This is a genomic window from Bacillus sp. ISL-45, assembly GCF_018613195.1.
Taxonomy (GTDB): Bacteria; Bacillota; Bacilli; order Bacillales; family Cytobacillaceae; genus Mesobacillus.
This window is the reverse complement of sequence record NZ_JAGGQQ010000007.1, coordinates 1-57,671: the sequence shown is the minus strand read 5'-3', so window position 1 is coordinate 57,671 and position 57,671 is coordinate 1. Positions and strand designations below refer to the sequence as shown.

At 43.9% G+C, this 57,671-nt stretch carries 51 protein-coding genes, 11 tRNA genes, 1 pseudogene and 1 riboswitch; of the genes and pseudogenes, 49 read left to right on the top strand and 14 right to left on the bottom strand.

The window, feature by feature from the left end; all coding sequences use genetic code 11:
* Nucleotides 1–100: 100 nt before the first annotated feature.
* Both J7E35_RS10325 and ltrA read left to right on the top strand, forming a co-directional pair.
* A complete protein-coding gene (locus J7E35_RS10325; RefSeq protein ID WP_214779479.1) occupies nt 101–406 on the top strand; it encodes a hypothetical protein in 306 nt (101 codons plus the stop codon).
* Between the two features lie 783 nt (nt 407–1,189).
* Nucleotides 1,190–2,985 (top strand): annotated as a pseudogene (gene ltrA / locus J7E35_RS10320) (group II intron reverse transcriptase/maturase).
* 524 nt (nt 2,986–3,509) lie between these two features.
* Here the strand turns inward: ltrA and J7E35_RS10315 are convergent.
* The 6 genes from J7E35_RS10315 to J7E35_RS10290 all read right to left on the bottom strand — a co-directional run bounded on the left by J7E35_RS10315 (nt 3,510) and on the right by J7E35_RS10290 (nt 9,644).
* Nucleotides 3,510–3,746 (bottom strand): DUF2188 domain-containing protein, encoded by a 237-nt coding sequence (locus J7E35_RS10315; protein WP_214779477.1) that lies wholly within the window; start codon nt 3,744–3,746, stop codon nt 3,510–3,512.
* A 181-nt stretch (nt 3,747–3,927) separates the two neighbouring features.
* The gene (locus J7E35_RS10310; RefSeq protein ID WP_214779475.1) at nt 3,928–4,542 is read right to left on the bottom strand and encodes a hypothetical protein; all 615 of its coding nucleotides are present in this window, start codon (nt 4,540–4,542) and stop codon (nt 3,928–3,930) included.
* A gap of 410 nt (nt 4,543–4,952) precedes the next feature.
* Nucleotides 4,953–5,795 (bottom strand): nuclease-related domain-containing protein, encoded by an 843-nt coding sequence (locus J7E35_RS10305; protein WP_214779473.1) that lies wholly within the window; start codon nt 5,793–5,795, stop codon nt 4,953–4,955.
* 390 nt (nt 5,796–6,185) lie between these two features.
* Nucleotides 6,186–7,976, bottom strand: a complete 1,791-nt coding sequence (locus J7E35_RS10300; protein ID WP_214779471.1) for a CocE/NonD family hydrolase — start codon at nt 7,974–7,976, stop codon at nt 6,186–6,188.
* Between the two features lie 135 nt (nt 7,977–8,111).
* Nucleotides 8,112–9,176, bottom strand: a complete 1,065-nt coding sequence (locus J7E35_RS10295) for a M14 family zinc carboxypeptidase (RefSeq protein ID WP_214779469.1) — start codon at nt 9,174–9,176, stop codon at nt 8,112–8,114.
* Between the two features lie 294 nt (nt 9,177–9,470).
* A complete protein-coding gene (locus J7E35_RS10290) occupies nt 9,471–9,644 on the bottom strand; it encodes a hypothetical protein (RefSeq protein WP_192472923.1) in 174 nt (57 codons plus the stop codon).
* 271 nt (nt 9,645–9,915) lie between these two features.
* Here J7E35_RS10290 and J7E35_RS10285 point away from each other — a divergent pair, with 271 nt between their 5' ends.
* From J7E35_RS10285 to J7E35_RS10270, 4 genes are all read left to right on the top strand, one after another.
* Entirely contained in the window at nt 9,916–10,116 is a 201-nt protein-coding gene (locus J7E35_RS10285; protein WP_023626356.1) for a cold-shock protein, read from the top strand.
* Nucleotides 10,117–10,516: 400 nt separating this feature from the next.
* On the top strand, nt 10,517–11,752 hold the full coding sequence (locus tag J7E35_RS10280) for an ATP-binding protein (RefSeq protein WP_214779467.1): 1,236 nt from the start codon (nt 10,517–10,519) through the stop codon (nt 11,750–11,752).
* Between the two features lie 307 nt (nt 11,753–12,059).
* Entirely contained in the window at nt 12,060–13,280 is a 1,221-nt protein-coding gene (gene mtnK / locus J7E35_RS10275; protein WP_214779465.1) for an S-methyl-5-thioribose kinase, read from the top strand.
* A gap of 46 nt (nt 13,281–13,326) precedes the next feature.
* Entirely contained in the window at nt 13,327–13,968 is a 642-nt protein-coding gene (locus J7E35_RS10270; RefSeq protein WP_214779463.1) for an L-fuculose-phosphate aldolase, read from the top strand.
* 504 nt (nt 13,969–14,472) lie between these two features.
* Here J7E35_RS10270 and J7E35_RS10265 read toward each other — a convergent pair.
* Entirely contained in the window at nt 14,473–16,164 is a 1,692-nt protein-coding gene (locus tag J7E35_RS10265) for a mechanosensitive ion channel (RefSeq protein ID WP_214779461.1), read from the bottom strand.
* A 372-nt stretch (nt 16,165–16,536) separates the two neighbouring features.
* Between J7E35_RS10265 and J7E35_RS10260 the strand changes: the two genes are divergently transcribed.
* A complete protein-coding gene (locus J7E35_RS10260) occupies nt 16,537–17,088 on the top strand; it encodes a sigma-70 family RNA polymerase sigma factor (protein WP_214779459.1) in 552 nt (183 codons plus the stop codon).
* Nucleotides 17,089–17,152: 64 nt separating this feature from the next.
* Nucleotides 17,153–18,097 carry a hypothetical protein gene (locus J7E35_RS10255; protein ID WP_251040878.1) on the top strand — a complete coding sequence of 315 codons (945 nt, stop codon included), beginning with the start codon at nt 17,153–17,155 and terminating at the stop codon, nt 18,095–18,097.
* A 159-nt stretch (nt 18,098–18,256) separates the two neighbouring features.
* Here J7E35_RS10255 and J7E35_RS10250 read toward each other — a convergent pair whose 3' ends face one another.
* Nucleotides 18,257–18,835: a YqaA family protein gene (locus tag J7E35_RS10250; protein WP_214779455.1), complete on the bottom strand. Its 579-nt coding sequence runs from the start codon at nt 18,833–18,835 to the stop codon at nt 18,257–18,259.
* 229 nt (nt 18,836–19,064) lie between these two features.
* Between J7E35_RS10250 and J7E35_RS10245 the strand changes: the two genes are divergently transcribed.
* The gene (locus J7E35_RS10245) at nt 19,065–19,928 is read left to right on the top strand and encodes a sulfite exporter TauE/SafE family protein (RefSeq protein ID WP_214779453.1); all 864 of its coding nucleotides are present in this window, start codon (nt 19,065–19,067) and stop codon (nt 19,926–19,928) included.
* 21 nt (nt 19,929–19,949) lie between these two features.
* Here J7E35_RS10245 and J7E35_RS10240 read toward each other — a convergent pair whose 3' ends face one another.
* The gene (locus J7E35_RS10240; RefSeq protein ID WP_214779451.1) at nt 19,950–20,807 is read right to left on the bottom strand and encodes a GNAT family N-acetyltransferase; all 858 of its coding nucleotides are present in this window, start codon (nt 20,805–20,807) and stop codon (nt 19,950–19,952) included.
* Complete coding sequence (locus tag J7E35_RS10235; RefSeq protein WP_214779449.1) at nt 20,804–21,991, bottom strand: FtsW/RodA/SpoVE family cell cycle protein; 1,188 nt, start codon at nt 21,989–21,991, stop codon at nt 20,804–20,806. Before J7E35_RS10235 ends, J7E35_RS10240 begins: the two co-directional genes overlap by 4 nt.
* A 479-nt stretch (nt 21,992–22,470) precedes the next feature.
* Between J7E35_RS10235 and J7E35_RS10230 the strand changes: the two genes are divergently transcribed.
* The 5 genes from J7E35_RS10230 to J7E35_RS10210 all read left to right on the top strand — a co-directional run bounded on the left by J7E35_RS10230 (nt 22,471) and on the right by J7E35_RS10210 (nt 27,708).
* Nucleotides 22,471–23,247 carry a hypothetical protein gene (locus J7E35_RS10230; protein WP_214779447.1) on the top strand — a complete coding sequence of 259 codons (777 nt, stop codon included), beginning with the start codon at nt 22,471–22,473 and terminating at the stop codon, nt 23,245–23,247.
* Nucleotides 23,248–23,505: 258 nt separating this feature from the next.
* A riboswitch (cobalamin riboswitch) is annotated at nt 23,506–23,685 on the top strand.
* A gap of 165 nt (nt 23,686–23,850) precedes the next feature.
* Nucleotides 23,851–24,807 (top strand): ABC transporter substrate-binding protein, encoded by a 957-nt coding sequence (locus J7E35_RS10225; protein WP_214779445.1) that lies wholly within the window; start codon nt 23,851–23,853, stop codon nt 24,805–24,807.
* Nucleotides 24,773–25,834, top strand: coding sequence for a FecCD family ABC transporter permease (locus J7E35_RS10220; protein ID WP_214779443.1), 1,062 nt, complete (start codon nt 24,773–24,775; stop codon nt 25,832–25,834). Before J7E35_RS10225 ends, J7E35_RS10220 begins: the two co-directional genes overlap by 35 nt.
* Nucleotides 25,831–27,276: a heme ABC transporter ATP-binding protein gene (locus J7E35_RS10215; RefSeq protein WP_214779441.1), complete on the top strand. Its 1,446-nt coding sequence runs from the start codon at nt 25,831–25,833 to the stop codon at nt 27,274–27,276. Before J7E35_RS10220 ends, J7E35_RS10215 begins: the two co-directional genes overlap by 4 nt.
* Nucleotides 27,277–27,324: 48 nt before the next feature.
* The gene (locus J7E35_RS10210) at nt 27,325–27,708 is read left to right on the top strand and encodes a VOC family protein (protein ID WP_214779439.1); all 384 of its coding nucleotides are present in this window, start codon (nt 27,325–27,327) and stop codon (nt 27,706–27,708) included.
* A gap of 460 nt (nt 27,709–28,168) precedes the next feature.
* Here J7E35_RS10210 and J7E35_RS10205 read toward each other — a convergent pair whose 3' ends face one another.
* Nucleotides 28,169–29,446 (bottom strand): MFS transporter, encoded by a 1,278-nt coding sequence (locus tag J7E35_RS10205; RefSeq protein ID WP_214779437.1) that lies wholly within the window; start codon nt 29,444–29,446, stop codon nt 28,169–28,171.
* Between the two features lie 267 nt (nt 29,447–29,713).
* Between J7E35_RS10205 and J7E35_RS10200 the strand changes: the two genes are divergently transcribed.
* Together J7E35_RS10200 and J7E35_RS10195 are read left to right on the top strand one after the other, a co-directional pair.
* Nucleotides 29,714–31,186, top strand: a complete 1,473-nt coding sequence (locus tag J7E35_RS10200; protein ID WP_214779435.1) for a SulP family inorganic anion transporter — start codon at nt 29,714–29,716, stop codon at nt 31,184–31,186.
* A gap of 90 nt (nt 31,187–31,276) precedes the next feature.
* Nucleotides 31,277–31,696 carry a universal stress protein gene (locus J7E35_RS10195; protein WP_214779433.1) on the top strand — a complete coding sequence of 140 codons (420 nt, stop codon included), beginning with the start codon at nt 31,277–31,279 and terminating at the stop codon, nt 31,694–31,696.
* Between the two features lie 325 nt (nt 31,697–32,021).
* On the opposite strand, the gene J7E35_RS10190 is transcribed toward J7E35_RS10195, so the two are convergent.
* Nucleotides 32,022–33,197, bottom strand: a complete 1,176-nt coding sequence (locus J7E35_RS10190; RefSeq protein ID WP_214779431.1) for a dicarboxylate/amino acid:cation symporter — start codon at nt 33,195–33,197, stop codon at nt 32,022–32,024.
* Between the two features lie 533 nt (nt 33,198–33,730).
* Here J7E35_RS10190 and J7E35_RS10185 point away from each other — a divergent pair.
* The 7 genes from J7E35_RS10185 (at nt 33,731) to J7E35_RS10155 (ending at nt 42,365) form a co-directional block, all read left to right on the top strand.
* Complete coding sequence (locus J7E35_RS10185; protein ID WP_214779429.1) at nt 33,731–34,813, top strand: D-alanine--D-alanine ligase; 1,083 nt, start codon at nt 33,731–33,733, stop codon at nt 34,811–34,813.
* Nucleotides 34,814–34,884: 71 nt separating this feature from the next.
* Nucleotides 34,885–36,261, top strand: a complete 1,377-nt coding sequence (locus tag J7E35_RS10180) for a UDP-N-acetylmuramoyl-tripeptide--D-alanyl-D-alanine ligase (RefSeq protein WP_214779427.1) — start codon at nt 34,885–34,887, stop codon at nt 36,259–36,261.
* Between the two features lie 444 nt (nt 36,262–36,705).
* Nucleotides 36,706–37,416, top strand: coding sequence for an alpha/beta hydrolase (locus J7E35_RS10175; RefSeq protein WP_214779424.1), 711 nt, complete (start codon nt 36,706–36,708; stop codon nt 37,414–37,416).
* A 330-nt stretch (nt 37,417–37,746) separates the two neighbouring features.
* Nucleotides 37,747–39,225: a degradosome RNA helicase CshA gene (gene cshA / locus J7E35_RS10170; protein WP_285290348.1), complete on the top strand. Its 1,479-nt coding sequence runs from the start codon at nt 37,747–37,749 to the stop codon at nt 39,223–39,225.
* A gap of 138 nt (nt 39,226–39,363) precedes the next feature.
* On the top strand, nt 39,364–40,329 hold the full coding sequence (uvsE, locus tag J7E35_RS10165; RefSeq protein ID WP_214779422.1) for a UV DNA damage repair endonuclease UvsE: 966 nt from the start codon (nt 39,364–39,366) through the stop codon (nt 40,327–40,329).
* Between the two features lie 112 nt (nt 40,330–40,441).
* A complete protein-coding gene (locus tag J7E35_RS10160; protein WP_214779420.1) occupies nt 40,442–40,924 on the top strand; it encodes a PH domain-containing protein in 483 nt (160 codons plus the stop codon).
* Nucleotides 40,917–42,365, top strand: a complete 1,449-nt coding sequence (locus J7E35_RS10155; RefSeq protein ID WP_214779418.1) for a PH domain-containing protein — start codon at nt 40,917–40,919, stop codon at nt 42,363–42,365. The genes J7E35_RS10160 and J7E35_RS10155 overlap by 8 nt, the downstream gene beginning before the upstream one ends.
* A gap of 124 nt (nt 42,366–42,489) precedes the next feature.
* Here J7E35_RS10155 and J7E35_RS10150 read toward each other — a convergent pair whose 3' ends face one another.
* On the bottom strand, nt 42,490–43,074 hold the full coding sequence (locus tag J7E35_RS10150) for a rhomboid family intramembrane serine protease (protein ID WP_214779415.1): 585 nt from the start codon (nt 43,072–43,074) through the stop codon (nt 42,490–42,492).
* 145 nt (nt 43,075–43,219) lie between these two features.
* Here J7E35_RS10150 and acpS point away from each other — a divergent pair, with 145 nt between their 5' ends.
* The 14 genes from acpS to J7E35_RS10080 all read left to right on the top strand — a co-directional run bounded on the left by acpS (nt 43,220) and on the right by J7E35_RS10080 (nt 55,430).
* A complete protein-coding gene (gene acpS, locus J7E35_RS10145; RefSeq protein ID WP_214779413.1) occupies nt 43,220–43,573 on the top strand; it encodes a holo-ACP synthase in 354 nt (117 codons plus the stop codon).
* A 191-nt stretch (nt 43,574–43,764) separates the two neighbouring features.
* On the top strand, nt 43,765–44,778 hold the full coding sequence (locus tag J7E35_RS10140; RefSeq protein WP_214779411.1) for a LolA family protein: 1,014 nt from the start codon (nt 43,765–43,767) through the stop codon (nt 44,776–44,778).
* A 350-nt stretch (nt 44,779–45,128) separates the two neighbouring features.
* On the top strand, nt 45,129–46,286 hold the full coding sequence (alr, locus tag J7E35_RS10135; protein WP_214779409.1) for an alanine racemase: 1,158 nt from the start codon (nt 45,129–45,131) through the stop codon (nt 46,284–46,286).
* 193 nt (nt 46,287–46,479) lie between these two features.
* Nucleotides 46,480–46,761, top strand: coding sequence for a CopG family ribbon-helix-helix protein (locus J7E35_RS10130; RefSeq protein WP_031308192.1), 282 nt, complete (start codon nt 46,480–46,482; stop codon nt 46,759–46,761).
* Between the two features lie 4 nt (nt 46,762–46,765).
* Nucleotides 46,766–47,116, top strand: a complete 351-nt coding sequence (gene ndoA, locus J7E35_RS10125; RefSeq protein WP_041967053.1) for a type II toxin-antitoxin system endoribonuclease NdoA — start codon at nt 46,766–46,768, stop codon at nt 47,114–47,116.
* A 1,161-nt stretch (nt 47,117–48,277) separates the two neighbouring features.
* Nucleotides 48,278–49,111: an RsbT co-antagonist protein RsbRA gene (locus J7E35_RS10120; RefSeq protein WP_214779407.1), complete on the top strand. Its 834-nt coding sequence runs from the start codon at nt 48,278–48,280 to the stop codon at nt 49,109–49,111.
* Nucleotides 49,108–49,464 (top strand): STAS domain-containing protein, encoded by a 357-nt coding sequence (locus J7E35_RS10115; protein WP_041967776.1) that lies wholly within the window; start codon nt 49,108–49,110, stop codon nt 49,462–49,464. Before J7E35_RS10120 ends, J7E35_RS10115 begins: the two co-directional genes overlap by 4 nt.
* A gap of 4 nt (nt 49,465–49,468) precedes the next feature.
* Nucleotides 49,469–49,870, top strand: coding sequence for an anti-sigma regulatory factor (locus tag J7E35_RS10110; RefSeq protein ID WP_214740486.1), 402 nt, complete (start codon nt 49,469–49,471; stop codon nt 49,868–49,870).
* Between the two features lie 11 nt (nt 49,871–49,881).
* Nucleotides 49,882–50,892 (top strand): PP2C family protein-serine/threonine phosphatase, encoded by a 1,011-nt coding sequence (locus tag J7E35_RS10105; protein WP_214779405.1) that lies wholly within the window; start codon nt 49,882–49,884, stop codon nt 50,890–50,892.
* Between the two features lie 58 nt (nt 50,893–50,950).
* Nucleotides 50,951–51,283, top strand: coding sequence for an anti-sigma factor antagonist (locus tag J7E35_RS10100; RefSeq protein WP_214779403.1), 333 nt, complete (start codon nt 50,951–50,953; stop codon nt 51,281–51,283).
* A complete protein-coding gene (rsbW, locus tag J7E35_RS10095) occupies nt 51,280–51,753 on the top strand; it encodes an anti-sigma B factor RsbW (RefSeq protein WP_079504369.1) in 474 nt (157 codons plus the stop codon). Before J7E35_RS10100 ends, rsbW begins: the two co-directional genes overlap by 4 nt.
* Nucleotides 51,731–52,525, top strand: a complete 795-nt coding sequence (sigB, locus tag J7E35_RS10090) for an RNA polymerase sigma factor SigB (protein ID WP_214779401.1) — start codon at nt 51,731–51,733, stop codon at nt 52,523–52,525. Before rsbW ends, sigB begins: the two co-directional genes overlap by 23 nt.
* A complete protein-coding gene (locus tag J7E35_RS10085; RefSeq protein ID WP_214779399.1) occupies nt 52,522–53,121 on the top strand; it encodes a PP2C family serine/threonine-protein phosphatase in 600 nt (199 codons plus the stop codon). The genes sigB and J7E35_RS10085 overlap by 4 nt, the downstream gene beginning before the upstream one ends.
* Before the next feature lie 140 nt (nt 53,122–53,261).
* A complete protein-coding gene (locus J7E35_RS10080; protein WP_214779504.1) occupies nt 53,262–55,430 on the top strand; it encodes a Tex family protein in 2,169 nt (722 codons plus the stop codon).
* Nucleotides 55,431–55,459: 29 nt separating this feature from the next.
* On the opposite strand, the gene cmpA is transcribed toward J7E35_RS10080, so the two are convergent.
* Nucleotides 55,460–55,579 carry a cortex morphogenetic protein CmpA gene (cmpA, locus tag J7E35_RS10075; protein WP_192472919.1) on the bottom strand — a complete coding sequence of 40 codons (120 nt, stop codon included), beginning with the start codon at nt 55,577–55,579 and terminating at the stop codon, nt 55,460–55,462.
* 95 nt (nt 55,580–55,674) lie between these two features.
* Here cmpA and J7E35_RS10070 point away from each other — a divergent pair, with 95 nt between their 5' ends.
* The 12 genes from J7E35_RS10070 (at nt 55,675) to J7E35_RS10015 (ending at nt 57,645) form a co-directional block, all read left to right on the top strand.
* A complete protein-coding gene (locus J7E35_RS10070; RefSeq protein WP_214779397.1) occupies nt 55,675–56,148 on the top strand; it encodes a SprT family protein in 474 nt (157 codons plus the stop codon).
* A gap of 264 nt (nt 56,149–56,412) precedes the next feature.
* A tRNA-Asn gene (locus tag J7E35_RS10065) sits at nt 56,413–56,487 on the top strand.
* A 16-nt stretch (nt 56,488–56,503) separates the two neighbouring features.
* Nucleotides 56,504–56,594 (top strand) — tRNA-Ser (locus tag J7E35_RS10060).
* Between the two features lie 14 nt (nt 56,595–56,608).
* Nucleotides 56,609–56,683: transfer RNA gene (locus tag J7E35_RS10055), tRNA-Glu, on the top strand.
* Nucleotides 56,684–56,760: 77 nt separating this feature from the next.
* Nucleotides 56,761–56,836 (top strand) — tRNA-Asp (locus tag J7E35_RS10050).
* 6 nt (nt 56,837–56,842) lie between these two features.
* A tRNA-Gln gene (locus J7E35_RS10045) sits at nt 56,843–56,917 on the top strand.
* A gap of 5 nt (nt 56,918–56,922) precedes the next feature.
* Nucleotides 56,923–56,998: transfer RNA gene (locus J7E35_RS10040), tRNA-Lys, on the top strand.
* Nucleotides 56,999–57,088: 90 nt separating this feature from the next.
* Nucleotides 57,089–57,173 (top strand) — tRNA-Leu (locus J7E35_RS10035).
* Between the two features lie 58 nt (nt 57,174–57,231).
* Nucleotides 57,232–57,317 (top strand) — tRNA-Leu (locus J7E35_RS10030).
* Nucleotides 57,318–57,380: 63 nt separating this feature from the next.
* Nucleotides 57,381–57,457 (top strand) — tRNA-Arg (locus J7E35_RS10025).
* Nucleotides 57,458–57,474: 17 nt separating this feature from the next.
* Nucleotides 57,475–57,551, top strand: a tRNA-Pro gene (locus tag J7E35_RS10020).
* A 20-nt stretch (nt 57,552–57,571) separates the two neighbouring features.
* A tRNA-Gly gene (locus tag J7E35_RS10015) sits at nt 57,572–57,645 on the top strand.
* The last annotated feature ends 26 nt before the right edge of the window (nt 57,646–57,671 follow it).

Below are 57,671 nucleotides of genomic sequence, written 5' to 3'. Positions count from 1 at the left end.
ATTGGAAAAATATAGTGACACCCCTGCATATTTGGTGTAAAATTACACTATTAAGTCCAAAAATCCAATTGGAAAATGAGTTTATAAGGAGGTCTATTAAATGAATTATATTTTTTTAGCAATAGCTGTACTGGTATTATTATTTTCATTAAAAAAGATGATAATCATTGAAAATAGGATAAACAAATCGGTCATTCAAGAAATAAAAAAAAATATTAACTTACTGTTATATGGCATTCCAACAATAATTGCTATGGTTTATATTCCTTATCAAATGTGGGTATTAACGGGCAAATCTAACGATTGGGATGGTGTATATGTTATTGTTGGAACTGCTCTCATTACTATTATTATTAGCTATGTTTACTACTACAAAAAAAATAAAAAAAGGTTGAATTTACATTAACGCCACTATAGGTGAATTCCTTATCCAAGCAACATTCCAATGAAAATTGAATAATGAGTTTGGAGTTTGTGAACAAATGTACTGCGCGAAACGTTTCCTTATAAGTGCCAAAGCACGAAATAGGAGAATTGCTATTAAGCAATTACAACTGATTAATTGAAACTCGGAATGAAAGCCGTCATGTTGAGCTGAAACGAGTTATCTGATCCTCCTACATGCACATAATGATAGTAGTCAGAATGTGTATGAAGCTAGGTAAAGTCGACTGAAATGAACCTAAGTTGCTTATCTAGAATATGGTTTGTGATAGGTCGGGATGCTACAAAATATCTATGGTGAGAATGTCCAACTGGACTGACGAACTTGCGAATGTACGGGTCTAGATTTTAATACGCTCGAAAGGCGTCTGCTGCGAACGCAGTGTCAAACACCGGAAAGTACGAGTAGTGTATAGGAACTTCGGGATGTCTAACAATGAGGATATAGGTTGGCAGGTTTAAAGTGAGCACCTACGGATATATGTAAAGCTAGGTTAATCGGAACGTTGTAAGTAAGAAACATCTACTATTAAACGACTACTATCGGGATGGTGTCTATAAGATAATGTATTTATCGAAGTGACTTTACTCTTGCGAAAGTAGGGACACAGTACCGTTGAAGCGTGTAACGAGCGTGGAGGGATAGTCCCAAGTCTTCTCTTTGAAAACTAACATAACTAAATGAAACTCACAGGGTCGAGTAAGATGATGGGATTTTCCGCAAGGAAGGAGAAACAATCCATCGGTGAGTACAGCTTTACGACATGCAGAATATTACGGTATGCAAGACATATTTGATGACCTTTATGAGCGAAGTAAAAACAATGCTACAAAGGGTTTAAGGCTATATGAACATATCATATCGAAAGATAATATCTTATTAGCCTTTCGGAACATTAAAGCGAATACAGGTTCAAAAACAGCTGGAACTGATGGCATCACGATTGACCAATACAAGATTGAAAGCGTTGATGAATTTATCGAGGGAATTCGAAAAGTATTACAGAATTATAAACCTCAAACGGTACGAAGGGTGGAAATACCCAAACCCAATGGAAAGAAACGCCCATTAGGTATTCCGACTATGAGAGATAGACTAATTCAACAGATGTTCAAACAAGTATTAGAGCCAATATGTGAAGCTCAATTTTATCACCATTCATACGGTTTTAGACCAAATAGGTCAGCTCATCATGTAATGGCCAGATGTCAGTTTTTAGTCAATAATGTGAAGTTGCATCATGTAGTAGACATTGATATACAAGGTTTCTTTGACAACGTGAGCCATTCAAAGTTAATTAAACAAATGTACAGTATAGGCATACAGGACAAAAGAATTTTAACGATTGTCTCGAGAATGTTAAAAGCACCAATCAAAGGCATTGGTGTTCCAACTAAAGGAACTCCGCAAGGAGGAATCCTGTCTCCTCTTTTATCAAACATTGTTTTAAATGACTTGGATTGGTGGATAGCTAACCAATGGGAACGCTTAAAGACCAAGCGCACTTACGCAACTAATTATAAGACAAGAGTGTTAAAGAAAACGAATCTCAAACAAATGTATATCGTTAGATATGCAGATGATTTTAAGATTTTCACAAATTCTCATCAATCAGCTATCAAAATATTTCACGCTACCAAGGAATACCTAAAAAATCAGCTAAACCTTGATATATCAACCGAGAAATCAGCGATTACTAATCTTAGAAAGAGGAAATCTGATTTTCTGGGTTTTTCTCTTAAAGCAGTAAGCGTAATAAATACGTAGCCAATACACACGTTATGGATAATAAGATGAAAAATATACTAGAAAAACTCAGATATTTAATTCGCGAAATCCAGAATAAGCCAACACCGCATACTGTTATGGATTATAACGCTTATATTCTCGGAATAAAAAATTACTTCAAGGTTGCGACTCATATCAATAAAGATTTCGGGGAAATAGCCTATCGTCTATTGAAAACCATGTATAATCGTCTAAAACCAATTGGCAAATATGGAAAACCTATAAAGCCATCAGAAACATACAAGAGACTTCATAAAAATAATTTCAGAACATATAAAATTGCTGGTGCATATTTATTTCCATTAGGAGATATTCAAACAAGGAATGCCCTGAACTTCAGTCAAGATATATGTAATTATACAAATGAAGGAAGGCTTAAACTTCACCAAAATCTTAGAGCCGACGTTGCCATAGAAATTAACAAAATGTTAAAAATGCCTTACGGCAAGGACAATCTAGAACTCGTAGATAACAGAATCTCAAGGTACTCAATGCAATTAGGAATATGTTCTGTTACAGGGGAATTTTTAACATCTAATCAGGTACACTGTCATCATAAGTTACCCCGACATTTGGGAGGTACAGATGAGTTTAATAATCTTGTAATTGTACATAAAGATGTCCATAGATTAATCCATGCTACAAGTGAAAAGACGATTGAACGATATAGGAACATTCTTCAATTGGATGGAAAACAATTAAAGAAGCTAAACCAATTTCGTAAAGTTTGTAATTTAGTTGCTTTAGTCTAAAAGACTAAGATGGAACGCCTAATGCGGTGAAAGCCGCACGTTGGGTGTGGAGCAGGGGGAAAGATGGAGATAACATCAAAGTCTTACCTATTGCTATTAAACATAAGGGTGCTTATGTGGAATAAGATGATAAATTCTAGTCATTGATCCTGCGCTTAATTGTAGTCAGGATTTAGTTTGTACAAATCGTATATTTTCGTTCTGTTTTTCTTATAATATAAATTAACGTTTCATTTGAAAATGTAGATGCTCTTGCACCATAAAATGGATCCTAATATTCACAGTTGTGGGACTGTGAGATCTCTGAAGCGGAGTTAAAGCATTCTGAAAAGAATTCTTATATAGTAGGAAAGAAATGTTACGGGCGTAGACCTTCCTTCCTTAATATATTAAATTTCGAATAATCAAAGGATTTTGGGAGATATGTAGAACTAGGGTCCGTTAGAAAAATTCAACGGATGTACTATAGTTTTAGACAAACAAAAAAGAACGACACCATACGGTGGCGTTATCAATAAAAAACATTATCTTTTATCCTTAGGTGGATTAGGATCATTTCCGTAACTATCTGTCTGGCTAATTTTTCCGTCTAAGTTATGGATACGATGTTCAGTGGTATCTCTTCTAGCCTCCCGTCTACCAGTTTCTACAGCCCGGTCTTTTGTTCTGTGATGACTAATTACTTTCCCACCTTGTTTATTGTCCCATCCGCCACTTTTACTTGGAACTGTGTGAACCGGTGGTTCTTTTTTCTTGGTCATGTTATCACCTCCATGATATTACGAAATTCTCCAATAAGGGAGGTTTCTCCTTCTAATGGCAAAATGTTACTCTACTAAGGGGGTACTTGTCTTATGGCAGTATCGTAGTACAATGTTACGGTAGTCCTCATCAGGATAAGGTTCAGGAAAATAAGCAAGCTCACTTAATCCATTACTCTGTTCATACAAATTCGGAGAAGCTTGCAATAAAGCCACCCTCTTTTAAAGAATCTACTCCAGCTATATTCTTCTCTAGACCTTGAGAAAATGCAGAAATTAAATCCGATTTCTTATTCAACTCGCTTACATTAACTTTCTTTTTTGGAGACTGCTTACTTTGCAGATTTTTACTTTCATTTCCTTTTTGTCCCACTTCTAATAATTTAGCGACTTTCAACAAATGAACTTGTTTCTTTTGAGAATCCTCAATATCATTATTTCTTGAAATCTCCTTAGCCAATGCTATATTCTGGTTAGGCTCAAGCCCCATATCCAGTCCGGTTTGAATCAATTCATAATAAATCTTTTCTATTGTTTTTTTACCATTCGCTATTTTGTGTTCATGTGCTACCTCTCCAAACAGTTGGACTTGTTCGTCAGAGCTTAAAATATAATCATTAAGAGATAGCCACTCGGCTTTTAAATCTTTATACTTTTTCATTTTTTCTCTGTTACCTGTTTTTATTGCATGTATATAAGGCCTGATTAACTTTAAATTTTCTTCCGCTGCTTTAGTTATTAACTGTTCAGAGATTTCATCCTCCCTTGAGGCAATGGCCTTCCATTGTGTATGCATAAAAAGTTTAATTAAAAATCAAACAAATCTTCATTTTCCACTAATTCATCAGTGAAAGGGACCGGAAAAGATGTGTCAGTGCCCAAAGGAGTGACTCCCCAGCCTGAAAGGGACCGGAAAAGATGTGTCAGTGCCCAAAGGAGTGACTCCCCAGCCTGAAAGGGACCGGAAATGGTGCGTCAGTGCCCAAAGGAGTGACTCCCCAGCCTGAAAGGGACCGGAAATGGTGCGTCAGAGCCCGAAGGAGTGACTCCCCAGCCTGAAAGGGACCGGAAAAGGTATTTCAGTGCCCGAAGGAGTGACTCCCCAGCATGAAAGGGACCGGAAAAGGTATTTCAGAGCCCGAAGGAGTGACTCCCCAGCATGAAAGGGAACGGGTAGGAGAGCAAAGTAATTCAAATCAAGATTTTTTACTTAAAATAGCTCAGTTTGTTATTTCTAATAAGCATGAGATTTTTTGTTAACACTCTTCTTATGGTCTTTTTAGATAAGATATGATTACACCAATCATAGATTGCGGTTGTAGTTATCTTTTTATCCGGAAATAGGATCTTAAATACATCGGTGTTCCGCATTATTGCGGATTCTACACTTTCTTTTCTACCGCAATGTTCACAAGTAAAGCTTCTTCCTATAGGCTCCTCAATAAAAGCATGACACTCCCAACAAACAATCCCCTTCTTTAACTGTTCATACTCATACTTTGGCACTCGATTATAGGGATCATCCACCTTATGCAACTCAAGCAGCTTGTCGGCAACTTTCTTATGAAGGTTGTTCAGTGTGGATTGTCTTTTATTCAATTTTTTCATAAAACGGTTCAGTTGGCTGGGTAAGATGATGGGTGCATTCTTGGGGGCCTGGTACAGGGTGAACTCGGGGTTGATGAATAAGACATATGATTCAATTTCAAGATGAAAGCCGAGACTGGAAAGCAGCTGGCGAAACAGAGAGGTACTACGTTTTAACTGGAGCAGAGGGTCTTTAATTTCTTCGCCATTGATAATTTTGAGGCGTCCGTCCTCGTAGTAGTAGTCACCTTCGTAATTTTTAACCTCGAATAAAAGAAGTTTATTCTGCGTAATGACACTGGAATCAACTTGGAAGGTGGTGCCGCTCATCTCGAGGAGCAAATCATTCAAAGTCAGGTTCTCGATTTCGAGCCCATTCATCCAGGCATCATACTGGACTTCGCCTTCGTAGCCTTTCCTCAGGCTATAGTGTCTTTGCTTGTCTTTTTCTGTGAAAATCATTCGTGGTTCCAGGAGATTCATAATTTTCAATTCATCTGATTCATAACGGTTTTTTAGAATCATAGTCCACATCCTTTCACCTTATATTCTTATGTAAAAAAGGTCGAAAATCCAGTGAACATTTTAAGGCAATAAAAACCTGCCGATCCCTCGGTCGGCAGGGTAATCTAAATATGAAATCCCCACCATCGACAGGATAATCTAAAAAATTGAAATCCCCACCATCGACAGGATAATCTGAAAAATTGAAATTTCCACCATCGACAGGTTAATCTAAAAAATTGAAATCCCTACCATTGGCAGCCTAATCGTAAAAAATGATATTTCTCCCATAGTCAGTCCTATTTTAAAAAAACATCCTGCCGCCATCAAAAGGCTGACTCGAAAAAATCACTCGCCCACAACCGGCAGCACAATCGATGATGGGTATTTTGAGTTCGACAATATCGTCGCGATTCCGCCGAGCTGATTGAGCAGCTGCGGTGCCGGCGACATGGAGTGCGGGAAGTCGCTTGGCCCGATGGCGACGCGAAGTCTGTGGCCTTCTTTGATGACGAAGTTGCTAGGAAAGATCTCGACGTCCAGCTCCATCACTTCATAAGGTTTGACTTCTTGTACCGCAGCCCTCGTGAATGGATGCCATGGCTGGATGTTCTCACCATCGAGGAAACGGCTCTTGCTTTCGTCGACTGCCCGGTGCGAAGCTGCAAGCCAGCCTGCAGTAATTTCACGAGAAGAACCATCAGGCGCAACATCTGTTACTCGTACTGACAGAACTAGTTCACGTGCCGTTGTTTTGGCAAAAATCTTAGCGGCGATCGGCCCGGATACGCGAAGGTCAGCATTGACCGGTGCAGTTGTATAGGTGAGCTCGCTCATTTCAGTCAGCCTGTTATCCTTGGTGCATGGGAGGGCATCCGGAATTCCGGCCATCCACTGGTTCGTGCTGCCTGAGCAGATACCATTCAGCGGCTGCTGGAGCATTGTGCTCGATGGCTCCGCATAGGAAGGGGTATCCTTGGTCAACAATTTACCGCTCCGGAGGTAAAACTTTTCAGCTGCCGCCTCCTGATGCGGCCAGCCTGGCTGGACCTCGAAACGATCTTCACCCAGCACATATTGAGTGACATCTGGAATTTTATTGATGTTCGTGTTGATTCCCATCAAATATTGGTCGAACCATCGTAACGCCAGCTGGTCGAGGGCAGGGACATTGTCGGCAGGCAAGGCGCTCCCATAGTTTCCGTGTGTCCAGTTTCCCATCAGCAGCTTTGTCTGGACGCCATTCGCTTTTAATTTTTCATAAAGAAGCGGGGTGCCGCGCTGGAAAAGGTCATGAAGTCCGCCGGTGAAAAATGCGGGAACTTCAATCTGATCGGCAACCGCCAGAGGAGAGCGCAGCTGTGCGGCTGGTCCATCGTATGCGAAGTCGCCGCCTGTAATCGCGGAGCTCAGGGTGCTGACTGGAAAGCCGAGCAATTGTCCTGTATGGTTTAACAAAACCGTCGTTCCCATGATTGGTTCTGACAGAGTATAGGAAGGCGGGAGCAGGCCGCTGCCGGTCACAAGGCCGAGCCAGAGCGGAATGAATCCTGTGTTCACCAATCCCCCGGACATAAGGATGTCGCGGTACATGTCACCCATCGGCACAATCGGAAAAATGGCTTCCAGTCCTTCAGGCTGCTGGGCAGCGGTTAGTAGCTGGTTGATCGCGCGGTAGGAGGAGCCGTACAAACCAACCTTGCCATTGCTCCACGGCTGGCTTGCTGCCCATTCGACAAGCTCCTTGCCACCGCGCTGTTCTGCTTCACCGAATGAATCCCAAGCTCCCTGTGAGGCGCCGGTTCCTCGGACATCGACTACAATATGGGCATAGCCGCGCTTAATAAAATATTCATTAAGGTTTTCTGTGCTGCTTACATTCTTGTTATACGGAGTTTGTGTCAGGATGACCGGGAATGGACCCTGACCATCAGGCAAATGCACATCCGCCACTAAAATAATGCCATCCCTCATTGTGATAAAAACATCTTTTTTCGTAGTATAGCTTGAGTACTGCTCCGGTCGGTCGTAAATCGCCTCTTCCCATTCGTTACTTGAAGCAGAAGCCTGGGAAGAACCAAGTCCAGGGAACAGGCTGAAGATGAGGATAAAAGTTAGTGCACGATGGAATAATCTCATGGGCAAGCCTCCTGTAAGGGTTTTACTTTAATCTTACGTAATACCTGTTGGCACTTATATACGATAAATGTCGTGTTCTTAAAATCAACGAAAATAAAACAGTGTGATCCGCCGGGGAATCACACTGTAAAAATTCTATTCGTCGGCTTCTTCACTCTGTCTGTTTGTCTGGTAAGGAAGGGTATCCCAGAAGCTAGTATCCATTGTTTCGATAGAGTCATCTGCAATGGCTCTGACGGCCGCATCCAAAGTAGTAATGGTCTGCTTGATCAGATAGCCGTTGCTCTTCTGGCCTAGCGCATATGGCTCGTAATAATGATCGGACATACCGCGCATTTCGAATAATAGAGTCGAGATGTCATAGCGGACAGCCGCTCCGTTACGGCCAATGTTCTCACCGGTACCGCCGCGATATTTGCCAATATGACCCCAGCCGGTATCCTCAAGCGCATTGTATACGACTGCACCAAGCTTCTTTGAGCCTTCAAGCACCTCTGGCTTCACATTTTCATTTGTAGGATAAAGAATCGATCCAGAAACAAGTTCACCATCTGTTTCACTGAGAGTGCCCTGGTGATGAAGATCGATCATGTAATCGATATCATATTTGGCAAAAACATTCTCGTGAAGCGCGCGTGCCTCTGGTTCCATCTCGCTCGTTTGCTTGGCATGCTCACGGTTAAGGTCAACCTCGTTCGCATTGTAACGTGTCAGGTGACGGTCGCCATCAGCATGGTAATCTTCAAGCGAGAAGTCGACATCGCCCATTGCTCCGTCAGCGTTCAGCATCGGAATTACAAGGATGTTCACATTATCAAGTACATCACTAGTTTTACCAGTACCTAAATGCTTGATGAACTCAAGCGCACCCTCTGTTGTCAGCTGCTCATTTCCATGCTGCTGCGTCAGGAACAATATCGTTGGATTTTCCGGGTTTGAAATATACTTTGCCATGTGAATATCGCGGCCCTTGACTGTCTGGCCAATGACTTCGAGCTCCATTGCCTCTTGTTTGGCATCCTGAGTTTTTAGATAATCTACTAAACTTTCATATGTATGCAAAATCGATGTTTGTACGGATCCATTTCCGGCACTCGGTCCATTCCCGACTGCACCTGCAGGCAGGGCTACCGCTGTCACCGCGCCAAATGCCATCATGCTTGATAAAGATACGGATAATACCTTCTTTTTCAATGTCATTGTCATTCCTCCTATTATTCTGGATTCCCCTCTATTTTACGGAATATTGTAAAAACAATTAATAGAGTAAGATGCCCATTTTATAGACAAATTTCGAGATCCTAAATAAGTAGTTTGGATAGAGTTTAATCTTTGGAAAGTTGGGTTATATAGGAAAAAAGTAATTAATGAGCAAGGAGGATTGGAAGGGGAAATAAAAAAGCGTGCTAAACGGCGCACGCTTTGGTGGGATCTTTCTAATTTAAAGCTGGAGCGGAAAAGCAAAACAAAGAAAAAAGCCAGGAATCCCAGCTTCTAGATTTTCGTCAGTTCTTCCTCAAAATAAAAGGTGCTCGGATATTCTTTTACAGTGTATGAATATCTTTTCATGTTTTTCACATATTGGGATTTCATGATTGTCACTGTTTCACCGGATTCTTTAATATTGACCATTTGACCTGTTTTGTAAAGGTTGCTTGCGCTCTTCAATTACCCACGCCCTTTCATGTTCTCTTCATTATACCACATTTTCTGGCTCACTATTGTTATTCCATTATGGTCTTTAGTACGTTTATTTATAAAACCCTATTTTTGGAAAATTCCTTAATGCTTGCACTATCCTTTTAATTCTGTTATTCTTAGGAAGAATTATTTTTGTTCGGTATGTAAGGAAAGAACATGCACTGCTTGATTCGCCTAGATATCACTGAGACAAGAATAGTAACAAATTGTGTGGATATCACACTAGGAGGCAACAAAAATGGAAAACGGTAAAGTAAAATGGTTTAATGCAGAAAAAGGTTTCGGATTCATCGAGCGCGAAGGTGGAGAAGACGTATTCGTACACTTCTCAGCTATCCAAGGCGAAGGCTTCAAGACTCTTGAAGAAGGCCAAGAAGTTTCTTTCGACGTTGAGCAAGGTGCTCGTGGACCACAAGCAGCTAACGTTACAAAACTATAATAACGGATTAGCCCATACAAACAAGCTCTGAGTCATCAGAGCTTGTTTTTTTATGTCCAGGAATAAAAAAATCAGTAAAAAAACCCCGCTCATAATGAGTGGGGTTTAATGCGGTAAAGCAATGGTTGTTTTTATTATAGCATACCTTTTACAGCCGCTGTTAAAATTTTTTTCTGTTCATAAACTTTGTTGCCTGCACGATCAAAAGTAGGGTACATAATCCAAATCAAATAGAGTGTCCTTAGAAATAAACTGAAAATGCCGATAACACCCTTTATTGTTTGATAAAATGATATAGTTTTGTAGAAAAATCTGAATTTTCCATTGAAGTATCCATACAGGAAGTAGATAATAACCATATAGGTATATATTCATAAAATGGAAATTTCCGGGGGATGCAATGGTAGAGTTTGTAAAAGATTTGATTCTGCATTTTTCAATTATATTATCACTCGGTTTCATGTATAACTTTCTATGGATGCAAAAACGTTCGGTATATAAGAAGCAAGTCTTTAAAATGGCGATTTTAGCAGCACTGTTGATGACCATGGCATTGCCTGTAAGATTTCATGGCGGGTTGGAATTCGACTTGAAGCTGATCCCTGTTTTCATTGCCTTTTTTTATCTAAGCAGGACGGATAGCTTTTTGCTTGTGGCTGTCCTGTTGTTATTGCAGGGGTTTGTTGGGATTGACAAGCTTCCCGTCACGTCCGTGAATTATATCGTCATATTGATTTTATTTTTTTTGATTGAAAGAGTATATAAAAGTACAACTGTTAACAAAAAAATCGCGCTTGGCCTCTTTGTTTATGGCCTAATCACAACGACAAGACTCACGGCAATGGTTAACGCCGGCCAAGCGGGGGATTACCTGTATTTGCTTGTATTTTCAATCGTATCTTTCGTTGCGCTATCGGTATCCATTTATATCATTGAAATGACCAATTTACAGCGGAAATTGATGCATGAGCTTCACAAGGCTGAGAAATTCTCAGCCATCAGCCAGCTGGCTGCATCGGTTGCCCATGAGATTCGCAATCCAATGACGACAATCAGAGGATTTATGCAAGTCCTTCAAGGGGAGAGGAATTTGAATGACAACCAGAATCTCTTTATCTCAATTTCACTTCAAGAGCTTGATCGTACCCAGACAATCATTGACAATTTTTTATCTTTGGCCAAACCAAATACAGGCACCATGGCAAAAATAAATCTAAGTGAACTCTTAAAAGAAACGATTGATTTCATGAGATCCTATTCCCATCTTGCCAATACAGAATTGGTAGCGGCGATTGATAAGGACCTTTGTATCAAAGGCGATGCCCATGAAATCAGGCAGGTTTTTATCAATATCCTGAAAAATGGCATTGAAGCAATGCCCGCAGGTGGAAGCATCTACATCATCGCCAAGGTGGACAGGGAAAATGTAAGAATCCAATTCCGTGATGAGGGCGTCGGCATGAATAAAGAACAGCTCGGCAGACTCGGCCACCCTTACTACTCGACAAAAGAAAAAGGTACAGGTCTCGGAATGATGATTTCCTTTGATATCATCCAGAGGATGAGAGGAAAAATCAATGTCGAAAGTGAAGAAGGAAAAGGCACCACATTTACGATCCTGCTGCCATGCGAGTAACTGAGAATATATCCGTAAAGAAGGGCTCTATCGGCCAAACGGAAGGCAAAAGCGAGAGAAAGTGTCCGATAGGAGGGCTCTATCTGACAAGTGGAGTCCAGTATAAAGAAATTGTATCTGAAAAAGAAGGCGAGTAGCCTTCTTCTTTTAGAATGGGCCTTTTAGCAAACTTTGTTGCCGGAGTTGGGCAGTCGCCTCCGCATTTCTCTGTTGGAAGTATTTTTTAGTGCGTCGAAATACACTGTTAAGCTATAATAATTTTTAAAAGATTTTCATAATTGTTTTCGCGGGAAAGGGGAAGGACTACATGTCTGATTTTAATACTTATTTTTTGATGAACGCTGATGAGGTCATTTCATATGTGAAGGAAAAGACCAATTTTTTTGATAAAGATGCTGAATTGAGCTGTAAGGAAATTGGGGATGGCAATCTGAATTATGTTTTTCGTGTCATTGATGGGAAATCGGGTAAATCTTTGATTGTGAAGCAGGCTGGTGATACAGCGAGGATTTCCGATGAGTTCAAGCTGTCTACAAACCGGATCAGGATTGAGTCCAATGTGCTTCAGCTTGAGGGTGAGCTGGCACCAGGATTGGTTCCTGATGTATACCTATTTGATGATGTAATGAACTGCTGTGTGATGGAGGATCTTTCTGATCATACAATCCTGCGTACAGCGCTTAATGAAGGCGGTATTTTCCCGAAGCTTGCGGATGACCTGACGACTTTCATGGTCAATACGCTTCTGCTGACATCGGATGTGGTCATGGAGCATAAGGCGAAGAAGGCGCTTGTCCAGGACTATATCAACCCTGAATTGTGTGAAATTTCCGAGGACCTTGTATACTCTGAACCTTTTACGGACCATAACAGCCGAAATGATCTGTTCCCGGCCAATAAGGAATGGATTGAAGAGAATATATATGGCGATGATAAATTGCGATTTGAAGCTGCAAAGCTGAAATTTGCTTTCATGACCAATGCCCAGGCCCTTGTGCATGGTGATTTGCATTCAGGTTCTGTTTTTGTAAAAGAAGATTCTACAAAAGTGATCGATCCTGAATTCGCGTTTTACGGACCAATGGGCTATGACGCTGGAAACGTAGTGGCCAACCTGATGTTCGCCTGGTCGCGTGCATATGTAACAAACGCTGATAAGAAGTATGTTTCCTGGCTTGAGGAAACGATTAAAGATACGGTGAACCTTTTTGCGGAAAAATTCCTGGCTAGCTGGAAGGACAATGTCACAGACGTCATGGCAAAGGAGCAGGGCTTCGACCGCTGGTATCTGGATTCTGTCCTTCAGGATACAGCGTCCGTAACCGGAATGGAGATGACACGACGTATTGCAGGGTTGGCAAAGGTGAAGGATTTGACGACGATTGCTGATGAAAAGCAGCGTGTTACAGCGGAGAGAATTTGCCTGTCAGCGGCAAAGCAGTTCATCCTGAATTCTGCAGACTACAAAACAGGAGAGCAGTTTTTACAAGTACTAAAGGATTCAGCTTCAAGGCATAATATGCGATAATAAGACGTTCCCTATCTAGATTTTTAGAGAAAGAGAGGCGCATCATATGTTGCTTCTGGAAGAACGGATGAAAGTCGTAGAATACGGCAAGAAAATCATTTCAAGCGGCCTGACGAAAGGGACGGGTGGAAATATCAGCATTTTCAATCGGGAAAAGCAGCTAGTTGCCATCAGTCCGAGCGGGATTGATTATTACGGAACGAGGCCTGAAGATGTGGTGATCATAAATTTGGATGGTGAAGTCATCGATGGCAGCAAAAAGCCGTCGAGCGAGCTGGACATGCATTTGATTTTTTACCAGCGCCGAGATGACTTGAATGCACTTGTCCACACCCACTCGCCATACGCAAAAACGATTGCGACCCTTGGGTGGGACATCCCGCCGATCACATATTTAGTGGCGTTTGCCGGTCCGAATGTAAGATGCGCTCCCTATGCAACATTCGGGACGAAGGAGCTTGCTGAAAAAGCATTTGAAGGTATGGTGGATAGGAGAGCCGTGCTATTGGCGAACCATGGCATGATTGCCGGTGCCCATAATATCGAAACTGCTTTTACGGTTGCTGAGGAAATCGAATTCAGCGCCCAGATTTATTACCAGGCAAAAGCGATTGGTGAGCCAACAGAGCTTTCTGATGAAGAAATGGAACGCCTGTCAAAAAAATTCGAGAGCTACGGGCAGAGATGACCCTCTTTTAAGAGGGTTTTTCTATGCTATCAGGCTCTGCAATAAAAAATAGAGGGGCACAAAAGTACTAGATTATGCTATGATTATTTAAAAGAAAAAATTGGTCTTAATGGATAGTTTTACTAGAGGGGGACAGGCTGGCTATGAGAGCAAGGACTAGGAAAAGTGAACCTTTTTCATTTGATAAACTGAAGGAATTTTTCACTACTGTGCTGCTGCATCTTAGTTTTTATGCCTTCATCGTGTTTCTCGTGATTTTTTTTATGGATAATTTCAGCTAGTACATAAAAACACAGCTGCCGTGACTGGCAGCTGTGTTTTGTTCTTCTTTAGGATTAAAAACTATCCTTGGTTATGGATGACTATATATGTTTTATTAATCCAGCTCCAGCGCCTAGCCCCTCGAGACGCTTCGGGCCGTCCAATGAAGTCAAAGAACGACTTCACCGGTCGGCCCTCCAGCGCTTGTCGGGGCTGACCAAGGCGCTTCCGCTTTTTGTTTTATTATGGATTCAACGGGTTGTCGCCATTATGAGGATCCATAGGGTTATTGTTTCTGTTCTGGTTCGGGTTGTTCAAGTTTGGCGGTGTTCCAGGGTTCGGATTCTGGTTCAGATTGTTCAAGTTCGGCGGTGCAGCAGGATTCGGGTTGACTGGGTTGTTCTTTTTCATTTTTTGCTGCTGGACCGCTGCCTGGTCAATGCTGGTTTTTTCGATTTTTTCATCGAACTTGGTCAGGTATTTGGAAGCGAAATTTTTGCCGCCAAGACCGAAGGCCAGTCCGAAAGCGAGCGCCAATCCTCCAAGTGTCAGGATGAAGGCTGCGTTCACGATCGCAGGTGCGACTCCAAGCTGGTCGAGTGCCATGAAAACAGCGATGGTGATGATCGCGTATTTTGCGACTGTTGCCAATACATTCGAAGAATCACCCTGCAGGATGCTGCTGAGTACTTTCTTCGCAAGACCGCCAAGCCATAGGCCGACACCAAGAATGACAATTGCGGCAATGACATGCGGAAGATACGCAATTACACCACGGGCAAGGTCGACGAAGAAATCAAGCTTTACGACATTCAATGCTTCGGCTACGAACAGAAGGACTACGATGACCTGGACGATATAGCCGACAATATCAGATAAGCTTAATGTATTTGGACGATTTGCTGCGCTGCTCAAGCCCATGCCTCTAAAATAAGAGTCGAAACCGATTCTTCTTAACAAATCAGCTGTGAATTTTTTCAGCCATTTTCCCAGCCATAGGCCGATCATGACTAGAATGATAGCTACGACGATATTTGGAATCATCGTCAGGATATCATTCAGCATTGCGATGGCCGGTCCGGAAATTCCTTCAACATCAAGGCGCTCAAGCGCAGCGATGACAGTCGGAATCAAAATCAATACGAAAGCAACCGTGCCGATCACGCGTGAAAGGCTCGTACCTTCAAACAAGCGGGAAAGCCCAAAACGCTGGACTAATTTTTCGGTGCCAATGCTTTGCAAGAAGTTGGTCAGGATATCGCGGACAATTTTTGCAACAAAGTAGCCGACTAATAGAATCAGTGCTGCCGCAAATAGTTTAGGAATGAATGAGAGGATTCCCTCAATCATGTTTTCGAATGGCTCCGAAACGCCTTGCAGGTCAAGTGCAGACAATACAGCCGGCAATGCCATCAGCAATACCAGATAGAATACGATATTCGCAACTGTGTCTACCGCGTTTGTAGTCTGCTGGTTGTCGTTGGTAAGCTTGTACTTGCTCAGTTTTTCATGGACACCGAGCGACTTGCCGCCTTTCTGGATCAGGAATTTCAGACCTGAAGCGATCAGCCAGGCAAATAAGAGAATCAATCCTGCTTTCAGGATGTTCGGAATTGCTGCCGCAATGGTTGAGAACATTCCGACGAGCGGCTCCGTCAACACATATAAGTCTAAGATATTCAGGAACATGATGAAGACAAATACTAGAATCAAAATATAGACGATCTTACTGATGATTTTCTCAGCTGAATACTTCTTATTATTTACATTTGAAAAAAGCTTGTTATCAAGGCTGGTTTTCTGCAGCCCCTTGTACACTGCTTTTTCGATTAATTTTGCGACAAGCCATCCGACAAGCAGGACTGCCAGCGCAATCAGCACATTTGGCAGCTTGCCAAGAATGCTGTCCCAGCCATTGTAAAAATTATTGTTCAAACTCCTCACTCCTTATTTAATTGGACTTTAAAGTTGGGCTGCGAAATGCGTATTGATAAGAAGAATTGCTGCAGCCCTTAAACCGGTAAATAGTCATTAGTTAGCTAGCAAGCTTATTTTAATCTACCCAATTGATGTTGTTATAAACAAAGAGGAGCATATTGGCTGGTTAAAGGATAGGTCTGCACAATATCGCAGATAAATTGAGGTTGGAGGAGGAAGATACCAAAAGGATTAGTTGGGTTATAAGTTTTCATTTTTGAGAAAGTGATAAAATTTAAGAAAAGAGCTTAATAAAAAGGCATGAAAAAAGTGAAACCTAAGCCTAACTCATTCGTCTTAGCATTAAACTGAAGTTGGGGTGAGAAATGTGTGAAAAAGATCAGGGAAGAAGGCCTATTAGATCAGGATACCTGGCTGGAGTTTATTATGAATGAGTACGGTGAACGGCTGACAAAGTTAGTTTATAACTATGTGAAGGACTGGAAGCTGGCGGAAGATATTGTCCAGGATGTATTCATTGTATGCTACAAAAATTATGACAAAATTGATGAATTGATCTCCTTTAAATCATGGATTTATCGATTGGCTATTAATAAATCAAAGGATGTATTGAAGAGTTCGGCGTTTCGAAAAGTAGTGAGGAATTCAAGCTTGTATTCTCTTTTTTCATCGAAGGAATTGTCGCCAGAAAAAGATTTATTGAAGCGCAGTGAAGAAGAGTTTCTTTCTTTGTGTGTATTATCTTTACCTGTTAAATATCGGGAAGTGGTTACGCTTTATTATTATGAAGAATGTTCGATTGAAGAAATCACAGGAATATTAGAAGTGAACCCCAATACGATCAAAACCAGATTGAGTAGAGGCAGAATGAAGCTGAAAAAAATGATGGAGAGGTGGGGATATAATGGAGGGCAAGCTTAAGCAGCTGCGTAACGCGATGGACTCGACGACTCATAAAGGTGTTCACTTTACGGAGTTCCAAAAAATGAATATCAGGAGAGCCGTCCTTAAAGATAAAATTGAGAAGCAAAAAGGCCCCAATAAACTAGTTGTATTCGCCATTTCCACTTTTGCCATTTGTTTATTAGCCTTCTTCGTTTCTACCGAGCTTTTGGTCAACCAGGATCATGAAATGATAAATGGTGCTCCAACTGCTCCTGGGCAGTGGGAAATACGACATGACTATAAGGAGAATCAAGCTACTAAATTCAGCATATTTCCTGATCCAAAATTGAAAGCAGCAGCACCTTATGGTTATATCTTTAGTTTCGCAGAACCTTTCAACACATATAAAGGAAAGGATCTTTCTATTTCTGCCATTCATAAAGAAACCGGTGAAAGAATACAAGTTGTACCGGCTCAGGAAATAATAGAACCATCGCCGGGATACCCAAGTTTGCAGCGTTTCTCGATTACATTCAAAGTGCCTTACGATGGCTTGTGGAAGTATGAGGTTTATCTGGATGGCAAAGCCTATGGCGATGTAGTTGTCAGTGTGGCTGAAAAAGCAGAAGACGCCCCTATTACTCTACCCGAAGATATACCAGATTTTGTTCAAATAAGTGAATTTGAAAATATTGATTGGTCGCGAAAAGCAGTGGAGTTCGGTGACAGAGGCATTATCGGGAATGAAAATAAGTCAGGGGTTATAGGTGCTGACATGCCAAGTCTAAATGGTCAAAAGTGGATGTGGCATCTATGGGGTGTAACGGATGTGGACTTGACAATAGTGGGATATCATAGAGAATCCAAAACAGTCCATAAAATTACGAATGGAATGGGATGGACAATTCGTGCTTATGGTCCAAATAACGGGGCGGATGCGCATACACCCTCAGCAGTTAAAATTCCTCTAAAGGGAGAATGGGCAATTTTGCTTTATGTTGATGGGAAATTATTCGATCAATTAATTTACGATATAAATGAATGATCATCCTTTATAATCTTTCTTCGTCGCAAAGAGATACAGATTGGATCATACCTTTGATATCAGGAGTTCTAATTGTGCTAGATTGTTTCAGCCTCTAATATCAACTAGTTCAAAAAAATGCTTGAAGCCAATGTAGGCTCAAGCATTTTCTATTTGTGTTTATGCTTTTTTCGATCTCTTTAAATAAGCGTAAATTAAATACCCAGCAATGACAACGACTCCGAGGGCGATTGTCAGCATCGCGAAATTTTCTTCGATGAATGGCATGGCTTTGTCGCCCAGTGCGACGATGATAGCTGCTTCAAGGAAGAAACGAAGGCCGCGGCCGATGATTGACCAGATAATGAGCGTCGGAATCCTAACGTTGGAGATTCCGGAAAAAATCGTGAAGACCTTATATGGAATAGGAGTGAAACCGGCAATCAGAATAGCCATTGCACCGTATTTTTCGAAATAGCGTTCGACCAGGACAATTTTCTCTTCTTTTATAAAATAACGCAAGATTGGACGGCCGACTCTTTTGCCGATGTACCAGCCAAGCAGGGCACCGAGTACAGAACCTGCTGTTGTGATGAAGGCATACCAGAGTGCCTTGTCAGGATTGGCAATACCCATAGGGATCATCAAAACATCGGGAGGAATCGGGAAAAAGGATGATTCCAGGAAGGACACGAAGAATAATCCCCATGAACCAAATTCAAGCAGCCATTCTTCTATCGCGTGAATCCATTCAGACATGAAGCAGTATCTCCTTTGAGTTGTTATAGTAAAGTCGTGAAAATAAACCTAGTTAGAAGTATACCATTTTTACTTCTGCCAGAGCCAATTATTTCAGAGAGGGCTGAATAACTTCAAACTCATCGTTTTCTATATCGTCAACCATATAAAAAGATAGGTCGCTCACTCTTTATTTATAGGGTGAAAGTGGTACTCTATAAAGGAACTCGATTGGAAGAGGAAGTTGTCTATGGAATACATACTTTATTTGCTGCTGGGCGGCCTGATCAGTGTCCTCTCTGGTTTTTTCGGGGTGGGAGGCGGCTTTATCCTGACGCCCATTTTATTATTGTTAGGCTTTTCGCCGCTTGAGGCAATCACAACCAGTTTGTTTTTTACAGTGGGTACATCCATTTCGGGAATTACAGCCCATATCCGCCTGAAGAATATCCTCTGGAAAGAGGGGTTGATGATGGGGTTGAGCGGAATTGCCGCGACGCAGCTGGCAAGGCCGCTGGTGTATGCCCTTGAAGCGAGGGGATGGGATGAAATCGTCATTCCGTTCCTCTATATTGTGCTGCTTGCTTATTTTGCGGTAAAAATGATCCGCCAGGGAAGAAAGAAAGACGAGGGAATCCCTGCACCTGCAAATTTTTCACTGCCAAAGCTGTTGGCCGTTGGATTCCTCGGCGGCTTCGTCTCGGCAACGCTTGGTGTGGGAGGCGGTTTTATCATCGTTCCGCTGATCATTACATCGCTGGGCTTCAATCCAAAAAAGGCGGTCGGAACGAGTTTATTTGCGGTATTGCTTATCGTATCAGTTGGGTTCGTTTCCTATGCGGTCAATACGGAGATCGATTACTTCATTGGCCTGATGCTGATTGCTGGCACGCTAGCCGGCTCCCCATTCGGCGCAAGAATGACTGGTTATTTTGAAAACAGGGAAATGAACGCGATGCTCGGAATCCTTTATCTTGTCACGCTGGCGGGAGCGGTCCTGAAGCTATTTGACCTGAATAAAACAGGGCTGTGGATCATGGGCATATTCATCGTGTATTTTTTTGCACGCTCAATTCTTAAAATAAAGACAACCAGGAAAATGGAAAAAGGCTGAGCTGCTCAGCCTTTTTTCTAATTATGCCTCAGAGGTGAATGGATGCTTAATGAACTTAGGAAGCTCCATCCCTGGTCTCTTTTTAACAAATAATGCTCCGTCTCTTTTAAAAGGAACGCGCTGATATTGGAGATCACTGTCATCGGGTGTGAAGTGGAATTGAACAGCATCTGTGTCTCCAAAGATCGGGATAATGTCTTTAATGTCTACAGGCGCTGTGCTGATGAGATCATACAATTGGATCGTCCCGTTTTCCTTCGTGAAAATAACAATAGAGTCTTTTTCTGCATGATAGTAAAGGTGGTCAGGAAAAACATTCAGAACATGAAACATCGTAATGCCGGCCGAATTTGCCGTCGAAAAAGCCTGGGAAACCGGCAATCTTCCATAAACCGCTTTTTCGATAAATTCAAGGTCGCGTGCCAACTCGAGTTTTCTCAAAACAAATGGGCTCTGCCCAGCAGAAACCTTTGTCGAATATAGATACTCTTCAACTTCTTCAAATCCGAATCTCGGATAAAAATCGAGCACACTGTCATTGGCGAACAGGTAGATAAAATCATATATTCCCTCGTACGCATCCAAAACATGATTCATCAGGCTTGCTGACAACCCCTTGTTCCGATATTCAGGATGGGTCATGACAGTGCCAATCTGCAGGGCTTTATAGCTTTTTCCTTCAATGATAAAATCGAGGTCGTTAACCGATACATTGGCCGCGATCCGGTCCCCGTCGGCATAGGAAAACGGGATGTATCGATTACCCCAATAGCCCTTTTCATGCCAACTGGTAAAATCAATGCCGAAAATGTCAGCGGCCAGCTGGATAAAACTATTCCTCAAAACTTCATTCTCGCGGTAATGGCTTACTAGCTTCATATTTCAAAACTCCTGTCTCTCGAAGCGAACATATACGTTTTATGATGGAATCGGATTCCATAGATCAACCCCATAGCGAGCATATTGCCCATGAGCGAGCTTCCGCCATAACTGATGAAGGGCAGCGGGATGCCGGTAATCGGCAGCAGCTGGATCGTCATCCCGATATTCTGGAAGACGTGAAAGGTGATCATGCTGATGACTCCCGCGCTGATGTAGGTATTGAAAGGGTCGTTCGTATCTAGTGCCGTTTTTGTCAAATGGTAGATTAGCAGGAAGTACAGGCCGATGACAAAGCTGCCGCCCACAAAGCCGAATTCCTCACCGATGACACTGAAAATGAAGTCCGTATGGCTTTCAGGTATATAGACTTCGCTCCCATTCAGGCCTTTCCCGGTAAGCATGCCGGAACCAATGGCACTGAGTGATTTTAATAGATGGTATCCATATTCGGGGTAGCTCTCAGGGTCAAGCCACGCATAAATGCGCCCGAACTGATAGGTTTTTACCCCTAGGTATTTTTTCAGGATTTCTGGTTTCCAGATGACAAGATACAGGATACCGGCACCTAGTGCAGCTCCACTGCCATAGAGCGGAAGGATGATCTTCCAGGTAATGCCTGACACCAGGATGATCCCGGTGAAAATCGCAAGCACGACTAGAGAGGTGCCCAGATCGGGCTGAAGCATGATCATTCCAAGTGGCATGGCGGTTATGAAGCCAAGCTTGATGAAAAGCAGGAAGTCAGTTTGAAGAGTCTTGATCGAATGTTTCTTATGGTGGGCATAGATCGTGCTGCTCAAGGCAAGAATCAGAAAGACTTTCATGAATTCCGAAGGCTGGATCGAACCGAATGGTTCGATGAAAAACCAGCTTTTTGCGCCATTCCTTTCCTCTGCTATGCTGGCAGGAGCGAAAAACAGGAAGATGAGCAGGAAGACTCCAAAACCGTACAAATACCAGCTAAGCTTGCGGTACTGTTCGCTGTCGAACATCATCACAACACCGATGATCCCCGACCCAACGACATACCAGAAGATTTGTTTATATAAAAAGTTCTGTCCAACATATTGGCCTGTTCTCTGGGCGCTGTAAATCGCGAAGCAGCTAGTCAAAAAGAACAACAGTAAAAGGAGCGTCAATGTCCAGTCAAAACGATCAATTTTTTTTAGAGGCTTCTCCATTTGCCACACCCTGTCCGATACGTTTCTACAATACTATGCTAGCAGAGATGAAATATCCTTACAATCCCTGATGAGGTAACATTTTCCTGTAAATAATGGCTGTTTTCGTAAAGATTATAGTTAAAATCCTAAAGCCGACTTTAACGTGATAAAAGGCATTTTGTAAGTCGGTACTAAGTTTGTAAGCTCTTTTCTCATATTAAGCGTTAATTTTGTGAAGAGACTTAGGTAACTCAATCCTATTTTGTAGTCAATAGCAACAAAGTTTGAGAAAAGAGCCTAAATAATAGACGAATAGTAAGGAAGAATAGTTTCTTTTTTGGCGGGGATTCTTTTACGGGAGAGGCAGATAATAATTATGTTTTTGAAGAGTCAGAATAAGATATTTTCTGCCGTTTTTGTTAGAATGGAAGAAGTGTTATTTTGTACGGAGCCGCTGGCAATTTTGCAGCTGAGAATTTTTCCAGGAGGTTTTGCCTTTGAAAAAGAACCATCCTTACAGCAGGGATTTACTATATGTCCATATGAACGAACGAGACCAGTATGTGCTCTCACATGGGATTGAATTCCATGAATTCGCCAGATCGTTGTCTGATTCGCTCAACCATCTGCTGCTGTTGAAGCATCGCTATGAAGATGGTGAGTTCAACAGACATACTTTATTTGAGTATGTACCTGAGGACAGCGTCGAAAAACTGGTTGGAGCCAATGTCCATGCATTCGGGGATTTTTGCTGGATCGATTTTGAGGAAGTGGAAGCACTGAATGTGCTGTCTGCCCAGGAGATCGCTGAGCTTCTATATCTAGGGCATATTAAGCACCATTTGAAACTGCCCTTCTATAATCAGCTTAATAATCGTTTTGTGTTTCTGTCCACTGAAGATGGCTGGTATAACAAAACCTATTACCGAAATCTCAATGACTTTTTCCGCATGCTTGGCTATGTCCTGTCAGGAAAACTGGGGGAAATGAAGCCGGAAAAAACGCTGCTCGGAATCCGGAAAAAGAAATCCTATCCTTTTGTCAGCAAGGAAATCCTGAAATCATTGATACCAGCCTTGAAGGAAGGGGCGGTTTTTTCGCTGAAGAACATCCAGCAAAACCGCAACAGAATTGAAATACCAATCTGGGTCATCGGGGATTTTGCCAACATGGATGACATGCATGATGAATATAAGAAAGCAAGCCGCAGCAATCCGGATGGCAGGATTGTCTTCGATAAAAAAGCGAAAGAATGGAGCTTGTTTGCCCAATAAAGCTGTTTTCGGAAAGATTGTTGTTAAAATCCTAAAGCTGATTTTAACGTAATATAAAGCCATTTTGCAGGTCGGTATTAAGTTGCATGCTCATTTCTCATAAAAAGAGTCAACTTTGCGAAGAAACATAGGTCATTCCATCCTATTTTGTAGTCAATAGCAGCAAAGTTTGAGTAAAGAGCCCCCAATAAAGTCGAAAAAGCAAAAATTTTGAAGCGGTTTTTGGCAAATCGTGTATAATTGGATGTAGCGGAAAATTACATATCGAAATGAACAGGTGTCTTTTAAAAGAGACTTAATAGGGAAGTTGGTGAAAATCCAACGCGGTCCCGCCACTGTAAATGAGAGCAAGCTGCAACTGCCACTGTACAAATGTATGGGAAGGCGCAGCGAGCATTGACCATGAGCCAGGAGACCTGCCTGTCCATTGCACCAACAAACTTACGAGGATAGGGAGGTGCCGACAAGCTCTATGTCTTTTATGATGATAAAAACATTTGCTTACTCGGACATCTCCCCTTCAGGTGGAGATGTTTTTTTGTGTTTTGGCTGTGTTAAAGCCATACTTAACAAAGTTAATCGAAAAATTTGGAGGAGAAGCGAATGAAGAAGTTATTAATGATGATGGTGGCTGCAGCCATGATCCTGGCAGGCTGCGGTACCGAAGCACAGCCCGAAAAGAAGGAAAGCGAAAAAACCGCACAGGAGCAGAAGACGGGATTCCCTGTCACGGTAAAAGACGCAATTGATGAAGAAGTGGTCATTTTAGAAAAGCCTGAAAGGATCATTTCTCTGATTCCGAGCAACACGGAAATTGTCTACGCACTTGAGAGCGGAGAGGCGATTGTCGGCGTCACCGATTTCGACAATTATCCAGAGGATGCAATGTCGAAGGAAAAAATCGGCGGAATGGAATTCAATATCGAGAAAATGATTTCTCTGAAACCTGACCTCGTACTTGCCCCCGGTTCGACCGCGGACACTGCAGAAGCAGGCCTTCAACAATTAAAGGATGCGGGAATTGCTGTTGTCGTTGTGAATGATGCACAGTCATTTGAAGAAGTGTATCAATCAATCGAGATGATTGGCAAGGCCATTGGCGAGTCAGAAAAGGCGGATGAGCTTGTAGACAAGATGAAAAATAGTTTTGCGGAATTAAAAAAGAAAGCTGAAACAATCAAGCCGGAAGAGCAAAAGACGGTCTTTGTGGAGGTCTCACCAGCACCGGAAATCTACACAGCCGGCAAGAACACTTTTATCAATGAAATGCTTGAGCTGATTGGTGCAAAGAACGCTGCCGGAGATATGGAGGGCTGGCCGAAGGTCGACCCGGAAGCAATTGTTGAGCGTAATCCTGATGTGGTTGTGACAACCTATGGATACTATACAGAAAAGCCAGTTGAGCAGGTGCTTGCACGGCAGGGCTGGAATAATGTGAAAGCGGTCAAGGAGCAGCAGGTTTACGATGTCCACTCCGACCTTGTAACCCGTTCAGGTCCAAGGCTCGCTGAAGGAGCAGAGGAGCTTGCAAAAGCCATTTACCCGGACGTTTTTAAATAACAAATCAATCGCCTATCTAATCACGGCGGTGTTTTTGATCATATCGATGCTGCTGGGCATATCCATTGGTACGGTTTCCATTCCTGTACCAGCCATTATAGAAATCATTGTTGCTGAAGTTTTCCGCTTTCAGGGACAGGGAATTGATCCGATGCATGCAAGTATTGTCTTGGATATCAGGCTGCCGCGTGTGCTGCTGGCAGGGCTTGTCGGTGCGTCGCTGGCGATTGCCGGTGCCGCGTTCCAGGGCCTGTTGCGCAATCCACTGGCAGATCCCTATACGCTTGGGATTTCATCAGGTGCCTCCATCGGCGCAGTCGTTACTCTGTTTTTCGGCATTTCGCTGCCGCTGATCGGTGTCTTCACATTGCCAGTGCTAAGCATTTTGTTCGCCTTCGCCACCGTCTTGTTTGTACTGTTTTTTGCCCGCAAAGTCGACAGACTGCTCAGGGTGGAAACAATCATCTTAACCGGAATCATCTTAAGTTCATTTCTGGGTTCATTCATTTCTTTGATGATTGCCCTTTCCGGCGAAGAGCTGCGGCAAATCATCGGCTGGCTGCTTGGCAGCGTGTCGATGCGCGGCTGGGAATACATTAAGATTATTTTTCCTTTCTTTATGATTGGTTTAGTGATATTGCTTGCCAATACAAGGGAATTGAATGCAATGTCCTTTGGTGAGGAAAGGGCACAGCATCTCGGTGTCAATGTCGAGCGCCGCAAGCTGCTGATTTTGCTGTCTGGTTCTCTTTTAACAGGATCGGCCGTAGCTGTTTCAGGAACGATCGGATTTGTCGGTCTCGTCATTCCACACCTGACAAGGACAATCTGGGGTCCGGACCATCGCCATTTGCTGCCGTTATCCGTCCTGATTGGCAGCGGCTTCCTGATCCTCGCAGACCTGATTTCAAGAACGATTATCGCCCCTTCGGAATTGCCGATTGGCGTGATCACGGCATTAATCGGTGCTCCGGTTTTTGCATTCATTTTAATGAAAAATCGCAGGGAAAGAAGTGCAGGCCGATGATCACAGTGAAGAGTTTAACAGGCGGATATGCAGGCGGCGAGGTCCTGAAGAATATCAATTTTGAGGTAGGAAAAGGGGAGCTGTTCGGCATCCTGGGCCCAAATGGAAGCGGGAAGACCACACTCTTAAAAATGATCAGCGGCGCTTTGGAATTCAGGGAAGGTGCCATTGAGCTGGATGGCCGGCCATTGACCCAGTATTCACCGAAACAGCTTGCCAGGATGATGGCAGTCCTGCCGCAGCATGCGGATCAAGCCTTTTCTTATAGTGTAAAAGAAACCGTCTCGCTCGGCCGCTATGCACACCAAAAAGGCTGGTTCAATAGCTGGCGAGATGAGGATGAAGAGATTGTCCAGAAGGTAATGGAACAGACGGGCATCACCCACCTTCAGGAAAAATCAATCACAGAACTATCCGGCGGCGAAAAACAACGAGTCTACCTCGCGCAGGCACTGGCGCAGCAGCCGAGGATTCTGCTGCTCGATGAGCCTACGAACCATCTCGACCTGAGTTTTCAAAAAGAGCTGCTGGACTTGCTGAAAAAATGGGCATCCGAACAGGGGTTGACTGTCGTTTCGATTTTCCATGACTTGAACCTGGCATCATTATATTGTGACAGGCTGCTTTTGATGGAAAACGGTGAGGTTCTGATTGTTGATACTCCTGCTGAAGTTTTAAAAGAAGAGCGAATCAAGAGTGTCTATAAGACGCAGATCAAAAACCACCCCCACCCGGAAATTGCCAGGCCGCAATTGCTGCTGGTTCCTGAAGCGGACGTCGGTCATAAGGATAACCTCAAGATTGATGCCAGGTATCTTGACGTCGGGCAAGACCGGATTGTTCTGCAGTCACCGGTAAAATTGCGGACAATGTCCTCGGGAATAACCGGTGCCGGGATCGGGTGGCACAGCTCGTTCGTGCACCGGATTGTACCGATGGAGTATGACTGTAGCGACCATAAGGCGGAGATGGCCGAGTATTTGCAGGAAAATGGATTTCTTCCAAGCGAAACTGTTGGGATGATGACGGCTGTTTCAGCAGACACAGCATCATACCGTCTTTTTGAGGCAGACGGTATGTCGATTTTCATTCTGGTTTCCGCTGGGCACACTCATCGGGACAGACCACGGAATATCAACACCTGGCTGTTCATTAACCACAGGATTTCCGAGGAAGCTTTTATCCAGAGCGCAATGACCGCGGCAGAAGCGAAAATTAGTGTTTTGCAGGAGCTAGAGGGAAGCGGGGCAGGTATTGCTGGCCAGTCAGCTGGCATTTCTACGGATAGTATCTGCATCGCTGCCACCCAGCAGGGAGCAGCGATTTCTTACGCAGGCACGGCGACTCCGCTCGGCAAGCTGATCAGCGAGGGAATTTATACCTGCACGAAGGAAGCGATATTGAAGTATAGAGTTAGTAAAAGCGCGATTGAACATAAATGAAGGAAACCCGACATTCCATCTCGAATTTATTTTTAAGAGGTGATGATGATGGAATTGAAAATGGGCTATGTCATTTTATATGTTTCCGATCTGGAAAAAACAAAGCAATTTTACGGTGAGCTGCTTGGCCTTAAACTTCGCAATGAATTTGGGACCTATATCGAGTATGAAACTGGCAACACCGTTCTGTCGATGAACACCCGGGAAAGCGGCCGCGAGATCACGACGCTCCCAATCCCGGATGGAGTAAGGAAGGAACAAACCTTTGAGCTCGGATTTGTTACAGAGGACGTCCATGGCGCTGTGGAAAAATTGCGGGCCGCCGGAGTCCCGATCCTGCTCGAGCCAACCGAAAAACCATGGGGCCAGGTCGTCGCCTATGCAGCCGACCCAGATGGGCATTATATTGAGATATGCACCCCGATTGGGTGAAAAACAAGTCCTGCAGTTCATTGAGCTGCAGGACTTTGTTATTTATGGTGAGCTAATGAGACTGAGTATTAAGTTATAGTGGCTCTTGAGGCCAACATGTGCCCGAAACCGGAAAGGAGCGTTGAATTCGGTAACAAGTAAGGCCGGCATGTGCCCGAAACCGGAAAGGATCGGTAATTTCGGTAACAAGTAAGGCCAACATGTGCCCGAAACCGGAAAGGATCGGTAATTTCGGTAACAAGTAAGGCCAACATGTGCCCGAAAACCGGGAAGCCTCGTGATTTCGGTAACAAGTAAGGCCAACATGTGCCCGAAACCGGAAAGGAGCGTTGAATTCGGTAACAAGTAAGGCCGGCATGTGCCCGAAAACCCGAAAGCCTCATGATTTCGGTAACAAGCAAAATCATGCGTTTAATATAAGTTGCAATTAACTAAGGAACACATCTATCAAATGCTGAAATCACAAGAATTCCTTCACCGGTTTCTTCGCAAGTAGTGCAGCTGCCATCCCAAGCACCGGAAGGATAATGGACATCAGCAGAATTTCCTCATACCCGGCAAAATAATCGTAGGCGAGGCCAAATGGAAGAGGACCCAAGGCGGAACCAAGCACAGTGACGGTCATAGCCGACCCTTTGATACTGCCAAGCGACTTCCGGCCAAAAAAGCTAGGCCATACATAGTTCAAGGTAATCCTTTCGAAGCCCCCGCTGATTCCCCATAATACCCCGAATGCAATCGCGATTGCTGTTTGATCAGCTGCCAGCAGCACGAGGATGAAAATGATTTCCCCGGCGAAAATTCCAGCCAGGACGTACTGTACTTTTACCCGGTCCAGCAGCGGTCCTGCAATCAGAGTGACCGGAAACCCGATCAGTGCCATCAAGCTTAATACTAGCGCGGCAATTCCCGGCGAAATCCCATTTGTTTTAAAAATAGAAATCAAATGAAAAGTAAGTCCAGTGTTGACGAGAGCCGGAATACCCACGCAAAAAAGCAAAAGCCAGTATGCGCGTGTTTTGACTGCTTCCTGGACTGTCCAGTTCACCTCTTCAAGAGGATTGCTTGTTCTGTTTGGGTCAGCAGAATCATTTGTCCAATCAGGCTTAATTCCATCTGGATATTCACCAATATCCTCCGGTTTGTTTCGAATTAAAAAATAGGCCAGCGGAACAAAAACGACGAGAAGCAGGACACCCCAGACCTTCCATGAAAAGCTCCAGCCCCAGTTGGCAACAAGCCAGGCATTTAATGGCGGAAGCGCCGCTGAGCTGGCAAATCCGCCGATGGCCATCAGGCTCATTGCCTTCCCGCGTTTCGTAATAAACCACTGCGGAACCAAGGTGTTTGGAATCAGGCTCATCGAACCCTGGCCGAGGACACGGATCAGGAAAAAGCCAATGAACAGCATCGCAGTATTAACGACCATACTGTTCCAGAAGCTGGCCAGTGCCAGCCCGATGCCAACGATAACGGACATTTTTCTTTGTCCCCATTTATCAACGAAGCGGCCGACAAAGAACATACAGATTCCGGCAGCAAGGGTCGCAAGTGAGTAGACTGCGGATACATGCGAACGGCTCCAGCCAAAATCTTTTATGTAGGAATCAATAAATACGGAAACCGAGTATGTCTGACCCGGGCCAGAAAAAAATACGCCGAGCCCTGCGATGAAAACGATGACCCAGCCATAATAAAAATTTGTCTTGAATGGAGCGGATAATCCTGATGTCTTCATGTAAAAACCTCCCAGAACATCATATCAAAATTGTCCTTTCAAAAGCTTGCGAGAAGCAGGCAAGATTGCCTGATTTACATTTTAAGGTTTTTACCTTATCTATATGAAAAAAGAAGATAACAGTCGATATTTGAAGAAAAACAAACAATATAACGCTTACAATGATGGTTGCTCATTTTTATAAATATGTTATGATAAATCCTGTTTTTATCGGACCCGGCTTGCTTGAGAGTAGGAAGCCACAAAAATCTTTTAAGGGGTGTTTACTTGAATACTAATACAATTAAAGAACAATGGTTTGGCAACGTCAAAGGAGATGTCCTTGCTGGAATCGTCGTCGCGCTTGCTTTGATTCCTGAAGCGATCGCCTTTTCGATTATTGCCGGCGTTGACCCAATGGTAGGACTTTACGCTTCATTTGCGATTGCTGTGACAATCGCGATTGTCGGCGGCCGTCCTGGCATGATTTCAGCAGCCACCGGTGCGATGGCGCTGCTGATGGTAACGCTTGTTGCTGACCATGGTTTGCAATATTTATTGGCAGCTACGATTTTGACAGGAGTCCTGCAGATTCTGTTTGGTGTGTTTAAATTAGCACGGTTTATGAAGTTCATTCCACGTTCAGTTATGATTGGCTTCGTGAACGCACTTGCGATTTTGATTTTCATGGCACAGTTAGAGCAGTTTGTTGACGCAACATGGGTAATGTATGCGATGGTGGCAGGCGCACTTGCGATTATTTATCTATTGCCGCGTGTTACGAAAGCAGTTCCTTCACCACTTGTAGCAATCATTGTTATTACATTAGTAGCAATCATGACCAACAGTGGTGTTAAGACAGTTGGTGATATGGGTACTCTTACATCTGCTTTGCCAGCATTTCTGATTCCTGATATCCCATTCAACCTTGAAACGTTAAAAATCATCTTCCCATATTCATTGGCTTTGGCGATTGTCGGCTTGCTTGAATCTTTGCTGACTGCCCAAATTGTTGATGATATGACAGATACTTCTAGTGATAAAAATAAAGAAAGCCGCGGCCAGGGGATTGCGAATATCGTTGCTGGATTATTCGGCGGTATGGCAGGCTGCGCAATGATCGGCCAGTCCGTAATCAATGTTAAATCTGGCGGCCGAGGCAGATTGTCTGCACTTGTTGCTGGTACTTTCCTGATGTTCCTGATTATCGTTTTAGGAAACATTGTTGTACAAATTCCGATGGCAGCCCTGGTTGGCGTCATGATCATGGTATCAATCGGAACATTTGACTGGTCATCAATCAAAGGAATGGCAAAGACACCTGTAACAGATTCAATCGTTATGGTTGTTACTACTGTCACAACTGTGTTTACACATGACCTATCAAAAGGTGTATTTGCCGGAATCATTTTGAGTGCGATTTTCTTCGTAGCGAAAATCTCCAAGGTGAAAGTCACATCAACATTTGATGTCGCAATGAATCGCCGGACGTATTTTGTAACAGGACAAGTATTTTTCGCTTCAGTAACTGACTTGATTGAATCCTTCGATTTGAAGGAAAATGCAAAAGAAGTTGTCGTCGACCTGACACATGCCCATGTTTGGGATGACTCAGCCGTTGCGGCAATCGATAAAATTGTCATCAAACTAAGAGAGAACGGAACAGTTGTCCGTCTGCACGGCCTCAATGCCCCAAGCTCTCACTTGATTGACAAACTAGCCGTTCACAAACAGGAAGGCGCCAAGCTTTCCGGACATTAAAATGTAATATATATTTTGGGAAAGCACGTTGACGAATCAGCGTGCTTTCTTTATATATAAGATAATGGAAATAAATGTAGGGGGAATAGCATGTTTAAGAGAATCTTGCTCGCTTCTGATGGGTCGGACCATTCAGTGCGTGCGGCGAAAAAAGCGGTAGAACTGGCAAAGTTAAGCGGCGATAGTGAAATTACAGTTGTTTATGTCGTCGATGGGCAGACTTCCAAGGAAGATGTCCTTCACAATCCAGATCGTACAGTAGTCGAGGAAAAAAGAAAAATCAGGCTCCAGCCGGTAACAAACCTGCTAGAAGAAGAGAGTTTGAACTTCAGGTTTGAAAAATTGCTCGGTGAACCAGGCCCGGCCATTGTTGACTATGCCAACAAGAATGCATTCGATGTCGTCGTTGTCGGCAGCCGCGGTTTGAATGGACTGCAAGAAATGGTCCTTGGCAGCGTCAGTCACAAAGTCGCAAAACGAGTGAAAGCACCGGTATTAATCGTAAAATAACCAGCGTTCAGGCCAACCTGAGCGTTTTTTTCTTTAAAGGTGTTTATTTTGTAGGGTAATAGGCCGGATAATTTCTAAAAAGTTTGTAATGATGGCGGCATCTTAGTTTTTTTTATAGCGAGAATTTTATTTATATAGCGGAAATCCAAATAATATAGCGAGAATCCAAATAATATAGCGAGAATTTTATTTATATAGCGAAAATCTAATTATTATAGCGAATTGGAAATAAACCTCGATTTTTTCCAGCTAAAAAAAAAAGCACCTCCCAATTATAGACAATGTCTAAAATTGAGAGGTGCTTTTCATCAGCCGTTTTTTACATTTACGCAGATGCTTCTGTTTCACTTTTCCCGCTCAGCTTATCGGCAATCACCGTGAGCGCGCCATCTCCCGTGACGTTTGTTGCTGTTCCGAAGCTATCCTGTGCGAGATACAGGGCGATCATCAGCGAAAGCATCGTGCTGCTGAAGCCGAGCATCGTTTCTAGCAATCCGAGCGCTGCCATGACGGCGCCGCCTGGTACTCCTGGTGCGGCGATCATGGTAACCCCAAGCATCATGATGAAGGGCAGCATTTCCGCGAAAGTTGCTTCCTGTCCTTGAAGGAGCATGACGGCCATACCGCAGCTGACCAGAGTGATGGTGCTGCCTGACAAATGGATTGTCGCAAGCAATGGGACGGAAAAATCAGCTACTTTCTCACGTGCGCCTATTTTACGAGCATGCTTCAAGGTTACCGGAATCGTAGAAGCGGATGACTGTGTGCCGAGTGCGGTCATGTAAGCAGGTGCCATTTCCTTCAGCATTTTGAAAGGATTGCGCTTAGCCGCTGTACCCGCGACACTGTATTGGACCAATAGATAGATTAAATGAAGAAGAATGATCATAATGAAAACCTTGATAAAAACGCTCATGATCGCGGAAACCTGTCCGCCCTGGGTCATGTTCGCGAAAATCCCGAAAATGTGGAATGGCAGCAGCGGGATGATGACCTTTTCAATGACAAGTTCAATGATTCCCCTGAAATCAATCAGTGCGTTTTGCAGTGTCTTGCCTTTGATATACGCCATTCCCAAACCGAGCATGAACGCGACCAAAAGCGCGGTCATGATTCCCATCACAGGAGGCATGTCCACTGTGAATAAAGGTTTAAGAAGAGCTTCTTCCGGATTCTCGAATTCACGGACATTTTGACTTTTTAATAGAATTGGATAAAGTGCTGTTGCAGCGAAAAAAGCGAGTAAGCCAGCAGCGACTGTTGAGACATAGGCAATAGAGGTTGTAATCCCCAGCAGTTTGCCCGCTCCTCTGCCTAAAGCAGCAATTCCTGGTGCGATGAAACCGATAATGATGAATGGAATGGCGAACCCTAAGAAATTACCGAACAGGCCATTGAAGGTTGCGAAAACTCTAATTATGATTTCCGGAAAAATCATGCCCGCAACAATTCCAAGGGCGATCGCCAGAATTATTTTTGGCAGTAAACCGAATCTCCTCATGATGTCCTCCCTGAAAATGCAATTGTTTTTATTAGGTGGATTATACATGGATAATGAATGATTGTTAAGACATTTACTCATTCACAGAATTATTAGTTAATTCATATGGTAATTTAGGCGTTAAAATTGGGTTTGCTGCCTAAAAGTGGCTTTTCAAAAGGTAACTTATTCTGTGAATGTTAACTTTTGACTCCCTGGCAGGTTTCACGCCTGAAAAACAGGAAATAGTATAGCTTGAGAGTTATTATTAGGCTCTTTTCTCAAACATTGTTGTTATTGACAACAAAATAGGATTGAATGACCTATTTTTCTTCGCAAAGTTGACTCTTATGTGAGAAAAGAGCATGCAAACTTAATACCGACCTGCAAAATTGCCTTATATTACGGAAAAATCGGCTTTAGGATTTTAACAACCATCTTAACGAAAACAGCCTATTATTAAAAATTGATAACAATTCCGTAATTTAAAAATAAAGTGGTAAAATAGGAAGCGGAAAGTGGAGCCAGATTGAATTTATTGGAGGTCTATTTTTATGAAGACAAGAATCGGGCTGCTGTACGGCGGCAAATCTGCTGAACATAAAGTATCAATGCAGACAGCACTTGCTGTGACGAAAGCATTGGATTTTAAAAAATTCGAGATTTATCCTATATACATAACCGAGGAAGGAGAGTGGGTCAAGGGTCCCGAGCTCAATGCTCCTGCAGAAAATGTAAAAACGCTGGAGTTCTCAGACAACTCGAACCTTCCGACTCCTTCATTCACACCAGCATTATTCCAGGCTGGCGGTGCTGAATCCGGGAAGACTCTTGATGTCATTTTCCCATTGCTGCATGGACCGAATGGTGAAGATGGAACGGTGCAAGGCTTGCTGGAATTATTGAATCTTCCATATGTCGGCAATGGCGTCCTCGCCTCTGCTGCCGGCATGGATAAAATTGTTATGAAAAATGTCTTTGCACAGGCGGGACTTCCTCAGGTGGACTATGTGGCCGCTATTAGAAGCGACTGGGAAAAGAATAGTGAAAAGGTATACGGTCTTGTTGAAGAGAGACTTGGCTATCCTTGCTTTGTAAAGCCTGCAAACCTTGGGTCCAGCGTAGGAATCAGCAAGGCATCCAACAAGCAGGAGCTTGAGGAAGCCTTCAAAGAGGCCTTCCAATTTGACCGTAAAATCATCATCGAACAGGGAGTTGTCGCACGTGAAATCGAGATTGGCGTCCTTGGAAACGATGAACCTGAATGCTCGGTAGTTGGCGAAATCGTTCCTAAAAAGGATTTCTATGATTACAAAGCGAAGTATGAGGACGGCGATACAGCGATGATCATCCCTGCTGAAATCACGGAGCAGCAATATGCTGACCTGAAGGAGATGGCAGTCACTGCTTTCAAGGCGCTGGATTGCTCAGGTCTTGTTCGCGCCGATTTCTTCCTGACAAAGGATGGCCAGCTGCTGATTAACGAGGTCAACACAATGCCTGGCTTCACGCCATTCAGCATGTTCCCGCTCCTGTGGAAGCATACAGGTGTCGAATACCCGCAGCTGATCGAAAAGCTGGTGAACCTCGGAATCGAACGCCATGCTGAAAAACAGAAAATAAAGTATACTTTTTAAGAATAGATCATCCAGGGAGACACGGCAGCCAGTGGCATGGCCGTGTCCCTTTATTTCGGGAGGATAATAGTATGATTCAAAAATCTTTATCAGAAATCGCCCAAATGGCAGGAGCGCTGAATGATGTAAGCCAGTTTGCAGATGTCAACGTCAAAGGCGTTTCAATCGACACTCGCAAAATAGAAACAGGGAATTTGTTTGTTCCTTTTAAAGGGGCACGGACAGATGGACATAACTTTGTAGCTGATGTCATCCAAAATGGCGGAGCTTCGGCAGCATTATGGCAAAAAGATGTTCCGAACCCTCCGGAGGGTTTGCCGGTCATTATCGTTGAAGATACAACGACCGCCTTGCAGGAGCTGGCTAGAAATTACCGCAACTCGCTTGATATAAAGGTTGTCGGGATTACCGGCAGCAACGGAAAAACGACAACAAAAGATATGACAGCAAATCTGCTGGCGCAAAAATACAAAGTGCAAAAGACCGAAGGAAACTTCAATAACCACCTGGGCCTTCCGCTGACGCTCCTTCGTTTGCAAGAAGATACAGAAGTCGCCGTACTTGAGATGGGCATGAGCGGCAAGGGCGAGATAGAATTTTTAACGAAAATGGGGCGTCCGGATGCCGTCATCATCACTAATATTGGCGAATCCCATCTGCTTGACCTTGGTTCAAGGGAAGCGATTGCTGATGCAAAGCTTGAAATCATCAGCGGCCTTCAGACAAATGGCCAGATCATTTTTCACGGAGACGAGCCTCTGTTGCAGGAAAGACTGCAGGATTACAAAGGAAATGGCGTCCTGAAAACATTCGGGGCCAGCCAGGATAATGACTTGTATCCGGTCAAAATCGAGCCAATGGAAAATGGAAATAAGTTTACCACCAATCTTGGTGATGAAACTTTCTATCTTCCGGTGCTCGGAAACCATAATATCCTGAATGCGCTGGCAGCCATGCTTGCTGCGGAGTTCTTGGGTGTTCCTTTTGAAAAAATGAATGCCGGTTTTGCAGGCTTGAAGCTGACCAATATGAGGATGGAACTTTCCGAAGGAGCTAACGGAGAAAAAATCATCAATGATGCCTATAATGCCAGCCCGACATCCATGAAGGCAGCAATCGACCTCGTCGCCAATCTGTCAGGCTACAGCCGTAAAATCCTTGTTCTGGGTGACATGCTAGAGCTTGGGCCGCTGGAGGAGGAATACCATTACACAGTTGGAGCTTCCCTCGATGCTGAAAAAGTCGACTATGTTTTCACATACGGCAAGCTTAGCGAGTCAATTGCCAGAGGAGCAAAAGAAGTCCTTGGTGACGACAGGGCATTTGCTTTCCAGGATAAACAACAATTGAGCGACAAACTGAAAAAGTATGTAACCGGCGAAACGATCATCCTCGTCAAAGCATCACGAGGCATGGCGCTCGAAGAAGTCGTCCAATCGCTGCAATAATTACCCTCAAGATGTCCTGCTGCCAGGGCATCTTCTTTTTCTTAATCCAGCTCCATCGCCTAGCCAGTTTTCATCCCTGAAACAGCCTCCTCGAGTATCTTGTGAGACGCGTTAGCTTTGAGCAGCTCGAGGCGCTTGCGTTTTTGTTCAAGGCTGCTTTTCGTAAAGATTGTTGTTAAAATTCTAAAGCCGATTTTAACGTAATATAAGCCATTTTTCAGGTCGGTATTATGTTTGCATGCTCTTTTCTCACAAAAGAGCCAACTTTGCGAAGAAAAATAGGTCATTCAATCCTATTTTGTAGTCAATAGCAACAAAGTTTGAGAAAAGAGCCATGTTCTATTTAACGATATGATTACAAAAGCCTTTATCAAGGAAATTCCGGGTTAAATGATTTAAAATGGGGAAAGATTAAATACGAGAAAAACTAATGGGTGATTGGTTATGATAGGTTGTCTGTTAATCCATGGCTTTACCGGGTCTCCGTTCGAAGTGGAACCACTTGCCCAGTCGCTGAAAGAGAGGACCGATTGGAAAATAGTTGTTCCTACCCTGCCTGGCCATGGCAATGAGCTGAATTTGAGGGGAATCAAACATAATGAGTGGATCGACCATGCCGAAAACGAACTGAAGGCGTTATTGAAAGAGTGTGATACCGTCTATGTTGTTGGTTTTTCGATGGGCGGGCTGATTGCCAGCTATCTTGCCTCGACTTACCCGGTTGATAAGCTGGTTCTGCTCAGCGCGGCTGCTTATTATGTGAACCCTAAACAGCTTGCATTCGATATCAAGGAAATGATGAGGGATACGTTCCAAGGAAAACTAAAAGAAAATGAATTATTCAAGCGTTATACACGAAAGATCAAAGAAACACCCATGACCGCTACCTTGCAGTTTCGCAGGCTTGTAACCAAAATTAAGCCTATTCTCAATGAAGTGAAGGTGCCTACCTTGATCGCGCAAGGCGAGAGTGACGGCATCGTGCCCCCTAAAAGCGCCCGGTATCTATATGAAAATATTGGCGCTGAAGAAAAACGGCTGATTTTTTATAAGAACTCCAAACATCTGATCTGTCACTGTGATGAAAAAGAACACTTATTTGATGAGGTGTATGATTTTTTGACCTCTAACCCAAGAGAAGGAATCAAGAGCTGAGGCAATTCCTCAAAAATTGCTTTTCCTTCCTAAAGATGGTATCATGAATATTGAGTGTCTAACTGAGAAAATCCTTTAAGCGGACATACTCCCGTGATGGAGAATGTCTTTTTTTGCTAATATTTCAGGTTCTGTGCTTCAGCGTGTTGTAATTGCTGATTCAGCCCTGCTTAAAACACAAGGTGAGAACACCTATTTTGCCGTAAAGGTACGACAAACTAACCAGAATCAGAAATGGTTTGGATCCTTAAACAGCCACTTATTAAAATAACGATGCATCGGTTATTGCCGATGCGGGATAAATGTGAACAAAAAGGAGAATGAGCAAAGTTGACAATGTTCCAAGACATGGGCATTAGCCCCGCAACATTAAAAGCTGTAAAGAATATGGGTTTTGAGGAAGCAACTCCAATTCAGGCAGAGACGATTCCAATCAGCCTTCAGAACAAAGATGTGATCGGCCAGGCGCAGACAGGTACTGGTAAGACTGCTGCTTTCGGTATTCCTCTAGTGGAAAAAATCAAGAAAGAAAACCATAACATTCAGGGAATCATCATCGCGCCAACTCGTGAATTGGCAATCCAGGTTTCCGAGGAATTATACAAAATCGGTGCTGGCAAGAGGTTGGGCGTTCTTGCAATCTACGGCGGCCAGGATATCAACCGCCAGATCCGCGCATTGAAAAAAGGTCCTCACATCATCGTCGGAACTCCAGGACGACTTCTTGACCATATCAACAGAAAGACGATCCGTCTTGATACTGTAGAGACAGTCATCCTTGACGAAGCAGATGAAATGCTGAACATGGGCTTCATCGAAGATATCGAAGCAATCCTTGCAAAAATCCCTAACGAACGCCAGACATTATTGTTCTCGGCAACAATGCCAGGACCAATCCGCAAGATCGCTGAGCGCTTCATGAAGGATCCGGAAGTTGTTCGTGTCAAAGCGAAGGAAATGACAGTTCCTTTGATCGAGCAATACTATGTTGAAGTACAGGAGAAGAACAAGTTCGATGTTCTTACACGACTTCTTGATATCCAATCTCCGGAATTGGCAATCATCTTCGGACGCACGAAGCGCCGTGTTGATGAGCTTGCTGAAGCATTGAACCTTCGCGGCTACACTGCCGAAGGAATCCACGGCGACCTCACTCAGGCAAAGCGTATGTCTGTTTTAAGAAAGTTCAAGGAAGGTTCAATCGACGTGCTAGTTGCGACAGACGTGGCTGCTCGTGGACTTGATATTTCTGGTGTAACGCACGTTTATAACTTCGATATCCCGCAAGACCCTGAAAGCTATGTACACCGTATCGGGCGTACTGGCCGTGCAGGTAAAGAGGGTATGGCGATCACGTTTGTCACACAGAGAGAGACTTCTTACCTTCATGTAGTGGAAAAAACAACTAAACGCCGCATGGAAAAAATGACTGCTCCAACCGTGGACCAAGCGCTTGAAGGCCAGCAAAGAGCAGTTGTTGACAAGATTACACAAACAATCGAGTCAAATAACCTTCAATACTACCGTCAGGCAGCGGATGAGCTATTGAAAAATCATGATGCTCAAACAGTCGTTGCTTCAGTATTGAAAATGCTCACTAAAGAGCCTGATACAACTCCTGTTAAGCTTACTGAGGAAAAGCCTCTTCCAAACAGAAGAGACAAGAAGCCTCAAGGAGACCGCAGAAGATACGATAACAGAGGCGGCGATGGACGCAATAAAAAGCCTTATAAGCCACGCTCTGGAACGAAACGCACAGGCGGCGGCAGCAGAGAAGGCGGCGGCTACAAATCTAGACCTTCCCGCTAAAATAAACACCCAAACCCCGGTTTTTAACTAAACCGGGGTTTTTTGTATGCGGCATTTACAAACTCATTCGGCAATAATTTTTCCAGTCCCCCATCCATTGAATTTGGACATACTACCTAAAAAACGGGGGTGGCTGATATGACGATTGTTAGGCTTGGGTATGTTGCGATGAGTGAGGAGTTGAAGAATGCCTCTCCGTCACAGACGATGACATTCAAGCAATTCCAGGGAATCAAGGACAGGGACGCAGCCATCAATAAGCTGGAGAGAATCGCTGTATCCAACCTTGAAAACTGCCTGCGTCTTCTCAGGCACAGCAAAGCGAACGAAATTCACTTTTTCCGGCTCAGCTCGAGGCTGATTCCGCTTGCCAATCATGAAGAGCTTTCCGATTGGAAGTATATGCGTGCGTTAAAAGAACCATTAAAGGATATAGCTGACTTTTTACAATCAAACCCGATGCGTGTTGATTTTCACCCAGACCATTTTGTGCTGCTGAATACACTGAAGACCGAAACCCTGAACAATTCAATCAGGACTCTTGCAATGCATCATGCCTTATTGAAGGGGATGGAAATCGATCCCGAGCACCGATGTGTCCTCCATGTCGGCGGTGTCTATGAAAACCGGGAAAAAGCGCTGGAGCAATTCATCCATAATTGGGGACTTGTTTCAACCAGGCTGCAAGATATGATCATGCTGGAAAATGATGATACATCGTTCACGCTGCACGATACGCTTTACCTTTGCGAGAAGCTTGGGATCCCGCTGGTTTTCGATTATCATCATCACCTTGCCCATCATGAAAACATAAACTGGCAGGAGCAATGGGATCGAATCGCTGGCACGTGGGAGCACTCGAAGCTGCCGGTAAAAATGCATATTTCCAGTCCGCGTTCCGAGAAAGAATACCGGGCGCACGCCGAATATGTGGATGCTGACATGTTCATGGATTTTCTTAACGGGATAAAAGGTTCAGTCCCGGAAATCCACTGCATGATCGAAGCGAAAAAGAAGGATCTCGCCCTGTTCAAGCTTGCTGAAGATTTAAGACTAAAGCCTGAAGTGGAGCCCATTGATGGCAGCAGCTTCAAGATAAAATAACACGGATTCTCGGGCCCATAGCGCATTTTCCTCCCAATTTAGTGCCATACTGATGTGTTATTGTTGTATACTTAGGAAGGTGCTATTAATTGGAAAAATAGGAGGAAGCTTTATGACGATTTCTGAGCCGCAAAAGCGGATTTCCGAGCAGGCCTTGACTGTCTGGAAAATTGCCGCTGGCCTCCATTCCCTGGTGGTATGGATATTAGCGGGCGGTCTGATCGCCATTACGATTATATTTGACTTTCCTAAATGGATTATTGCTGCAGCTATAGCTGTGGCTGCTGTATATAGCTATTTATTCATCATTTTATTGCCAACCTTGCGCTGGAAACGCTGGCGCTATGAAGTAAGGGAACAGGAGATTGAGTTGCAATATGGTGTATTCATCATAAAGAGGACGCTTATTCCGATGATCCGTGTCCAGCATGTTGATACACAGCAGGGCCCTTTATTGCGAAAATACCGTTTATCGACGGTGACGGTTTCGACTGCTGCGACCATCCATGAAATACCTGCGCTGGATATGGAGGAAGCCGAAAATTTGAGGATCTCCATTTCAAGACTTGCAAGGGTGGCGGATGAAGATGTCTGATCCGAAAAGGCTGCATCCGATCGCTGCTGTCGTCAATGCGCTTCGCCAGCTGAAGGAAATGATCATTCCTTTCCTGATTTTCGTCGTTTTCGGGAGCAGGGGAACGGATTGGGACCTGTTTTACTTCTTTGGTTCAATTGGGGTTGTCGTGCTTGTTTTAGTTTACGGAGTTTTGTCATGGTACAGATTTACATATCGCATCGAACAAGGTGAATTGCGAATCGAATATGGGTTAATTGTCAGGAAGAAGCGATATATACCGTTCGACCGGATTCAAAGCCTTGACTTGTCCGAAGGAATTTTACAGCGGCTGTTCGGCCTTGTGAAGGTGAAGGTGGAGACGGCCGGCTCAGGCGGGATGGGACTCCAGGATGGAGAGGCGGTCCTTACGGCGATCACAAAGCAGGATGCACAGGAAATCCATGACTATCTCGTTTCGATCAAAAAGTCCGGGAAAATTCTGGATGGGGAAGAGGAACCGGAATCCTCGGAGGATCTTTTATATAAAATCTCCGTTTCAGAACTATTGATGCTGGCAACAACGTCAGGCGGGGTCGGTGTAGTCATTTCCGCGGTGCTGGCGTTCGTATTTCAATTTGAAGAGTTCATTCCTTACGAACAGATTTTTGATGGAGTCGAGCACTTTGTCCAGAACGGGGTTGTTTTTATCAGCGTTGTAGTTTTTCTAGGATTCCTGTTGGCGTGGATTATTGCGCTGTTTGGTACGATGTTGAAATACGCTAATTTTACCGTTAGAAAAGTGGACAATGACCTTGTCATCACACGTGGATTGCTGGAAAAACGGCAGTTCACGATTCCGCTTAATCGAATTCAGGCCGTCCGCATCAGCGAGAATCTCGTCAGGCAGCCGCTTGGCTATGCTTCAGCATTTGTGGAAAGTGCGGGAGGTTCGGCGCTTGACCAGGAAAGCTCTAAGGTCCTCATCCTTCCAATCGTGAAAAAAAGAAAGATCCCCGGCCTGCTTGAACCGCATTTGACGGAGTACCACTTCCGTGTCAATATATCGTCTGCACCTGTAAGGGCATACAGCAGATATTTATTGAAAGGCTGGCTGTTCACGCTGCCAATCATCATTGCGGCCATCTTGTTTTTGAGACCATGGGGCTTTAGTTCGCTGATCCTGCTGGCTGTCTCGGCGGTATGGTCCTATCTTAATTATAAGGATGCAGGCTGGAGCCTTGACAATGGGATGCTGACCTTCCGATATCGCAATATTGTCAAGAACACAGTGTATATGAGGAAAAACAAAGTCCAGTCCTTCAGCATGAAAGAAAGCTTTTTTCAGCGGAAAAAGAAACTGGCTACCGTCGAGGCAATTGTCAAATCCGGGCATGGCGGTGCTGGCGGCAAAGTCATTGACCTTGAGAGAAAGCATGTTGACATGATGTATCACTGGTACTCACATGAAACGAATGAATGAGAAAAGCGTAAGCGCCTTGATCAGCCCCGACAAGCGACTCGAGGGGCTAGGCGCTGAAGCTGGACATTTCTCGAAGTGAAATTCATCCCCTGTACCAAAAAAAGCGCCCTTGAGGCGCTTTTTATTACCTTTTATATATGGCAGCTCCGGTCAGAAAACCTGCAAGCATGCCAAAAATATGGGCGGTAATATTGATGTTCGACTGGACGAATGTCATGACCACAGCAATGATGGCGATCGTCATGATCGTCTGGGAGTTTTCGCGTGACATCATGGCTTTCCGGAACATTGTGATAGAAATATAGAAACCGAACAGTCCGAAGATGGCACCGCTTGAACCTACATGTGTGTAGGTCAGCGGCTCGAGAATCAGGGTAGCAATGTTTGCGGCGATGCCTGTAGCAAGATAGAGCAGGGTGAATTTTGTTTTGCCAAGCAGCTGCTCGAGTGCCGGGCCGAACAAGACGAGCGAAAAGCTGTTGAACAGCATATGCGCAAACCCCGCATGCATGAAGATGGGTGTGACAAGCCGCCAATACTCACCGTTCACAACGTACAAGTTCACACCGGCTAGAAGTCCAAACAGGTATCTGCTCGGGAAAATTGGCAACGCCGTCAGCAGATATAATATGATATGGATTGCAATGATGATGGTGATAACAGGGTAAAGTCTAATGAAGTCGCGCAAGCTTTCTGTTCTTGTAAACATGGAAACCTCCTCGGTCCTCATAATCGTGAGGTTTGGTTATTTTTTAAATTGGTAAAAGTCCTAATCTAAAGGATAGCCCTAATGAACGAAAGTTGTACACTATTTTCTATGCACATTTCATCTTTTTTAGAAGGGAGCTGGAAAAATGATCATTGGAACAGGAATCGATATCGTGGAAATCAGCAGGATCCGCAAACTGGCAGAGTCGCAGCCGCGTTTTCCTGAGCGGGTTTTAACGGAAAAAGAAAGAGAAGTTTACAAGCAATATAATGAACGAAGAGGAATTGAATTCCTTGCCGGACGCTGGGCAGCGAAGGAAGCTTTTTCAAAAGCAAAGGGGACTGGCATTGGAAAGGAATTGTCCTTCATGGATATCGAGATTGAGCACGACCCACACGGAAGGCCAATCGTGGTTAAGCCCTATTTGGAAGGAGTCCATCTCTCGATTTCACACAGTGAGCATTATGCGATCGCGCAAGTGGTTATCGAAAAAATTTAAAATGCTTGTCAATCCCGGGGGCATATTCGCCCAGGTTGTCTCATATATTCATAATGCAGTAAGGGAGACAAGGCTAGGGCGGCGAGAACATGGCTGCACGAAGACTACTCAAGCAATTTTGCAGCCGGTGTCTTATTCCTGTCCTTTCTTTCCCTTTACACGTTTAAATGAGACTAAAAGGGGTTGGAAGAATGAAGAAAAGGTTATTGCTGCTTCTCGCCGGGCTCATGGTTATTTTTGCTCTGGCTGCCTGCGGTACAAAATCACAGGAATCTGTGGTTAAAGAGCTGGATGGAACGCTCGAAGATCTGAAGAGTTACAAGGCTAAGGCAAAGATGACATTGCAAATGGGCACGGAGCCACAAGTGTATGATGTGGAGATTTGGCATAAAGATCCGTCATTTTACCGTGTGAATCTGAAGAATGCCCAGAAGGACCAAAGCCAGATGATCCTCAGGAACGATGAAGGAGTTTTTGTTCTGACGCCTGCCCTTAACAAAAGCTTCAAATTCCAGAGTGACTGGCCGAAGAACAGCAGCCAGGCTTATCTGTACGAATCTTTAATCACTGATATTCTGGAGGATAAGCAAGCGAAATTCTCGGCAACAAAGGAACATTATGTGTTCGAAACGAAAACAAGATACCAGAACAATAAGATGCTTCCAATCCAGGAAATCAAGCTGAACAAAAAGAGCCTGGCGCCGGTTAGCGTGAAGGTGATGGACCCAGACCGCAATGCGCTTGTGACGGTTGAATTTTCTGACGTGAAATTCGACGCAAGCTTTGATAAAGATGCGTTTGATATGAAAAAGAACATGACAGGAGCCCAGCTTGAGGTACCGGTTATGGCAGATGTAGAGGACAAGGAATTCACAGTGAAATACCCAGTTGCTGAAATCCCAGGCGTGACTTTGATTGATGAAAAGGAAATCACGACAGAGAATGGAAAGCGTGTCATATTGACCTATGACGGCGAAAAGTCCTTCACGCTGATCCAGGAAAAAGCAGATGCCATGCCTGCAATGTCCTCTGCGATCAATATGACTGGAAAACCTGTCGACCTAGGATTCACAATTGGAGCCATGAATGAAACCTCAGTATCCTGGACCCACCTCGGAGTCGATTATATGCTGGCTTCAACAGACCTATCACCAGAAGAACTTGAAATGGTCGCAAAATCAGTTCTGTCCGATATGGAAAAATAAGAATTCAAATGCAGGCTCAGTGTAACCTGGGCCTGTTTTTTTATGGACTGTAAATGGGAACGGAGATTTTTTGGTTGGTCAGAACTTTTTTTAAGGAAGGGTTGTGACAGACAGAAATCAGGAGAAGTGTGAGAATTTGTCCATCACACTGACATGACGGATAAAAATCAAAGGCAAGGGCAAATTACGGTCCATCATCACTTGTTTCAACCAAGTACCAAATAAAGCTCACCTCTAGAAATTCGAAACTCCTCCATTCCGCGCAAATATTATCCATTTGACATTGAGTTCTATCGGTTTGATAATAAAACAATAAAAATAATGTTCGGGTTGAAGGAAGTGGAGTTTCATTGGAGGAGCAAGGATTTTTTTACCGTGATACATGGGCAGAGGTGGACCTGGACCACGTCAGGGCAAATGTGGAGCGGATTAAGGGCCACCTGCCTAAAGATGTTGAATTTATTGCAGTTGTGAAGGCCAATGCTTACGGACATGGGGATTCGCAGGTGGCGGAAGCGGCTTTGGCTGCGGGAGCATCGATGCTGGCTGTCGCGTTCATGGATGAAGCCCTAGCGCTCAGAAAGAAGGGGATCACCGCACCGATCCTTGTACTGGGGGCCAGCCGGCCGGAGGATGTGAACATTGCGGCCGAGGAGGGGATCATCCTGACTGTTTTCCAGAAGGATTGGCTGGAAAAAGCGCGGGAAGTCCTTAAAGCAGATGCTTCCCTGTCACTTCATATAAAAATAGACACAGGTATGGGCCGGATCGGAATTCGTTCTGTAGAAGAATTGAAGAGTGCGGAAAAATTGATTGATGAGGATGAAAGACTCCAACTGCACGGCATCTATACCCATTATGCGACAGCAGATGAATTGGATGACTCATATTTTAACAAGCAGCTTGCCTTGTTCCGGGAAATGCTCGGTGCCTTGGAAACGCAGCCCCCGGTCGTCCACAGCAGCAACAGTGCCGCCGCTCTGATGCATGCGGATGCCCGCTTCAACGCGGTAAGGGTCGGAATTGCGATGTACGGTCTGGCCCCATCAATGGAGATAGCGCCTGAATTGCCGGTCGAGCTGCAGGAGGCATTCACACTGCATTCCAGGCTCGTACATGTGAAGAAGCTTGAAAAAGGCGAGAAGGTCAGCTACGGAGCGACATATGAGGCGCCAGAAGAAATTTGGGTAGGGACGCTTCCAATTGGGTATGCTGATGGATGGATAAGAAGACTGCAGGGTCAAGAAGTGCTGGTCGATGGCATAAGATCCCCAATTATCGGACGGATTTGCATGGACCAATGCATGGTAAAGCTTCCATACGAGGTCCCGGTGGGAACGATCGCCACCTTGATCGGCAGCCAGGGACAGGAGTCGATCTCCATCAATGAGATTGCCAGCAAGCTAGAAACCATCAATTATGAAGTCCCGTGCATCATCTCCTCAAGGGTGCCGAGGTTGTACAGGCAAAAAGGCAAAGTCGTCGATTTGAACAATTCGCTGTTATAAAACACATCCAATAATTAACAAACCTGTGCAATCCCGCTAATCTCATGCATAAAATACTGATTTTTTGGTGGATAATACAGAAGAATTGCTGATTTACCTTTGCATCTGGCATAAATAGTGATAATATTAGAAATGGTAGAGAGATAACGAATTTAATAATGGTATGTAGTGATGATGGTGGAGGTGTATGTTTGTGTCTGAATCCAGCGCAACAACTGAGATTTTGGTAAAGTTACCGCAGCATCTTTTAAGTGAACTAGATGGATTTGTTAAGCAAGAGAACGTAAACCGCAGCGAATTTATTTATCAGGCAACAAAAATGTTTTTGCGTGAGAAGAAAAAGAGACAAATTCGTGAATCCATGAGACGTGGCTATATGGAAATGGCCAAGATTAATCTGACTATTGCATCTGAAGCATTTCAAGCAGAATACGAGGCAGAGCACACAGTTGAACGTCTAGTCAGCGGAGGATAATCCTTTGATTGTCAAACGTGGTGACGTCTATTTTGCGGACCTATCCCCAGTTGTTGGTTCAGAGCAAGGCGGAGTTCGCCCTGTCCTGGTAATCCAAAACGACATCGGGAATCGGTTTAGTCCCACAGTCATTATCGCAGCGATCACAGCACAGATCCAAAAAGCCAAGCTTCCCACTCATGTAGAAATTGATGCGAAGCGGTACGGTTTTGAACGAGACTCGGTCATCTTATTGGAGCAGATACGCACAATTGATAAACAGCGCCTAACCGATAAAATTACCCATCTCGATGACGAAATGATGGAAAAAGTGGATGAAGCCCTTCAGGTAAGTTTAGGTCTTATTGAATTTTGATTTAAAGCACGCTCTTAAAAAAGAGCGTTTTTTTGTAACCGAACACCTGGCCTGTCTTCAGGCCTTATACATAACCAAAAAAAATAAAATCGGATGTTTTCTGTGTGGGAGGCAAGCTTAGTAGCTTGTCTCTTTTTTAGTTGACGGGGAAGATTGGGAGGCAATGGAAAGTGGTCACAGAGTGGGTCTGAGTTCTGCCGGGATTGACATGGAAAGGAGAATGCCGACAAGAAAAGCACGGAATTAAGACAGGTTTGGCAGGAAAGGCAGTCAAGCTGTCAAGAAAAGCTCGGAATTGTGACAGGTTTGGCGTGGGAAGCGGAAAAGCTGTCAAGAAAAGCTAAGTATTGTGACAGGTTTGGCGTGGGAAGCGGAAAAGCTGTCAAGAAAAGCTGAGTATTGTGACAGGTTTGGCGTGGGAAGCGGAAAAGCTGTCAAAAGAAAGCCCAACTTGAGACAGGTTTGGTGGAAAAGATAGAAAAGCTGTCAAAAGAAAGCCCAACTTAAGACAGGTTTGCCAGGAAAGTAAGGAAAAGCTGTCAAAAGAAAGCCCAATTTAAGACAGGTTTGCCAGGAAAGTAAGAAAAGCTGTCAAAAGAAAGCCCAACTTGAGACAGGTTTGGTGGAAAAGATAGAAAAGCTGTCAAAAGAAAGCCCAACTTAAGACAGGTTTGCCAGGAAAGTAAGAAAAGCTGTCAAAAGAAAGCTCAAGTTAAGACAGGTTTGCCAGGAAAGTAAGAAAAGCTGTCAAAAGAAAGCCCAAGTTAAGACAGGTTTGACAGGAAAACAAACAAAGCTGTCAGAAGTAGTCCCAAGTTCGGACAGGTTTGAAAAAAGCTGTCTCATTCCGTTCTGCGACCAACCCTGACAGCAAGTGTTCAAAGCTAAAGACAGCGCCCTGGTTCGAAACTAAAAGAGATTTTAAATCAGGTAAAATGGAATACGGAAAAAATGGAATAATAACAATAATACCAGCATAGCGATATTCGCAGAATCCTGTCGACAAGTTGATTTTATTTGACGAAAGAAAACTGTTATCATTAAATGGAGATATATAATCAGGTATTTTTATGAATATTTATTTACAGTTTTAAAATTGGTTTACAATTGTTCGGAAGAGGGTAATGTAAAATTTTGTTGTGATAGAATGGGGAGGATGGAATGAATAAAACAATTTCGAATTATATCCAGGCTCATAAGCAGGACATCCTGGATCAATGGATAGATAGGACAAAAGAAGAAGCGGATGACCGGGTGGTCCGCCTTGTTTCAGATCGGGTTTTTCAGTCTGCGAGCAAGGAATTCATCGATTTGATTATCTCGAATTTCAAAGGGACGAGCGAAGAGTACAATGAAAGGCTGACTGATTTTGCTGAAAAAGTTGTCAGGCTTGGCTGGCCGTTGACGTTCGTCACTAGAGGACTCCATACCTTTAATCTGATTGTGTTTGAGGGCATGCAGAAGGAAGGGATCGTGACGTCGGAGAACCAGATGGACATGGTGTATGAATTCGATCGCTGGTCGACCCCGATGAACAATGAAATTGTCAGTGTCTATTCATCCACATGGGAAAGAACGGTTTCCCTCCAGAAAATTGCCTTGCAGGAGCTATCTGCTCCGCTTATTCCTGTGTTTGAAGGAATTACAGTAATGCCGCTAGTGGGTACGATTGATACAGAGCGTGCAAAGCAAATCATGGAAAACCTGCTGAAGGGTGCGGTAAAACACCGTTCAGAGGTAGTTCTGATTGATATTACGGGTGTACCTGTTGTTGATACGATGGTTGCCCATCATATTATCCAGGCAGCGGATGCCGTTAGGCTCATCGGTGCCAAGTGCATGCTTGTAGGGATCCGTCCTGAAATTGCACAGACCATCGTCAACCTCGGCATTGACCTGAACCAGTTTACAACGAAGAATAACTTGAAAAAAGGAATCGAAGCAGCTCTTGAGCTGACAAATAAAAAAATCGTTACATTGGAGGGAGCAAAGTGAGAATACCTATCCTAAAGCTAGATGATTGTCTGTTGGTCTCCATTCAATGGGAGCTTGATGACCAGACCGCTCTTCAATTTCAAGAGGATTTGCTCCACAAGATTCATGAGACAAGTGCCAATGGGGTCGTCATCGATCTAACTTCAATCGACTTCATCGACTCTTTTATCGCCAAGGTTCTTGGGGACGTCATTAATATGTCCAAGCTCATGGGTGCGATTGTAGTCATTACCGGAATCCAGCCTGCTGTTGCCATAACGCTAATTGAATTAGGTATCGGCCTTGATGATGTCCTAACTGCATTAGATTTAGAAAAAGGTTTGGAGAAATTACAACAGGAATTGGGGGAATAGGTGAATGGACATCCAATCCTGCGTTACGATCATAAACGAATGGGACATCGTCGCAGCACGCCAGCTAGGCCGGAATGTTGCGAAGGAGCTTGGTTTTGGAACAGTTGACCAGGCACGAATCACCACCGCCATTAGTGAATTGGCCAGAAATATATACTTATACGCCGGCAAAGGGCAGATTTGCATCGATAAATTATATGACGGCGGTAAAGCGGGATTGCGAATCAACGCAGTGGACAGCGGCCCAGGTATAAAAGAAATACGCCAAGTCATGGAAGATGGCTTTTCAACATCAGGAGGACTAGGAGCCGGCCTTCCCGGAGTGAAGCGTCTTATGGATGAGTTCGACATAGACTCAAGCCCCGGTCAAGGAACACAGATCAAAGCGACTAAATGGCTCCGTTAGGGGGAGAAAGTATGGATTTCCGAGAAATGATGGAATCAAAGTATCGGGATATTCTTGACAATTATATAAAAGAGCAATCCGAGCAAGCATTATATGCAGGGCAGAAGTTCAGCCGCAAGTCGATTGAGCATAAAATCGCACCGGAAGAAATCATCAGCCTCCATAAAAGCATACTGCTTGAGATGTATCCTGAACTTCCAGAAGATATCATGCATTCCTTTGATATCCTCCTAGAGGTGATGATCGCCTATGGTATCGCATACCGAGAGCATCAAAGCCTGAGACACCAGCAGGAGGAATTAAGATCCGAAATGGAAATTGCTGCCAATGTTCAGCAAACATTGCTTGGTACGAAAATTCCGGCTGTGCCTGGGATTGATATCGGGGCCATCAGTGTTCCGGCAAAGCATATGAACGGTGACTACTTCCATTTTGTCCAGGATGAGAACAATAACATCAGTGTCGCAATCGCTGATGTCATTGGAAAAGGCATTCCGGCGGCTCTTTGTATGTCCATGATCAAGTATGCAATGGACAGCCTGCCAGAAAACCGGCTCGATCCAAGCAGCATCCTGGAGAATCTGAACAGAGTTGTTGAACAGAACGTTGACCCAAGCATGTTCATCACGATGTTCTACGGAATGTTCAATCCTTCCAACAATATCTTCTATTATGCGTCCGCAGGGCACGAACCTGGCTTCTATTATGATTCCAAAAAGAAGGAATTCACAGAGTTGGTCGCAAGAGGCTTACTTCTAGGAGTGGACAAGCGGACGAAGTATACCCAGTATGAGAAGGAAATCCTTCCTGGGGATATGGTGATCCTGATGTCTGACGGAGTGACCGAGTGCAGAACGGAAGAAGGATTCATCGAAAAGGAAACATTAATCGGATATATAAATAAATATATTCACTTAAATGCTCAGGAAATTGTCAATAATATCTTTAGGGAACTTGAAAAACTTCAGCATTTCCAATTGCGTGATGATTTTACTTTAATCATTTTGAAACGAGATGTTTAATCGGGCTCCAAACCGGGTAAATCAAAAGAGCAATTGAATTGTAAAGGGTGGGTCATTTATGAATATTTCGATAGATGTGAAAGAAACAGAATCAAAATTAGCAGTCAAGGTAAGTGGCGAAATTGATGCATATACAGCTCCACAGTTACGTGAAAAGCTTTTCCCTATGTCCGAAAAAGAGGGCGTAAAGATGGTTGTTGACCTTTCGGAGGTCAATTATATGGATAGTACAGGGCTTGGAGTATTTGTGGGAGTATTCAAAAACGTGCGTGCAAATGACGGCGAGTTCAAAATCGTCGGGTTGTCCGAGCGTTTACAGAGACTTTTCGAAATCACTGGCTTGGCCGATATTATCGATATAAACAGCCAGATTGAGGGTGGAGTGCAATGAACCAGTCATTTGACTATATTGAGATGAAAATCCCGGCTAAACCGGAATTCGTGGGTGTCATTCGTTTGACCCTTTCTGGTATTGCAAGCCGTATGGGTTTTTCCTACGACGAAATTGAAGACTTAAAAATTGCTACCAGCGAAGCTTGTACCAACGCTGTGCAGCATGCATATAAAAACAATGAGAATGGCGAAGTCATCATCGGTTTCGGATTGTATGAAGACAAGCTTGAAGTGATGGTTGCAGATAATGGCCAGAGCTTTGATTTCCACTCAGCGCGCCAGGGACTAGGTCCTTATGATCAGAATAGTTCTGTGGAATTCCTTCGCGAAGGAGGCTTGGGACTGTATCTGATCGAAACATTGATGGACGAGGTTCGAATCCATCACAAAGAGGGCGTCACGGTCTTTATGACCAAGTACCGAGAAGGAGAGCAGGTGGAGAGAGATGCAGAGACAATCTCAACCTAAGCAAAGGCCAAAAGAAGAGATTAATGAATTAATCAAAGCCTACCAGCTGCATGAGGATGCAGACGCCCAGAATGAGCTGGTTCTCCACTATCAAAACCTTGTCGAAACAATCGCGAGAAAGTACTCAAAGGGAAGGTCGTTCCATGAGGATATTTTCCAGGTTGGGATGATCGGTCTTTTAGGCGCAATCCGCCGTTACGATGAAACATTCGGTAAGAGCTTTGAAGCATTTGCCGTACCGACTATTATTGGTGAAATCAAAAGATTTTTAAGAGATAAAACATGGAGTGTGCATGTACCGCGCAGGATTAAGGAGCTTGGTCCAAAAATCAAGACGACAGTCGAAGATTTGACCACCCAGCTGCACCGCTCTCCGCGTGTGGATGAAATTGCGGAAGTACTTCAGGTTTCCGAAGAAGAAGTATTGGAAGCCATGGAGATGGGTAAAAGCTACCAGGCATTATCTGTTGACCATTCTATTGAAGCCGATTCTGATGGGGGGACAGTCACCCTGTTGGATATCGTTGGAAACATTGATGATGGCTATGAAAAAATCAATCAAAGAATGGTGCTCGAAAAAGTACTCCATGTACTAAGTGAACGCGAAAAGTTAATTATCCAATATACCTATCTTGATAATCTAAGCCAGAAAGAGGCTGGAGACAAGCTTGGTATTTCGCAGATGCATGTATCCAGGCTTCAAAGAAGGGCAATCAAAAAGCTTCAAGAGGCGATCCATGCGGAAAACAACAATTCGGAGTACATTACATGATTCAACAGTTCAAAGACAAAATAGAACTTTATGCTTACCAGACAATCAAGGAAGGTAAAATAGAGTGCGGTGACAGCTATTATTATACAGCTACTGATGATTATTTTGTCTGTGTACTTGCTGATGGATTAGGGTCCGGGCAATACGCCCATGAAGCCTCTGCGGCAGTCGTTTCAGTAGTAGAGCAAAACCACCATGAAGATGTAGACACGCTCATGAAATACTGCAACAATATATTGGTGCAAAAAAGAGGAGCCGCTGTTTCAATCTTCAAAGTCTATTTCGAAACCCGCGAGTTTGTATACAGCTGCGTTGGAAATATTCGCTTCTTCCTCTATACATCAAGTGGCAAGCTGACATACCCATTGCCAGTCACGGGTTATCTGTCAGGTAAGCCGCAGGTGTTTCACACCCAGAGATTCGTTTATGAGCCAGAATCAAAATTCCTGATCTACTCAGACGGTTTTGACAATATCCACGGCGCTAAAACGATATTGAAGGGATATCGCTCGGTTGGTGCAATCGCAGAACAAATCAAAAGCGAATATGCCAATTCAATGGATGATGCAACTTTTATTGTAGGAAGTCTACTTTAGCCAGTGGGCTTCTTTTTGTTTTTACCGTACACTGCCTACACCATTACCAGAACTGTAAACCTTCCGCTGATTTTGGTACACTATTAAAGTGCCAAGCAATATTAAAATTGATTATGGAGGATTGTCTCTTGACTCAAACAATGGATAAGCAAGATCAATATGTAAAAATCATTGCCAAAGAGCAATCGTTAACAGCTAAACAAGTGCGAAGTGTCATTTCATTAATAGATGAAGGAAACACTGTACCTTTCATAGCCCGTTACCGAAAGGAAATGACTGGTGCGCTTGATGAAGTGCAAATCCGTGACATCGTTGAAAGATGGCAATACATACAGAATTTAGAACAGCGCAAAGAGGAAGTCATCAGGCTCATCGAAGAACAAGGAAAGCTGACTGACGAATTAAAGGGCAGCATCGAAAAAGCAATCAAGCTCCAGGAAGTAGAAGACCTTTACCGTCCCTACAAGCAAAAAAGAAGGACGAAAGCGACTGTCGCAAAAGAAAAAGGCCTTGAACCTCTTGCTCAGTGGATGCTGGAGTTTCCGGTAAACGGAAGTCTCGAAGACAAAGCTCGCGAGTTTTTATCAGAAGAAAAAGGTGTTGGATCTATCGAAGATGCGATTGCCGGCGCGAAAGACATTATCGCTGAAATTGTTTCCGATGACGCAGACAGCCGCAAATGGATTCGAAATGAAACCTTTAAAACTGGCTCCATCGAATCCTCGGTAAAAAATGAAGAGCAAGATGAGAAAAATGTTTATGAAATGTACTATGAATACTCGGAACCAGTCAGTAAAGTGGTGCCGCACCGAATCCTTGCGCTCAATCGCGGTGAAAAAGAAGATCTGTTGAGAGTGTCAATAAAGCCAAAAGCAGATGTCATTATGAGCTACTTGCAGCGTAAGTGGGTTACTAAAAATCATTCTGTCACAGCAGCTGCAGTAACAGAGGCTCTCGAGGATTCCTATAAGCGACTGATCCAGCCGTCAATCGAACGTGAGATCAGGAATGAACTGACAGAAAAAGCTGAAGAGCAAGCGATTCACATTTTCTCGGAAAACCTTCGAAAACTGCTATTGCAGCCGCCGCTAAAAGGCAAGGTCGTCCTGGGTGTAGACCCTGCATTCAGAACGGGCTGTAAGCTGGCTGCTGTGGATGAAACGGGAAAAGTTTTATCAATCGGAGTGATTTATCCTCACACTTCTGGCTCAAAAAATACAGAGGCAAAGGACAAATTTATTAAAGTCCTGAAAGATTATGAGGTAGAGATGGTTGCGATCGGCAACGGTACTGCTTCCAGGGAAACGGAACAATTCGTGTCAGACATCCTGAAAGAAATGAATAAGGAGATTTTCTATCTCATTGTCAATGAAGCTGGTGCGAGTGTCTATTCAGCATCAGACCTTGCCCGCGAAGAATTCCCTAATTACCAGGTAGAAGAACGAAGTGCGGTTTCGATTGCCCGTCGATTGCAGGACCCGCTGGCTGAACTCGTTAAAATCGATCCTAAATCCGTAGGTGTCGGCCAGTATCAGCATGATGTCAGCCAGAAAAAGCTTTCCGAATCACTGACATTCGTTGTTGAGACCGCGGTTAATCAGGTGGGAGTCAACGTAAATACAGCCTCATCCTCTTTACTGCAGTACGTATCCGGCCTTTCTAAAACTGTAGCCAATAATATAGTAAAGAAACGTGAGGAAGAAGGGAAGTTCACAAGCAGGGCACAGCTGAAAAAAATTCCTCGTCTCGGAGCGAAGACCTATGAACAGGCAATTGGATTCCTGCGTGTCATTGATGGAAAGGAATCTCTCGACCGGACCGGCATCCACCCAGAAAGTTACGGTGAGGTAAAGCAGCTGCTTGATAGCCTCGGTTTCAAATCAAAAGATTTAGGAACTCCTGCATTAAAAGATGCCCTTGCGAAAATTAACATCGACCAGACTGCGGATGAACTAGGAATCGGGAAACTTACACTGAAAGATATCATTGATGCACTCGTAAGACCTGAACGAGACCCGCGGGATGAGCTTCCAGCACCTTTATTGAAAAAGGATGTACTAAAGCTGGAGGATCTAAAAACGGGGATGGAACTTCAAGGTACTGTACGGAACGTGGTTGACTTCGGTGCTTTTGTTGATATTGGTGTAAAGCAGGATGGACTTGTCCATATCTCAAAGCTAAGCAACCGCTTCGTAAAACACCCTCTGGATATTGTATCGGTCGGGGACGTTGTTACTGTATGGGTGGACAGTGTCGACCAGAAGAAAGGCCGAGTCGCCTTGACAATGCTTAAGCCTGATCAGGCATAATACAAAGACTGCAGGAATGCCTGCAGTCTTTAATCGTTTAACCCTTGTTTATTTCTATAAAAGTACCAGCATTGGTTTAAAAGTTTGATTTGATACCTGTTTTTCTCGTAGAAGGCTCGTTTCATTTGATTCTGAAACCAGACAGGCATAGCGCAATACCTCCTTAAGATAATACGTTAAAAGGTAACATTAATATATGCTATAATGGGTTGTCATGTTTCTATAAAAGGCAGGCGTTTTACAAATGACTGATCAAGAGTTGCATAATCTTGTAGTGGCGATCTCTAATGAATTCTTCCATAAGCCATTCAGGCATAAGGCGTTCTTCAACTCGAGGCTCCGTACTACAGGAGGACGTTATATGCTGAACAGCCATAACATTGAAATTAATAAAAAGTATTTTGAGCAGCTGGGTGAAGCAGAGCTCGTTGGGATCATTAAGCATGAACTATGCCATTACCACCTTCATATAGAAGGAAAAGGCTACAAGCATCGCGATAAAGAATTCCGAGATCTATTAAAGAAGGTAGATGCCCCGAGGTTTTGTTCTGTGCTTCCGGAGGAGAAGAAGAGAAGGGCGAAACAGAAATTCGTTTTTTATCAATGCAGTAGCTGTAAGTTGACTTATCGCCGTAAAAGATCTATAAATACTTCAAAATACGTGTGCGGAAAATGCAGGGGAAAGCTCGTGAAAGTGAAGGAAATGACTGTAGAATAAGCTTTTGTGGGCTTTTAAAAAAGAAATAAAAACTTATTAAAAACACCCTTGACTTTTAGTGGGTACCTCCCTATAATAGTAAGAGTCGATAAGACAACGACACGAACAAATAAAGCTATTCCGCAGTAGCTCAGTGGTAGAGCAACGAGCGATATCGTCTCCGAGTTTACTATGAGTTGTACTCATCGAGCCGCTTCTTGAATAAGCGTCCTGAGATGAGGACAGTCGGCTAAGGATAACTTTTGAAAGAACAAATACTATTATTCCGCAGTAGCTCAGTGGTAGAGCACTCGGCTGTTAACCGAGCGGTCGTAGGTTCGAATCCTACCTGCGGAGCCATTAATTTTAAAGGTATGGGGAAGTACTCAAGAGGCTGAAGAGGCGCCCCTGCTAAGGGTGTAGGTCGGGTAACCGGCGCGAGGGTTCAAATCCCTCCTTCTCCGCCAGAACCTTTTAATATGGCCCCTTGGTCAAGCGGTTAAGACACCGCCCTTTCACGGCGGTAACACGGGTTCGAATCCCGTAGGGGTCACCAAGTTTTTTTCGCGTCAGCGAAAAATAAACATCCTTAAAATTCGCGACAGCGAAAATAACAAAACTAATTCCATATCTGGTCCCGTGGTGTAGCGGTTAACATGCCTGCCTGTCACGCAGGAGATCGCCGGTTCGATCCCGGTCGGGACCGCCATTTTATTGGGCTATAGCCAAGCGGTAAGGCAACGGACTTTGACTCCGTCATGCGTTGGTTCGAATCCAGCTAGCCCAGCCATTTTTGAGCCATTAGCTCAGTCGGTAGAGCATCTGACTTTTAATCAGAGGGTCGAAGGTTCGAGTCCTTCATGGCTCACCAGATTTTTTCGCCTTCAGCGAAAAAAAATGTCCTTGATTTCGCGACTATGATTTGATCATGTCGGGGACAATCAACTCACGATATTAATATGCGGGTGTGGCGGAATTGGCAGACGCACCAGACTTAGGATCTGGCGCCGCAAGGCGTGGGGGTTCGACTCCCTTCACCCGCACCATTAATTACCTGTTGATTAATGAGCTTGAATTAGTTAATATATAATCCTGTCATGTTTTGCGGTCGTGGCGGAATGGCAGACGCGCTAGGTTGAGGGCCTAGTGGGGGCAACCCCGTGGAGGTTCAAGTCCTCTCGGCCGCACCAAAAAAGTTATTGACACACACTGATGATCGTGTTAATATATAAAAGTTGCTATTAAAACAATATGCGCCCGTAGCTCAATTGGATAGAGCGTCTGACTACGGATCAGAAGGTTATGGGTTCGACTCCTTTCGGGCGCGCCATTATATTTCTTCAATAACGGGGAGTAGCTCAGCTTGGTAGAGCACTTGGTTTGGGACCAAGGGGTCGCAGGTTCGAATCCTGTCTTCCCGACCATTCAGCAACTAATTTTATATGCGGGTGTAGTTTAGTGGTAAAACCTCAGCCTTCCAAGCTGATGATGAGAGTTCGATTCTCTTCACCCGCTCCAATTTCATTGCTCTTTGAAAACTAAAC

Coding starts and splice junctions, on each gene's coding strand:
- J7E35_RS10325 (WP_214779479.1), top strand. CDS start 101: ATGAATTATATTTTTTTAGCAATAGCTGTACTGGTATTATTATTTTCA.
- J7E35_RS10315 (WP_214779477.1), bottom strand. CDS start 3,746: ATGACCAAGAAAAAAGAACCACCGGTTCACACAGTTCCAAGTAAAAGT.
- J7E35_RS10310 (WP_214779475.1), bottom strand. CDS start 4,542: ATGCATACACAATGGAAGGCCATTGCCTCAAGGGAGGATGAAATCTCT.
- J7E35_RS10305 (WP_214779473.1), bottom strand. CDS start 5,795: ATGATTTTCACAGAAAAAGACAAGCAAAGACACTATAGCCTGAGGAAA.
- J7E35_RS10300 (WP_214779471.1), bottom strand. CDS start 7,976: ATGAGATTATTCCATCGTGCACTAACTTTTATCCTCATCTTCAGCCTG.
- J7E35_RS10295 (WP_214779469.1), bottom strand. CDS start 9,176: ATGACATTGAAAAAGAAGGTATTATCCGTATCTTTATCAAGCATGATG.
- J7E35_RS10285 (WP_023626356.1), top strand. CDS start 9,916: ATGGAAAACGGTAAAGTAAAATGGTTTAATGCAGAAAAAGGTTTCGGA.
- J7E35_RS10280 (WP_214779467.1), top strand. CDS start 10,517: ATGGTAGAGTTTGTAAAAGATTTGATTCTGCATTTTTCAATTATATTA.
- mtnK (WP_214779465.1), top strand. CDS start 12,060: ATGTCTGATTTTAATACTTATTTTTTGATGAACGCTGATGAGGTCATT.
- J7E35_RS10270 (WP_214779463.1), top strand. CDS start 13,327: ATGTTGCTTCTGGAAGAACGGATGAAAGTCGTAGAATACGGCAAGAAA.
- J7E35_RS10255 (WP_251040878.1), top strand. CDS start 17,153: ATGAATATCAGGAGAGCCGTCCTTAAAGATAAAATTGAGAAGCAAAAA.
- J7E35_RS10250 (WP_214779455.1), bottom strand. CDS start 18,835: ATGTCTGAATGGATTCACGCGATAGAAGAATGGCTGCTTGAATTTGGT.
- J7E35_RS10245 (WP_214779453.1), top strand. CDS start 19,065: ATGGAATACATACTTTATTTGCTGCTGGGCGGCCTGATCAGTGTCCTC.
- J7E35_RS10240 (WP_214779451.1), bottom strand. CDS start 20,807: ATGAAGCTAGTAAGCCATTACCGCGAGAATGAAGTTTTGAGGAATAGT.
- J7E35_RS10235 (WP_214779449.1), bottom strand. CDS start 21,991: ATGGAGAAGCCTCTAAAAAAAATTGATCGTTTTGACTGGACATTGACG.
- J7E35_RS10225 (WP_214779445.1), top strand. CDS start 23,851: ATGAAGAAGTTATTAATGATGATGGTGGCTGCAGCCATGATCCTGGCA.
- J7E35_RS10215 (WP_214779441.1), top strand. CDS start 25,831: ATGATCACAGTGAAGAGTTTAACAGGCGGATATGCAGGCGGCGAGGTC.
- J7E35_RS10210 (WP_214779439.1), top strand. CDS start 27,325: ATGGAATTGAAAATGGGCTATGTCATTTTATATGTTTCCGATCTGGAA.
- J7E35_RS10205 (WP_214779437.1), bottom strand. CDS start 29,446: ATGAAGACATCAGGATTATCCGCTCCATTCAAGACAAATTTTTATTAT.
- J7E35_RS10195 (WP_214779433.1), top strand. CDS start 31,277: ATGTTTAAGAGAATCTTGCTCGCTTCTGATGGGTCGGACCATTCAGTG.
- J7E35_RS10190 (WP_214779431.1), bottom strand. CDS start 33,197: ATGAGGAGATTCGGTTTACTGCCAAAAATAATTCTGGCGATCGCCCTT.
- J7E35_RS10185 (WP_214779429.1), top strand. CDS start 33,731: ATGAAGACAAGAATCGGGCTGCTGTACGGCGGCAAATCTGCTGAACAT.
- J7E35_RS10180 (WP_214779427.1), top strand. CDS start 34,885: ATGATTCAAAAATCTTTATCAGAAATCGCCCAAATGGCAGGAGCGCTG.
- J7E35_RS10175 (WP_214779424.1), top strand. CDS start 36,706: ATGATAGGTTGTCTGTTAATCCATGGCTTTACCGGGTCTCCGTTCGAA.
- uvsE (WP_214779422.1), top strand. CDS start 39,364: ATGACGATTGTTAGGCTTGGGTATGTTGCGATGAGTGAGGAGTTGAAG.
- J7E35_RS10160 (WP_214779420.1), top strand. CDS start 40,442: ATGACGATTTCTGAGCCGCAAAAGCGGATTTCCGAGCAGGCCTTGACT.
- J7E35_RS10155 (WP_214779418.1), top strand. CDS start 40,917: ATGTCTGATCCGAAAAGGCTGCATCCGATCGCTGCTGTCGTCAATGCG.
- J7E35_RS10150 (WP_214779415.1), bottom strand. CDS start 43,074: ATGTTTACAAGAACAGAAAGCTTGCGCGACTTCATTAGACTTTACCCT.
- acpS (WP_214779413.1), top strand. CDS start 43,220: ATGATCATTGGAACAGGAATCGATATCGTGGAAATCAGCAGGATCCGC.
- J7E35_RS10140 (WP_214779411.1), top strand. CDS start 43,765: ATGAAGAAAAGGTTATTGCTGCTTCTCGCCGGGCTCATGGTTATTTTT.
- J7E35_RS10120 (WP_214779407.1), top strand. CDS start 48,278: ATGAATAAAACAATTTCGAATTATATCCAGGCTCATAAGCAGGACATC.
- J7E35_RS10110 (WP_214740486.1), top strand. CDS start 49,469: ATGGACATCCAATCCTGCGTTACGATCATAAACGAATGGGACATCGTC.
- J7E35_RS10105 (WP_214779405.1), top strand. CDS start 49,882: ATGGATTTCCGAGAAATGATGGAATCAAAGTATCGGGATATTCTTGAC.
- J7E35_RS10100 (WP_214779403.1), top strand. CDS start 50,951: ATGAATATTTCGATAGATGTGAAAGAAACAGAATCAAAATTAGCAGTC.
- rsbW (WP_079504369.1), top strand. CDS start 51,280: ATGAACCAGTCATTTGACTATATTGAGATGAAAATCCCGGCTAAACCG.
- sigB (WP_214779401.1), top strand. CDS start 51,731: ATGCAGAGACAATCTCAACCTAAGCAAAGGCCAAAAGAAGAGATTAAT.
- J7E35_RS10085 (WP_214779399.1), top strand. CDS start 52,522: ATGATTCAACAGTTCAAAGACAAAATAGAACTTTATGCTTACCAGACA.
- J7E35_RS10080 (WP_214779504.1), top strand. CDS start 53,262: ATGGATAAGCAAGATCAATATGTAAAAATCATTGCCAAAGAGCAATCG.
- cmpA (WP_192472919.1), bottom strand. CDS start 55,579: ATGCCTGTCTGGTTTCAGAATCAAATGAAACGAGCCTTCTACGAGAAA.
- J7E35_RS10070 (WP_214779397.1), top strand. CDS start 55,675: ATGACTGATCAAGAGTTGCATAATCTTGTAGTGGCGATCTCTAATGAA.